General features: G+C 37.8%; 57 protein-coding genes and 1 tRNA gene. 34 read left to right on the top strand and 24 right to left on the bottom strand.

What is annotated here, in order from left to right; translation table 11 throughout:
• The first annotated feature begins 61 nt into the window (after positions 1–61).
• From Q0N70_RS07545 to Q0N70_RS07530, 4 genes are all read left to right on the top strand, one after another.
• A complete protein-coding gene (locus Q0N70_RS07545) occupies positions 62–811 on the top strand; it encodes a TIGR02757 family protein (protein WP_294015453.1) in 750 nt (249 codons plus the stop codon).
• Positions 812–842: 31 nt separating this feature from the next.
• Positions 843–1,154, top strand: a complete 312-nt coding sequence (locus Q0N70_RS07540; RefSeq protein WP_294015451.1) for a YhbY family RNA-binding protein — start codon at positions 843–845, stop codon at positions 1,152–1,154.
• An 8-nt stretch (positions 1,155–1,162) separates the two neighbouring features.
• Complete coding sequence (cdd, locus tag Q0N70_RS07535) at positions 1,163–1,558, top strand: cytidine deaminase (RefSeq protein WP_366774798.1); 396 nt, start codon at positions 1,163–1,165, stop codon at positions 1,556–1,558.
• Between the two features lie 75 nt (positions 1,559–1,633).
• Positions 1,634–2,986 carry a GntR family transcriptional regulator gene (locus Q0N70_RS07530; protein ID WP_294015445.1) on the top strand — a complete coding sequence of 451 codons (1,353 nt, stop codon included), beginning with the start codon at positions 1,634–1,636 and terminating at the stop codon, positions 2,984–2,986.
• Here Q0N70_RS07530 and Q0N70_RS07525 read toward each other — a convergent pair.
• From Q0N70_RS07525 to dnaA, 13 genes are all read right to left on the bottom strand, one after another.
• A complete protein-coding gene (locus Q0N70_RS07525; RefSeq protein ID WP_294015443.1) occupies positions 2,983–3,738 on the bottom strand; it encodes a hypothetical protein in 756 nt (251 codons plus the stop codon). The two genes, Q0N70_RS07530 and Q0N70_RS07525, sit on opposite strands and share 4 nt — an antisense overlap.
• Before the next feature lie 2 nt (positions 3,739–3,740).
• Positions 3,741–4,274 (bottom strand): GNAT family N-acetyltransferase, encoded by a 534-nt coding sequence (locus Q0N70_RS07520; RefSeq protein WP_294015441.1) that lies wholly within the window; start codon positions 4,272–4,274, stop codon positions 3,741–3,743.
• Positions 4,275–4,494: 220 nt separating this feature from the next.
• Entirely contained in the window at positions 4,495–5,517 is a 1,023-nt protein-coding gene (locus tag Q0N70_RS07515; protein WP_294015439.1) for a peptidylprolyl isomerase, read from the bottom strand.
• Positions 5,518–5,532: 15 nt separating this feature from the next.
• Entirely contained in the window at positions 5,533–6,309 is a 777-nt protein-coding gene (locus tag Q0N70_RS07510; protein ID WP_294015437.1) for a DUF6675 family protein, read from the bottom strand.
• A gap of 21 nt (positions 6,310–6,330) precedes the next feature.
• Entirely contained in the window at positions 6,331–7,047 is a 717-nt protein-coding gene (gene jag, locus Q0N70_RS07505; RefSeq protein ID WP_294015436.1) for an RNA-binding cell elongation regulator Jag/EloR, read from the bottom strand.
• A gap of 23 nt (positions 7,048–7,070) precedes the next feature.
• The gene (gene yidC, locus Q0N70_RS07500) at positions 7,071–8,879 is read right to left on the bottom strand and encodes a membrane protein insertase YidC (RefSeq protein ID WP_294015435.1); all 1,809 of its coding nucleotides are present in this window, start codon (positions 8,877–8,879) and stop codon (positions 7,071–7,073) included.
• A 20-nt stretch (positions 8,880–8,899) separates the two neighbouring features.
• Complete coding sequence (gene yidD, locus Q0N70_RS07495; RefSeq protein ID WP_294015434.1) at positions 8,900–9,148, bottom strand: membrane protein insertion efficiency factor YidD; 249 nt, start codon at positions 9,146–9,148, stop codon at positions 8,900–8,902.
• On the bottom strand, positions 9,118–9,480 hold the full coding sequence (gene rnpA, locus Q0N70_RS07490; protein WP_294015432.1) for a ribonuclease P protein component: 363 nt from the start codon (positions 9,478–9,480) through the stop codon (positions 9,118–9,120). Before rnpA ends, yidD begins: the two co-directional genes overlap by 31 nt.
• 17 nt (positions 9,481–9,497) lie before the next feature.
• Complete coding sequence (rpmH, locus tag Q0N70_RS07485; protein WP_013700286.1) at positions 9,498–9,653, bottom strand: 50S ribosomal protein L34; 156 nt, start codon at positions 9,651–9,653, stop codon at positions 9,498–9,500.
• Between the two features lie 56 nt (positions 9,654–9,709).
• Positions 9,710–10,252, bottom strand: a complete 543-nt coding sequence (locus Q0N70_RS07480) for a DciA family protein (protein ID WP_294015427.1) — start codon at positions 10,250–10,252, stop codon at positions 9,710–9,712.
• Entirely contained in the window at positions 10,249–11,370 is a 1,122-nt protein-coding gene (locus Q0N70_RS07475; RefSeq protein ID WP_294015425.1) for a DNA replication/repair protein RecF, read from the bottom strand. The genes Q0N70_RS07480 and Q0N70_RS07475 overlap by 4 nt, the downstream gene beginning before the upstream one ends.
• Before the next feature lie 17 nt (positions 11,371–11,387).
• Positions 11,388–12,512 (bottom strand): DNA polymerase III subunit beta, encoded by a 1,125-nt coding sequence (gene dnaN, locus Q0N70_RS07470; protein WP_294015423.1) that lies wholly within the window; start codon positions 12,510–12,512, stop codon positions 11,388–11,390.
• Positions 12,513–12,804: 292 nt separating this feature from the next.
• A complete protein-coding gene (gene dnaA / locus Q0N70_RS07465) occupies positions 12,805–14,262 on the bottom strand; it encodes a chromosomal replication initiator protein DnaA (protein WP_294015422.1) in 1,458 nt (485 codons plus the stop codon).
• Between the two features lie 111 nt (positions 14,263–14,373).
• Between dnaA and gyrB the strand changes: the two genes are divergently transcribed.
• Entirely contained in the window at positions 14,374–16,299 is a 1,926-nt protein-coding gene (gene gyrB, locus Q0N70_RS07460) for a DNA topoisomerase (ATP-hydrolyzing) subunit B (protein ID WP_294015421.1), read from the top strand.
• Between the two features lie 8 nt (positions 16,300–16,307).
• A complete protein-coding gene (gene gyrA, locus Q0N70_RS07455) occupies positions 16,308–18,764 on the top strand; it encodes a DNA topoisomerase (ATP-hydrolyzing) subunit A (RefSeq protein WP_294015420.1) in 2,457 nt (818 codons plus the stop codon).
• 758 nt (positions 18,765–19,522) lie between these two features.
• On the opposite strand, the gene argA is transcribed toward gyrA, so the two are convergent.
• Entirely contained in the window at positions 19,523–20,932 is a 1,410-nt protein-coding gene (gene argA, locus Q0N70_RS07450; protein ID WP_294015418.1) for an amino-acid N-acetyltransferase, read from the bottom strand.
• Positions 20,933–21,064: 132 nt separating this feature from the next.
• Here argA and Q0N70_RS07445 point away from each other — a divergent pair.
• Positions 21,065–21,138, top strand: a tRNA-Val gene (locus Q0N70_RS07445).
• Positions 21,139–21,198: 60 nt separating this feature from the next.
• Positions 21,199–21,672: an 8-oxo-dGTP diphosphatase gene (locus Q0N70_RS07440; protein WP_013702669.1), complete on the top strand. Its 474-nt coding sequence runs from the start codon at positions 21,199–21,201 to the stop codon at positions 21,670–21,672.
• 113 nt (positions 21,673–21,785) lie between these two features.
• On the opposite strand, the gene Q0N70_RS07435 is transcribed toward Q0N70_RS07440, so the two are convergent.
• Positions 21,786–22,883, bottom strand: a complete 1,098-nt coding sequence (locus Q0N70_RS07435) for a S1 RNA-binding domain-containing protein (protein ID WP_294015415.1) — start codon at positions 22,881–22,883, stop codon at positions 21,786–21,788.
• Positions 22,884–22,963: 80 nt separating this feature from the next.
• On the opposite strand from Q0N70_RS07435, the gene Q0N70_RS07430 reads away from it, so the two are divergent.
• Together Q0N70_RS07430 and Q0N70_RS07425 are read left to right on the top strand one after the other, a co-directional pair.
• Complete coding sequence (locus Q0N70_RS07430) at positions 22,964–23,443, top strand: pyridoxamine 5'-phosphate oxidase family protein (protein WP_294015413.1); 480 nt, start codon at positions 22,964–22,966, stop codon at positions 23,441–23,443.
• A gap of 236 nt (positions 23,444–23,679) precedes the next feature.
• Positions 23,680–23,973, top strand: coding sequence for a CD3324 family protein (locus Q0N70_RS07425; protein WP_294015411.1), 294 nt, complete (start codon positions 23,680–23,682; stop codon positions 23,971–23,973).
• Positions 23,974–24,037: 64 nt separating this feature from the next.
• Here the strand turns inward: Q0N70_RS07425 and Q0N70_RS07420 are convergent, their stop codons facing one another.
• On the bottom strand, positions 24,038–24,319 hold the full coding sequence (locus tag Q0N70_RS07420) for a helix-turn-helix domain-containing protein (protein WP_013702665.1): 282 nt from the start codon (positions 24,317–24,319) through the stop codon (positions 24,038–24,040).
• Positions 24,320–24,421: 102 nt separating this feature from the next.
• Between Q0N70_RS07420 and Q0N70_RS07415 the strand changes: the two genes are divergently transcribed.
• Positions 24,422–25,411, top strand: coding sequence for a PD40 domain-containing protein (locus Q0N70_RS07415; protein ID WP_013702664.1), 990 nt, complete (start codon positions 24,422–24,424; stop codon positions 25,409–25,411).
• A 271-nt stretch (positions 25,412–25,682) separates the two neighbouring features.
• On the top strand, positions 25,683–26,327 hold the full coding sequence (locus Q0N70_RS07410) for a GNAT family N-acetyltransferase (RefSeq protein ID WP_294015408.1): 645 nt from the start codon (positions 25,683–25,685) through the stop codon (positions 26,325–26,327).
• Positions 26,328–26,421: 94 nt separating this feature from the next.
• On the opposite strand, the gene Q0N70_RS07405 is transcribed toward Q0N70_RS07410, so the two are convergent.
• Together Q0N70_RS07405 and Q0N70_RS07400 are read right to left on the bottom strand one after the other, a co-directional pair.
• Positions 26,422–28,650: a carbohydrate binding domain-containing protein gene (locus Q0N70_RS07405; RefSeq protein ID WP_294015407.1), complete on the bottom strand. Its 2,229-nt coding sequence runs from the start codon at positions 28,648–28,650 to the stop codon at positions 26,422–26,424.
• A 33-nt stretch (positions 28,651–28,683) separates the two neighbouring features.
• Positions 28,684–29,703: a glycoside hydrolase family 5 protein gene (locus Q0N70_RS07400; protein WP_294015406.1), complete on the bottom strand. Its 1,020-nt coding sequence runs from the start codon at positions 29,701–29,703 to the stop codon at positions 28,684–28,686.
• Between the two features lie 201 nt (positions 29,704–29,904).
• On the opposite strand from Q0N70_RS07400, the gene Q0N70_RS07395 reads away from it, so the two are divergent.
• From Q0N70_RS07395 to Q0N70_RS07370, 6 genes are all read left to right on the top strand, one after another.
• Entirely contained in the window at positions 29,905–30,687 is a 783-nt protein-coding gene (locus Q0N70_RS07395; RefSeq protein WP_294015405.1) for a helix-turn-helix domain-containing protein, read from the top strand.
• Between the two features lie 82 nt (positions 30,688–30,769).
• Positions 30,770–31,363 (top strand): TetR/AcrR family transcriptional regulator, encoded by a 594-nt coding sequence (locus Q0N70_RS07390; protein WP_277300350.1) that lies wholly within the window; start codon positions 30,770–30,772, stop codon positions 31,361–31,363.
• 16 nt (positions 31,364–31,379) lie between these two features.
• Positions 31,380–32,075 carry a DUF2271 domain-containing protein gene (locus tag Q0N70_RS07385; protein WP_277300351.1) on the top strand — a complete coding sequence of 232 codons (696 nt, stop codon included), beginning with the start codon at positions 31,380–31,382 and terminating at the stop codon, positions 32,073–32,075.
• Between the two features lie 52 nt (positions 32,076–32,127).
• Entirely contained in the window at positions 32,128–32,622 is a 495-nt protein-coding gene (locus Q0N70_RS07380) for an isoprenylcysteine carboxylmethyltransferase family protein (protein WP_277079107.1), read from the top strand.
• 50 nt (positions 32,623–32,672) lie between these two features.
• Positions 32,673–33,197, top strand: coding sequence for a flavodoxin family protein (locus Q0N70_RS07375; RefSeq protein ID WP_294015404.1), 525 nt, complete (start codon positions 32,673–32,675; stop codon positions 33,195–33,197).
• 387 nt (positions 33,198–33,584) lie between these two features.
• Positions 33,585–34,088, top strand: coding sequence for a hypothetical protein (locus tag Q0N70_RS07370; protein WP_273353158.1), 504 nt, complete (start codon positions 33,585–33,587; stop codon positions 34,086–34,088).
• Positions 34,089–34,098: 10 nt separating this feature from the next.
• On the opposite strand, the gene Q0N70_RS07365 is transcribed toward Q0N70_RS07370, so the two are convergent.
• A complete protein-coding gene (locus Q0N70_RS07365; RefSeq protein ID WP_294015403.1) occupies positions 34,099–34,551 on the bottom strand; it encodes a very short patch repair endonuclease in 453 nt (150 codons plus the stop codon).
• 84 nt (positions 34,552–34,635) lie between these two features.
• Here Q0N70_RS07365 and Q0N70_RS07360 point away from each other — a divergent pair, with 84 nt between their 5' ends.
• From Q0N70_RS07360 to Q0N70_RS07350, 3 genes are read left to right on the top strand one after another with little or no spacing between them, the layout of a single operon-like run.
• Positions 34,636–35,790, top strand: a complete 1,155-nt coding sequence (locus tag Q0N70_RS07360; RefSeq protein WP_294015402.1) for a class I SAM-dependent RNA methyltransferase — start codon at positions 34,636–34,638, stop codon at positions 35,788–35,790.
• Between the two features lie 3 nt (positions 35,791–35,793).
• Positions 35,794–36,396: a TetR/AcrR family transcriptional regulator gene (locus Q0N70_RS07355; RefSeq protein ID WP_294015401.1), complete on the top strand. Its 603-nt coding sequence runs from the start codon at positions 35,794–35,796 to the stop codon at positions 36,394–36,396.
• A gap of 1 nt (position 36,397) precedes the next feature.
• The gene (locus Q0N70_RS07350) at positions 36,398–37,057 is read left to right on the top strand and encodes a PrsW family glutamic-type intramembrane protease (RefSeq protein ID WP_294015400.1); all 660 of its coding nucleotides are present in this window, start codon (positions 36,398–36,400) and stop codon (positions 37,055–37,057) included.
• 2 nt (positions 37,058–37,059) lie between these two features.
• Here Q0N70_RS07350 and Q0N70_RS07345 read toward each other — a convergent pair whose 3' ends face one another.
• Together Q0N70_RS07345 and Q0N70_RS07340 are read right to left on the bottom strand one after the other, a co-directional pair.
• On the bottom strand, positions 37,060–37,464 hold the full coding sequence (locus Q0N70_RS07345) for a Fur family transcriptional regulator (RefSeq protein WP_294015399.1): 405 nt from the start codon (positions 37,462–37,464) through the stop codon (positions 37,060–37,062).
• A 78-nt stretch (positions 37,465–37,542) separates the two neighbouring features.
• Positions 37,543–38,085, bottom strand: coding sequence for a ferritin family protein (locus Q0N70_RS07340; RefSeq protein ID WP_294015398.1), 543 nt, complete (start codon positions 38,083–38,085; stop codon positions 37,543–37,545).
• Positions 38,086–38,353: 268 nt separating this feature from the next.
• Between Q0N70_RS07340 and Q0N70_RS07335 the strand changes: the two genes are divergently transcribed.
• The 9 genes from Q0N70_RS07335 (at position 38,354) to Q0N70_RS07295 (ending at position 49,151) form a co-directional block, all read left to right on the top strand.
• Positions 38,354–40,141 carry a DNA repair helicase XPB gene (locus tag Q0N70_RS07335; RefSeq protein WP_294015397.1) on the top strand — a complete coding sequence of 596 codons (1,788 nt, stop codon included), beginning with the start codon at positions 38,354–38,356 and terminating at the stop codon, positions 40,139–40,141.
• Positions 40,138–42,234, top strand: a complete 2,097-nt coding sequence (locus Q0N70_RS07330) for a helicase-associated domain-containing protein (protein WP_294015396.1) — start codon at positions 40,138–40,140, stop codon at positions 42,232–42,234. The genes Q0N70_RS07335 and Q0N70_RS07330 overlap by 4 nt, the downstream gene beginning before the upstream one ends.
• A gap of 1 nt (position 42,235) precedes the next feature.
• Positions 42,236–43,729 carry a type I 3-dehydroquinate dehydratase gene (locus Q0N70_RS07325; RefSeq protein WP_294015395.1) on the top strand — a complete coding sequence of 498 codons (1,494 nt, stop codon included), beginning with the start codon at positions 42,236–42,238 and terminating at the stop codon, positions 43,727–43,729.
• Entirely contained in the window at positions 43,729–44,448 is a 720-nt protein-coding gene (rpiA, locus tag Q0N70_RS07320; protein WP_273353168.1) for a ribose-5-phosphate isomerase RpiA, read from the top strand. Before Q0N70_RS07325 ends, rpiA begins: the two co-directional genes overlap by 1 nt.
• A 51-nt stretch (positions 44,449–44,499) precedes the next feature.
• On the top strand, positions 44,500–45,372 hold the full coding sequence (gene hisG / locus Q0N70_RS07315; RefSeq protein WP_013702644.1) for an ATP phosphoribosyltransferase: 873 nt from the start codon (positions 44,500–44,502) through the stop codon (positions 45,370–45,372).
• 12 nt (positions 45,373–45,384) lie between these two features.
• Positions 45,385–46,002 carry an imidazoleglycerol-phosphate dehydratase gene (locus Q0N70_RS07310; protein ID WP_294015394.1) on the top strand — a complete coding sequence of 206 codons (618 nt, stop codon included), beginning with the start codon at positions 45,385–45,387 and terminating at the stop codon, positions 46,000–46,002.
• A gap of 30 nt (positions 46,003–46,032) precedes the next feature.
• Positions 46,033–46,527: an Lrp/AsnC family transcriptional regulator gene (locus Q0N70_RS07305; protein ID WP_013702642.1), complete on the top strand. Its 495-nt coding sequence runs from the start codon at positions 46,033–46,035 to the stop codon at positions 46,525–46,527.
• Complete coding sequence (locus tag Q0N70_RS07300; protein WP_294015393.1) at positions 46,527–47,699, top strand: aminotransferase class I/II-fold pyridoxal phosphate-dependent enzyme; 1,173 nt, start codon at positions 46,527–46,529, stop codon at positions 47,697–47,699. Before Q0N70_RS07305 ends, Q0N70_RS07300 begins: the two co-directional genes overlap by 1 nt.
• A gap of 114 nt (positions 47,700–47,813) precedes the next feature.
• Complete coding sequence (locus Q0N70_RS07295) at positions 47,814–49,151, top strand: tetratricopeptide repeat protein (protein WP_294015392.1); 1,338 nt, start codon at positions 47,814–47,816, stop codon at positions 49,149–49,151.
• 69 nt (positions 49,152–49,220) lie between these two features.
• Here the strand turns inward: Q0N70_RS07295 and Q0N70_RS07290 are convergent, their stop codons facing one another.
• The gene (locus Q0N70_RS07290) at positions 49,221–50,000 is read right to left on the bottom strand and encodes a MetQ/NlpA family ABC transporter substrate-binding protein (protein ID WP_294015391.1); all 780 of its coding nucleotides are present in this window, start codon (positions 49,998–50,000) and stop codon (positions 49,221–49,223) included.
• Between the two features lie 192 nt (positions 50,001–50,192).
• Between Q0N70_RS07290 and Q0N70_RS07285 the strand changes: the two genes are divergently transcribed.
• Positions 50,193–51,899 (top strand): hypothetical protein, encoded by a 1,707-nt coding sequence (locus tag Q0N70_RS07285; RefSeq protein ID WP_013702638.1) that lies wholly within the window; start codon positions 50,193–50,195, stop codon positions 51,897–51,899.
• Between the two features lie 7 nt (positions 51,900–51,906).
• On the opposite strand, the gene Q0N70_RS07280 is transcribed toward Q0N70_RS07285, so the two are convergent.
• Complete coding sequence (locus tag Q0N70_RS07280; RefSeq protein WP_294015387.1) at positions 51,907–52,863, bottom strand: glycosyl hydrolase family 18 protein; 957 nt, start codon at positions 52,861–52,863, stop codon at positions 51,907–51,909.
• A gap of 16 nt (positions 52,864–52,879) precedes the next feature.
• Entirely contained in the window at positions 52,880–55,702 is a 2,823-nt protein-coding gene (locus Q0N70_RS07275) for a DNA translocase FtsK (protein WP_294015384.1), read from the bottom strand.
• A gap of 192 nt (positions 55,703–55,894) precedes the next feature.
• Between Q0N70_RS07275 and rsmI the strand changes: the two genes are divergently transcribed.
• From rsmI to Q0N70_RS07260, 3 genes are all read left to right on the top strand, one after another.
• Positions 55,895–56,644, top strand: a complete 750-nt coding sequence (gene rsmI, locus Q0N70_RS07270) for a 16S rRNA (cytidine(1402)-2'-O)-methyltransferase (RefSeq protein WP_294015381.1) — start codon at positions 55,895–55,897, stop codon at positions 56,642–56,644.
• Positions 56,616–56,903, top strand: a complete 288-nt coding sequence (locus Q0N70_RS07265) for a flagellar biosynthesis anti-sigma factor FlgM (RefSeq protein ID WP_294015379.1) — start codon at positions 56,616–56,618, stop codon at positions 56,901–56,903. The genes rsmI and Q0N70_RS07265 overlap by 29 nt, the downstream gene beginning before the upstream one ends.
• A gap of 77 nt (positions 56,904–56,980) precedes the next feature.
• Positions 56,981–57,671, top strand: a 691-nt coding sequence (locus Q0N70_RS07260) for an iron-containing alcohol dehydrogenase (protein WP_294015377.1), incomplete at its 3' end; no start/stop codon positions are given.

Genomic DNA, 57,671 nt, shown 5'->3' with positions numbered 1-57,671 from the left:
GTAAAATTTCTGCTAATTTTTAAACATTGAAAAATAAAAAGAAAAAATCTAAACTGACATTATGGCTATTTCATCTGAACTAAAAGAAAAAATTGTCTTTCTTGCGCAAAAGTACGAAACAAAAGATTTTCTGGAAAAAGACCCTTCTAAGTTTATGCACAGATACAAATCAATTAGAGATCAGGAAACTGCAGCCTTTATTGCGGCAAACATGGCGTTCGGTCAAAGGGTACAGATTTTGTCCCATATAGAACAAATACTGGCTCAAACAGACTGTCCCTCACAATGGGTACAAAAAGAAGGTTACAGAGATTTTTTTACACAAGGAAATAAGTCATTTTACAGAATGTACACTCACAATGATTTTTTACTTTTCTTTGATACTCTAAAATCAATGCTGGACAATTCTGACACCATAGGAAACTTTATCTGCAACCATTATAATGGAGGTTTTCTACACGAAACAATCTGTTCACTTTTTCCAGAAAACTGCGCCTTGATTCCTCATTCAAAAACTACAGCCGCAAAAAAAGTAAACATGCTTTTAAGATGGATGGTTCGCGACAATTCACCAGTTGACCTAGGACTTTGGAGCTCTTGGTATAAAAAAGAAAATCTTTTAGTTCCGCTGGACACACACGTAATGCAAGAAGCCACAAAAATGGGAATTCTGTCCCCATCTTCATCAGGAAAACCAAAATCTGCAACCATAAAAACTGCAATTGAACTTACAAACGCAATGAAAGAAATTTTTCCATCTGACCCTGTAAAATCGGATTTTGCGCTATTTGGACTTGGCGTAGACATTTGACTTTAACACAAACCTCGGATAAAATATTTATATGTTAGAACTTACAAGCAAACAACGCAAAATACTTGAAAAAGCCGCCCACAATCTTGATCCTATCGTTATAATAGGACAGAACGGAGTTACAGATTCCCTTGTGCAGATGGTTTTAAATTCTCTTAAAGCGCATGAACTTATAAAAGTAAAATTCAATGAGTACAAAGAAGACCGCGCTGAATATGCAAACGACATAGCTTTAAGAACAGACTCAACTCTTGTCAGAATAATCGGAAACGTAGCGATTTTTTTCAAGGAAAATGAAGATCCTTCAAAAAGAAAAATAAAGCTTAAAAAGGCAGCAAAATAATGGAAAAAATCCTCATAGAAAAACTTATAAAAAAAGCAATCGAAATGCTAAATTTCAGCTATGTTCCATACTCGAATTTTCATGTTGGAGCGGCTCTTTTAACTTCCGAAGGCGAAATATATACAGGATGCAACATTGAAAACGCAGCTTACGGACCAAGCAACTGCGCAGAAAGAACCGCAATTTTTAAAGCTGTAAGCGAAGGAAAAAAAGAATTTGAAGCAATTGCAGTTGTCGGCGGAAAAAATAGGAAAATAGAAGACTTTTGTCCGCCATGTGGAGTTTGCCGCCAAGTTCTTGCTGAATTCTGTAAAAAAGACTTTAAAATAATCTTGGCAAAATCTACAGATGAATACAAAATAATGACTTTGGAACAACTTTTGCCGGAAAGTTTCAGCTTATAATTTGCTTTTTTGAAAATCATGTTTTATAATATCTAATGCCTTTTTATGGGTACAGATAAAATTTGGAGTGGCTTTGTGAACAATTTTGAAATAAAACTGGACAAGACAAGCAAAGTAAAGCTTTATCATCAGCTTTATTTATTTTTCGTAAATGCAATCGAAAACAAAGAGATTCCAGAAGAAACAAAGCTTCCTTCAATTAGAACACTTTCAGTAGACTACAACATAAGCCGAAACACAGTAACAAAAGCCTACAGCGAACTTGAATCAAACGGCTACATTTATTCTCTTTCTAAAAGCGGATTCTTTGTAAAAAATCCAAGCAATACAGAACCAAATCTTCATTCCAAAGAAAAAACTGAAGATGAAGGAATTCCTACTGTTGAATCAATAATAAAAGAACGCAAAAAAGAAAAATCTGAAGAAAAAAGCGACTTTGTAACAGAAAACATTGATGCAGACAGTTCTGTTTTAAAAAATTCAGGAACTTTTATTTTGCCCGATCCTTTTTCCACTGAACAGGAAGAACAAAATTCTGTTTTAAAACTGCCTTCAGATAATAATGAAAAAACAATTCTGATGAACACAGGCGACCTTGTAAAAGCCTCACCAGAAAAAAGAAAAATACTTTCTCCAATAGAAGATTATGTTGAATCAGCAAAAACCGCCATAAAAGAAAATAAAAATCTCTTGGAAGGAAACAAAATTCCAGATTTAACCGGTGAAGCACCTCTAAGAATAGCAATAGCCGCATTTTTATATAAATTTCATCATTTGGAAGTAAATCCATCGCAAGTTGTTGTTTCTTGCAATAAAGCCGATATTTTATTTAAACTTCTTCTTTTAGATGAATTCAAAAATCCCAAGAGCAGTTTGCACGGACTTTTGCACCTTGCAGAAAAATCAATCCGTCCAAAAGAAATAAAACCATGCATTGCAGTTCCGCAGGGATTTCATTCTTCTCTTACAGATGTTTTTTACGCGGCAAATATAAAAACTACTGAAATTCCGTTTGACTCAAAAGAATCCATTGCCGCACTGCTAGAAAAAAGCGGAGCAACATCAGCATTTATTTACTCAAAAAACACAGATTCAAAGAAGAAAAAGCAGGAAATTCTTGAATGGGCGGCAAAAGAAGATTTCAGATATATAATTGAATACGACACATCTACAGAAATATCTGGCTCTGACTTTGTTTATAGCCAAGATTTTAACGGAAAATGCATTTATATTGAAAATTTTTCAAATCTGATTTCGAAATCAATAAATACGACGGCGGCAATTCTTCCAAAGAAAATTTTAGAAAGCTACAAAAATCAGTACCAAAAATTCGGCTGTCCGCTTTCTATTTTAAGCCAAATGGCAATCGCTGATTTTTTGATAAAAGACAAACTCATAAATTATTTGTCCAGCATAGAGCAAATTTAAGAGCCAAATATTTCGTTTTTATGAATTTTTCCGATTTCTTCAAGACAGTTTTTTAGAGGAAGATTGCTGTTTTTTCTAAATTCATTTAAATCTATAATAAATCTGTTCATTGAAAAATGCTGGTATACAAGAACTTTATTCCAAGAACTGTACCCTTCATATTGCTTTTTCAACTCATCTCTGTACCCATTAAAAACTCCATTTTTCTTAAGTTCAGAATATCCAACAAGCCATAATTCCGGAAAACCATCTTCTGCATTATAAAAAAGTCCATTATGAAGTTCAAATGCAAGCTGAGCCATTTTTTTCTGGCTTTCATTTACAAGATCTACAATTTCTTTGCTTCCATTTTTTAGAATATATTTTAATTGAACAGTTTTTGCAGTATGAATAGGAGTTTTGTTCAAAATCAAGACATTTTTTCTAAAATCTGTACCCAATTCTGGATTGCGTCTAAAAAATCCTTCTGCAATTCTTCCGCTTTGTCCGACCAAATATTTTTGATTAGAAGCCAATTGCTCTTCTTTTCCAGGATTATCTCCAATAACAATGAAATTTATTTTGTCAGATTTTTGAACTTCATCATAAGCTTTGTTATAGACAATTGCAGTTTCCAAATTGTAATCTGGAGTATCTTTTGCAGATTCTTTTTGCAATGGGTACAGTTCACTTGAAAACTGGCTCCATTGACTACAAAGATTTTTAAACTCGTCTCTAAATCTCAAAAAAACATTCCATTGCAAATCATTCATTTTTATTGCTCCACATTCTTTCGCATTAAAATTCCATCAGATTTTATTCCGTCAGAAGAAAAAAAATTCTGTATTCGTCCATATTCTATGAAACCGCATTTTTTATATATGTGCAAAGCCGGAATCCAAATTTCATTTACTAAAAGCACAATTTCTTTTATCTGCGGAAATGACTTTATAATTTTTTCTACACTTTCACTGAAAAATCTGTACCCCAATCCGTTTCCTTTGTACTCATTTAAAATTGCTATGGAACTTATATATAAAACTGTACCCTCTTTTTTATGATTTTTCAACGCTGAATGATTTAAAGAAAAGCAACTGTCACCTTTTTGAGGTACAGAATTCCACAATTCAGAAGAAAAATATCCAATTTTTTTGTTTTTTTCTTCTAAAATAAAAAATCCTTCAGGAAATGTTTCTATGCGTTCAAGAAAAACATCTTTGCTTTCTTGAATTTCTTCCGCAAAAGCTTCTTTTTCAATGTTCATAATAGCATTTATATCAAGTTTTGTGACTTTTCTTAAAATTTCCATTCAAACCTCTTTTTACTCAACATAAATTTACTGAATTTTCCACCAATTGTGGAAAACTTGTGTAAATTTATGTGCATTTAAAGGGAATTTTCCACAGATTTATGTGTAAAACTCTTAAATTTTTGTGGAAAACTTGGTATAAAAAAGTGAATAAATGACTTTTCCACAATAAAAAAAAGCACGCTGCTATTAACAACGTGCCTGTTAATTTTCAAAAAAATTATTTTATCTTTACAAGTTCAATATCAAATGCAATATAAGCGCCGCCAGGAATTACTCCAGGGTAGCCTCTGTCTCCATACGCCAAATCAGAAGGAATTACAATTGTTCTTTTTTCACCAAGCTTCATATCCTGAACCATAATATCAAAGCCTGGAATCATTTGTCCTGCTCCAGTTTGGAATTCAAGAGGGCCTCTGCCTTTTGACTGATCAAAAACACTTCCGTCTACTAAATATCCCTTATATTCAGTAGCAACTGATTTTCTTGAGCCGCATTTATTTCCAGTGCCTTCTTTTGTTATTTTATAGTAAATTCCATTCTTATCTTTTTCAAATCCTGGAAAATTCTTTTCTACTTCTGCAATTTTTGAAGCATTTGCTTTTTCTTTTGCTTCCAAAGCCTTTTTTTCAGCTTCTGCGGCAAGCCTGTCAAAATCAGCCTGTGTTGCAGTGAATTTTTCAGCTTCTTCGCCTTGACGGAGAATTTTTATGCTTTTAATTTCATCATTCTGAGCAATAGCATTTACTGTAGCTTGGCTTGCTTCATCAACAACGTGTCCAAAAATTGTATGATGACCATTCAGCCAAGGAGTTTCTACATGGGTTATAAAAAACTGACTTCCATTTGTTCCAGGTCCTGCATTTGCCATTGCAAGAACTCCAGAACCTGTAAATTCAAGTCCATCTACAATTTCATCTGCAAAATTATATCCAGGACCGCCTGTTCCGTTTCCTTTTGGATCTCCGCCCTGAATCATAAAATTAGCAATAACACGATGAAATTTTAATCCATCATAAAAAGGCTTTCCTTTTGCAGCATCCAAAGTTCCTTCCGCAAGTCCAACAAAGTTTGTTACCGTTAAAGGAGCCTGTTTATAAAAAAGTTCAAGAATAATATCGCCTTTGCTTGTATTTATTACAGCAAAAAGTCCATTTTTTCCTTCCAAAGATTTCATAGGTTTACATCCTCCATAAAAAATAAGCGAGCAGGCAAAAAGCAACGCCCCTATAAATTTTTTCATTTTTCCCCCAAAACATCACTCAGAAATTTGCTTAGAAAACCATGTGTAAATCGCATCAAGCCTATTTAAAAGCGACTTTTGCATTCTTTTTTCAAGAACTCCCAAAGAGAAAAAATTCGCCTTTACATTCATATAAACGACAATATAATCATCACAAACTGTCATAACAAGATTTATATGAACATTTTCTGGCTTTACAGCTTTTATAAACTTGTAATATACAGGGGTTGTGTTTACAAGTTTCATTGAAATTTCATTTTCAGTCTGAAAATATGAAACTTCGTAGTTTGTTTTTCCAAGCGAATTGTCATTTAAAAGGCAATACTGAACAAGTCCGTTTGCGCTTCCTTCTGTTTTATCATCAACTCTAGTTCTATCTTGAGGTCCTGCAATGCAATATGCGTCGTGATAAAGCGTAGTCCACTTTTTTTCACCATTTGAATAATATTGCATTCCTTCCATTTTGCTGACAGAACGTAAAATTACAGAAGCCTCATTCAAATCAATATTTTCTTTTGGAATAAGATAAATATTTTCGCCAATGAGAGAAGGCAAATCACCTTCATTTGACGCAAGTTCTTCTGCAATTTTATTTGAAAGCTCAGTTTTAGGAAGAAGTGAAAATTTTGCTTCTTTTGGCTTAAACTCATTAGCCTGAATTTTTCCCTGCTGCTTTAAAAGCTCAAAATTTTCTTTTCCAAGAATTTCTTCCGCGGAATAAGCCGACAAAAATGCAGTAAAAAAATTCAAAACTAAAAAAAATCCTGAAATTCTAAAAATAAACTTTTTCATCGGCTTTTCTCCAAATTTTAATCAGCGCACACCTTTATAAATAACGCGCACCTGCTTATATAAACCTTCTCCTTCCGATTTGGTTTCAACATCTGCAATATCATTTAAAGTTGTATGAATAAGACGGCGCTCAAAAGGATTCATCGGCTCAAGCAAAATTGAAGTTTTCTTCTGGCGGACTTTGTCAGCTGTAACATAGGCAAGGCGCACAAGACTTTCTTCACGGCGGATTCTATAATTTTCTGTATCAAGAATAATGCGCAAATCTTCTCTTCCAAGATGTCCTGCGTAAACATTTACAATAAGCTGCATTGCATCAAGGTTTTTGCCTTTTCTTCCAATAAGAATTGAAGACGACTCGCTTGAAAGTTTTATTCCAATCTTTTTTTCTTCACGGAACATGATTTCAACAGCAGCCTCATATCCCATTTTTTCAATAAGAGTTTTTACAAAATCAATAATTTTTTCTTCAATTTCGTCCTGAGGAAGAGGATTAGAAACTAACGAAGGGTCATTAGCTCTTGTTGTTGCATTAGGAACTTTTCCATCAAATTCAGGTGAAACTTGATTTTTTGAATCAACTGTGTGAACTCTGATTTTTACATATCCGTTTTTAAACAAGCTTTTTTTCTGGGATTCAAGAATTTCAACATCAAACTGGTCTTTTTCAAGTCCAAGCTCAGCAGCAGCTTTTTCAATAGCTTCTTTTTCTGTTTTTCCTTCATATTCGTAAGTCATATATTACCTCGCAAAATTAAATTTTATCTTGTTTTCTTTTTTCCGCCTTTAAATTTCAAGACGTTTTTATTTACAGTTTTTTCGTTTTCAAGCTCGGAGCGTTTTTTGTTCATTACGCTGTTTATAACAAGCTGCTGACCAATCTGAATAATATTACTGACTGCCCAGTAAAGCAAAAGTCCGCTCGGAACATTATAAAACAAGAAGAAGAACATCAACGGCATTCCATACATCATGAACTTCATCTGCGACTGGCTTGCTCCAGTTCCAGGATTTCCGTACTGAGTTATTTTTCCGTTCAAAAGCTGAGATGCAGTATAAATAAACGGAAGAAGGCGCAAATTGTTCATCGTAAATGCTGAAATAAAAGGAATGTTGCGTTTCCAAGTCCAAATGCTGTCTCCAGCTGAAAGATCTTCAATCCAACCTTTTACAAAACTTGCTCCGCGGAATTCAAAGTAATTATTGAAAACATTGTAAAGAGCAAACAAAATAAACATTTGAACAACCATCGGAAGGCATCCAGACATCGGATTGTATCCAGCTTCTTTATAAAGTTTTTGCATTTCCATGCTAAGCTTCTGCTGGTCATTCTTGTATTTTTCCTGAAGAACTTTCATTTTAGGCTGAATTTTCTGCATCTTAAGAGAACCCATAGCGGCATTTTTATTCAGCGGGAACAAAACAATCTTCAAAAGAATCGTAAGAATTATTATGGAAATTCCCCAGTTATGTGCAACTAAATTGATTTTTTCAAGACACCATTTTAAAATTATTTCAATCCAAGAAAGGAATCCGCTTGTCTGCAAAGCTTCGTTGAATTTAGCATTTGAAAGATTCCATGCGTTTTTTGTCTGATCATTATATTTTATAAGCTCGCGTTCCTGACGAGGTCCAACATAAATGTAATAAGTATCATTTGAAGTTTCGTCCAAAACAGGCTTTCTTGGAATAAAAATCTGGCATCCGTCTTCATTTTCAGATTTAGATGAAACTTTTATTTTTCCAAGCATATCAGAAGGAGAAGAAGGCTTTACAAGCATTGTAAAATATTTTCCGCCGACTCCAGCCCAGTCCACAGAATTCAAGTCGTAAAATTTATCTGAAATATTCTTGCGGAATTTTTTTCCGCCGTTCAATGCAAGAAATTGTCTTACTTCGTAGCGGTTTTTCTTATCGTATCTTGGTCCAATTTGAGGAGCGGTTCTTAAAGTATAAGCTGCGCCTCCAATTCCAAATTCTCCGCCTTCCTTAGAAATTATAGAAATATCAAGTTTAAAAGCATAATCATCAGGACTGAAAGTATATCTTTTTCCAAGTGTGAATTTTTTAGGATTTCCTTCAGAATCTTTAATTTCATAATCACGATAGAAAAGAATCGTATAATCGTCTTTCTTTGTCACATTGAATATATCATTTAAAGCCGGATTTTCAGTTCCGCCAAAAGAAATACTGAAAGCTCTGTTTGAACTGGTTATATTATTTACCATTTCAACGCCAGAACCAGTTTCTTTATCTTTATGCTCAAGAAGCTGATAGCTTGTAATGTCTCCGCCACGGTTTGTAAATGTAATTTTTGCTTTGTTAGTTGAAATTACAAATTCCTGAACATCTTCAGAATTCTGAACTGTCGCCTCAGAAAATGAAGCAGAAATCATTTCTTTTTCAGCTTTTATTTGAGCTTCCTGCTCTTCTTTTTTTGCTTCAAATTCGGCAGCTTGCTCACGCGCTCTTTCCTGCTGACGCGGCATAACATACTTTGTCTGAATAAACAAAGAAACAACAAGAACAATTGTAGAAAGTGCTATTGCTAAAATAGTATTTTTTTCCATAAATTTTTCCTTTTACGCCTTTAAGGAACAGGATCATAGCCTCCCTTGCAAAAAGGATTGCATCTGAGAATTCTTTTTATGGCGAAATAAAGCCCCTTTACAGGACCATGTTTTTGAATTGACTCCAATGCATAGGCAGAACAACTTGGAGTATAACGACAGCACGGAGGAAATAGAGGAGAAATACAAACTTGATAAAATCTTATAAAAAGAACAAAAAAACTTATGAAGAAATTTCTTATTCCTTTAATAAGCCAGCTTTTTTGCATAATGTCTTAAATTGTCCGCACCGCGAAAGGAACGAGTCATTTCCGGGATAAACTAAAAAAAGAATATCAAAACCGGTGTTCAGGCGCGCTTTAAAAAAACGATATGTTTCACGGCTATAACGTTTAGATCTGTTTCTTTCAACAGCATTTCCATAGCCACGGGGAAGAGGAAAAGCAATTCTATTAAAATCCAAATTATTTCTGGAAAAAAAAATTTTTGCTCCAGCAACACTGAATCTCTTCCCTGTTTTAAAAAGTTTCTGGATGTCGGCAAAGCGCTTTATATGTTCTTCTTTTCTAAAACGCCCTGTTTTTAGCAAGTCCGTATCCATCCTTTTATTCAGAAAAATCAGTAAGGCTTCTTTTCGTCAGAAACTGTAAGCTTGTAGCGACCCTTAGCTCTTCTTCTAGCAAGAACCATGCGTCCGCCGCGAGTTGCCATACGTGCACGGAAACCGAATTTTCTATTGCGCTTTACTTTGCTAGGCTGATATGTACGTAACATAATAAGACTCCTATATAAATAAAATTTTTTTCAGATTAGTAGAGCAGATATTATCATTATTTTTCAAGATTGGTCAACATACTTTTTCTTAAATCATCAAAAAGAACTTTTAATTCTGGAGGAAGCTCTTTTTTTTCTGACTTTTCCAAATTTTTATTGATGTTAATTCCAGATTTTTTGTTAATTTCTTCTTCAAATTCAAGTTTTTTTTCAACTTTTTTATAAATTGAATCTTTATTTTCTATTCCTGATGAAATTTCACCTTTGTTTCCTTTTAGGCGGAATGCAAGAGTTTTAAATTCAACTTCAGGAAATTTCATTCTAAATCCATTGATTATGTATTTTTTATGAAATTGTATAAGCGAAATCCAGCCAGGATGATCGGCTTCAATTAGCAAAATTCCATTTTTCAAGTCAATTACACGGCTATGTCCTGCCATGTTAAGACCTTCATTCGGATTTGAAGAATTTGTTTTTATGCGCGAAAGAATTTTTTTCCATTCGTCATAAATATTTACAGAATTCTGTGCATTTTCAACTTTTATAGAATTGAATGCATTTGAAATTATCTGGCTAAAAGAAACAATTTCTTCTCTCATTCTGAATCTTCCCATTTTCCGTCTTGAATTTTGTAAACTCTTGTGCTTTCTCTTTTGTAATTTTTATAAGGTTCTCCGGGAAGAAAAGTGCAAAAAAGCTGATCATATTCAGGCAAAAGAGAAGTTACTTTTTGTCTTTTTTCAGGATCTAGCTCAAGAAGAACATCATCCATAAGCAAAACTGGCTTTCTTGACGTAATCTGCTTATAAAAAACAGCTTGACCAGTTCTTAAAATCAAAGCTATAAGCCTTTTTTGACCAGTAGATGCTGTTGGAACAAAAGGAATTCCTTCTTTTTCAAAAACAATTTTATCCCGATGAGGTCCGCTCATTGAAGAGCCAATTATTTTTTCCTGCTCCCTTGTTTTATTTAAATAATCAACAACATAATCGACTGACGGAATATTTCTATCAAAAAAAGGAGAATTCAAATTGTCTGATTTATTTTTCCAAGACGGAATATATTTTATGGAAACTCCAGAAATTCCAGTTACCTGCTCGTAAAGTTTTCCAAAAATCTGATTAAAACCAAAAACAGCGTCTTTCCTTTTTTTCTGAATTTCAAGTCCATTTTGAGCAAGTTGAAAATCATAAGTTTCAAGCAAATCGTAATGCTTTTCTTTTAAACTTAAATTTCTGTTTTTTAGAATACGTTTATATTTTCTCATAATATCAATGTAAAGAACATCGTACATGCTCAATGACTGATCTATGAAAAATCGCCTTCTTTCTGGAGAACCTATGGCAAAGTCCAAATCTTCATGGCTATAAAGAACGCAAGGCATTGTATTTATAAGTTCTTTTCGGTCATGAAGAATTTTTCCGTCTTTTTCTATTTTTTTAAGCTTTTCCTTTAAAATAATTGAAGTTGTATGGGAAGTTCCGTTTTCTTCCCTGAACAAACATCTAAGGCTCATTTCATTTTCATTTTTTTTTATAACTTCTGAATCAATATGAGTTCTAAACGATGAGCCGTAAGATGAATAATAAAGTGCTTCCAAAAGATTGCTCTTTCCCTGTCCATTTTTTCCAACAAAATAAATTTCTTTTGATGACAAATCTATGTTTTCATTGCAGAGATTTCTAAAATTATATGGAGACAGAGAAAGAAAAGGCATTTTTTATGCTTTATTTTCTATTCTTTTTGCATCGGCATTATTATGTGGAAATAATCTTCAGCTGGCTCAGGGCGCATTGTAACAGCTTTCATTTCCTCTGTGAATTCAAATGCTATTTTTTCAGAATTTATGCCTTTTAAAGGTTCTTCAATATAGCGGAAATTTAATGCTATTGTATAAGATTCACCTTGATATTGACATGGAATTTCTTCATCTGCGCTTCCCATATCCGACTGAGAAGATGTTATTTTTAAAACTCCGTCAGAAATATTAAAGAAAATACGTCCAGCCTTTTTGTCAACCATAAGAGCAACACGTCTAAGAGCATCTACTAAATCAGTTCTGTAAACTTGAAAACTGTAAGCCTGATGTTCAGGAATAACACGCTCATAATTAGGAAACTGTCCTTCCAAAAGAGCCGCTCCAAATCTGTAGTTTCCGAATTTGAAGAAAATCATTTTATCAACAACAGCCACAAAAATATTTCCTTCTTCCGGAGCGTGCTTTAATATAATATTTAAAATTTTTGGATGAACTATAGCTGAAGGAAATTCGCTTATTCCAGCAAGAATTGATTTTGAAACAAAACTCAAACGGCGTCCATCTGTGGCAACCATATTTAAATTGTCGCCTTTTTTCTCAAAGAAAACACCATTCATAAAATAGCGAGTTTCATCTTCGCTTACTGCAAAAGAAGTCTGTGCTATCATTTCTTTTATGTCTTTTGATGAAACTTCAAAATAAGGAACATTTTCAGCTGAATAAAATTCAGGGAATTTTTCCTGAGACATGCTTTTCATCTGAAATTTAATTTTTTTATCTACAGGCTTGATTATTACATTTATAGACTGTTCTTCGCCTTCTTTTTTTTCCTGATTGAATTCAATTTCTCCAGAAGGAAGAGAATTCAAAATTCCCATGAATTTATCACAGTAAACTGTTGTAGTACCTTCTTCAGTTATCTGGACAGGAACTTGAGTTTCAAAATTAACTTTTATATCAGTTGCTTTTATAGTCAGCTTATTTTCCTGAGCTATAATAAGAATATTTGAAAGGATTGAACCCATGTTTTTTGTTGAAATGATTTCTTGGGCAATTGAAATTTCTTTAATCATTGTGTCTTTGTCAAATGTAAATCTCATATATTTCTCCTAGCTTTACTATACAATTTTGCATAATTATTCGCTTTTTAAAAGCAAATGAATTTTTATACACAAGCTATATTAAATTTATAAATTTATAAATTTTAGTAATAGTAGTAATAGTGCTTGTGGATTTATGGAAAAGTGATTTTTCTTTTTGTATTAAAAGAAATTAAGTTGTGCAAAAATCAATGAAATGAGTTCACTTTTTTTCCACAAATTCACTTTTTTTATAAAATCCTTATTTTTTCCACAGGATTATAACATATTTGAATATAGTTTTCCACTGAAATTAAAGCCTCTTGTAATCTTTTATTTCTTTTATAAGGAGCTCAATTGTTGAATTTAAGCTTTCGTCTGTTTTAAGCTGAAGTTCGATTGTATTGTAGCTGTGCATTATTGTTGAATGGTCTTTTCCGCCGAATTCAGCAGCAATTTCATTGAATGAAGATTCCGTTAAAATACGGGAAATATAAATTGCAATGTGGCGTGAATATGCTATTTTTTTATTGCGCTTTACTCCTTTTATATCGCTTAAAGAAATGTTGTAATGGTTTGCGACAACTTTTTGAATTGTGTCTATTGAAATTGAGCCGTCGGAAACTTTGCTTATGTTGTCGCTTAGAAGTTTTTTTGCAATATCGATTGTAAGATTTTTCTGCAAAAGCTCAGCATAGCCAATCATTTTATCAAGGCAAGCTCCAAGTTCGCGCACATTCGACTGAATATTTTTTGCTATGAAATCAATTACATCTTCTGGAACTGATTTTTTCTTTATTTCAAGTTTTTTTAAGAGGATGGCTTTTCTTATTTCGTAGCTTGGAGGCTGCAAATCTATTGTAGTTCCCATTGAAAATCTTGATTTCAGCCTGTCTTCGATTCCATTTAATTCTGAAATTGGACGGTCGCAGGTAAATACAATTTGAGCATGAGTTCTGTAAAGCTCTTCAAATGTATAAAAAAGCTCTTCCTGTGTCTGAATTTTATCTTCGAGAAAGTGAATGTCGTCTAAGAGCAGAACATCAAGTTTTCTGTATTTATTTTTGAATTTTTCAGAAGTTCCGTCTCTTAAAGAAAAAGTAAATTCATTCAAGAAATTTTCCGCGCTTATGTAGCAGATTTTTATGTTTTCTTTTCCTTCTGGCGGATTATTGTAGATATAGTTTCCAATTGACTGCATTAGGTGAGTTTTTCCAAGTCCGACCCCTCCATAAATTAAAAGAGGATTAAATCGTCTGCCTGGCTCTTTTGCGGCTGCGAGAGATGCGCTGTAGGCAAATTCGCTGTTTTCGCCTTTTACAAATTTTTCAAATGTGTAATCTTCGCTTAATTGAGGATGAATTTTAAAAGTGGGTACAGAATTTATGGGTGCAGATTTTTTTTCTGAATCGATTTCTATTTCGTTTGAAATATTTGAATTGTCAGAATCAATGGTTGCAGTTTTGGGTACAGAATTTATGGATTCAGATTCTTTTTGAGAATTTCGTTTTTTCAATATATAAGTTAAATTTATATTTTGTCCTGACAGTTCGGCTATTTTTGATTCTACTGCGTTTACATAACCTTTATTTACCATGCTGATCCACATGAAATCAGAGGGTACAGATACGGTTATAGTTTCAATTGTATCTTCTACATATTCCATGTTGAACCAAAGCTTGAATTCTGATTCCAATCCTTTTAGTTTGTATTCATCATGGATTTGTTTTAAGGCTTCATCCCAAAAAGCACGGTAATTCTGTTCACTCATAGCTTACAATTATACTCTGTCTTTACTTTTTTCTTCAATATGAGTATACTTATTTTTCAATTTATTTCTATTTTATATACATTTCATTTTGCGGAAATTTCGGAGTTTTTCATGTCTGAAGAAAATAATCAATACGGAGCAGGAAGCATTCAGGTTTTAAAAGGACTTGAAGCTGTAAGAAAAAGACCTGGAATGTACATAGGTTCTACAGGACCAAATGGACTTCATCATCTTGTTTATGAAGTTGTGGACAACAGTATTGATGAAGCTATGGCTGGTTACTGTACACAAATTACTGTGGCTCTTGAAAAAGACGATATTTGCCGTGTAGAAGACAATGGACGTGGAATTCCTGTTGATATTCATCCTACAGAACATATTTCAGCGCTTGAGCTTGTTCTTACTCGTCTTCATGCTGGCGGAAAATTTGACAAGTCAAACTATAAAGTTTCTGGCGGACTTCATGGAGTTGGAGTTTCCTGTGTAAATGCGCTTTCTGTGTGGATGGAAGCTTTTGTAAATAAAGACGGGAAACGTTATCATCAGAAATATGCGGAAGGAATTCCTAAGTCTAAAGTTGAATGCATTGGCGATACAGGACTTCATGGAACTACAATCCGCTGGAAAGCAGATGCTTCAATTTTTACAGAAACAACAACTTATAATTTTGATGTTCTTTCTACAAGGCTTAGAGAACTTGCATTTTTAAATCCTGGAATAACAATTGTTTTTAGAGATGAACGTCTTGAAAATCCAAAGGAAGTTGTCTTTAAATTTGAAGGCGGAATTAAGCATTATGTAAGCTATTTGAATGAAGGAAAAAAAATAATTCCAGAAGAGCCAATTTATATTAACGATGAAGAAAATGATGTGATTATAGAACTTGCAATGCAATATAATGACAGCTATTCTGAAAATATTTTTTCTTACGTTAATGATATTAATACTAGAGAAGGCGGAACTCATCTTGACGGATTTAAAACTGCGCTTACTGTGGTTTTAAATAAATTCCTTGAAAAAAATGAAAAGCTTCTTAAAAAGCTTGACAAGGATGAAAAGCTTACAGGAGACGATGTTAGGGTAGGGCTTACTGCTGTTTTGTCACTAAAAATTCCAGAGCCGCAGTTTGAAGGCCAGACAAAAACAAAGCTTGGAAATTCTGAAGTCCGCGGATATGTTGATTCGCTTGTAAAAGAAAAACTTACACTTTTCTGTGAGCAGAATCCGCAGATTACAACAATGATTCTTGAAAAAGCTGTTGGAGAAGCCGCTGCCCGTATTGCCGCTAGAAAAGCTAAAGACAGTGCGCGCCGTAAAAACAACATAGACAGTTTTGGACTTCCAGGAAAATTAAGCGATTGTTCTTCAAAAAATGCCGCTGAATGTGAAGTTTACATTGTTGAGGGAGATTCTGCAGGTGGTTCTGCAAAAAAAGGTCGCGATGCTAAAACTCAGGCAATTCTTCCTTTGTGGGGAAAAATGCTCAATGTTGAAAAAGTCCGTGCAGACAAAGTTGTAAATAACGAAAAACTTCAGCCTGTAATTGCTTCTCTTGGAGCTGGATTTGGAAAAGATTTCAATATTGAAAAGCTTCGTTACCATAAAATTATAATAATGGCCGATGCCGATGTTGATGGAAGCCACATTAGAACTTTGCTTTTAACATTTTTCTTCAGATATATGCCTGAGCTTATTGAAAAAGGATATGTTTATCTTGCAATGCCTCCTTTGTTTAAAATTGAAATTGGAAAGCAGAAAATTTATGTTTATTCTGATGAAGAGCGCGATGCTGAGCTAGAAAAGCTTGGAGACAAAAGAGAAAAAGCGGATGTTCAGCGTTATAAAGGTCTTGGCGAAATGGACGGAAATCAGCTTTGGGATACGACTATGAATCCTGAAACACGCAGAATGAAAGTAGTTACAATTCCAGATGCAGTTGCTGCAGACAGAATTTTCAGTATTTGCATGGGAGAAGAAGTAGAACCACGCAGAAAATTTATTGAAGAAAACGCTGTTTATGCAAATCTGGATGTTTAGGATAAAAAATGGAAAACACAGAAAATACAACAAATCTTATAAAAATTCCGATTGAAAATGAAGTAAAGCAGGCTTTTATTGACTATTCAATGTCTGTTATTGTAAGCCGCGCTCTTCCTGATTCCCGCGATGGTTTAAAGCCTGTTCACCGCCGAATTATTTATTCCATGGAAGAAAATCATCTTTCTGCAGGCGGAAAAACAAAGAAATGCGCCACAATTGTTGGTGATGTTCTTGGAAAATACCATCCTCATGGAGATGCTTCTGTTTATGATGCTCTTGTTCGTCTTGGACAGGATTTTAGCCAGCGTTATATCGTAGTTCATCCGGGCGGAAATTTTGGAACAATAGCCGGAGATCCTCCTGCCGCATATCGTTACACCGAAGCAAAAATGACAAAAATTGCCGAGGAAATGGTTGAAGATATAAACAAAGATACTGTAGATATGATTCCTAACTATGATGATACAAAGGAAGAGCCTACAGTTTTGCCTTCAAAATTTCCGTTTCTCTTATGCAATGGTTCTGTTGGAATTGCTGTCGGAATGGCTACAAATATGCCTCCTCACAATCTGCGTGAAGTTGCAAATGCCATAAGCGCATATATTGATAATCAGGATATAACAGTTGATGAGCTTTTAAATCATATAAAAGGTCCTGATTTTCCTACAGGCGGAATTATTTTTGGAAAACAGGGAATTGCAGATGCTTACAGAACTGGACGTGGAAAGATTCTTGTCCGCGGAAGATTCAATATCGAAGTAAGCAAAACAGGACTTGAATCCATTGTATTTACTGAAGTTCCTTACGGAGTGAATACAAGAACTCTTTGTGAAAAAATAGGCGAGCTTGCGCGTGATAAAGTTATTGATGGAATCAGCGCAATAAATGACGAATCTTCCGACAGAAGCGGAATGAGAATTGTAATTCATCTAAAACGTGGCGCAATAACAAAAGTTGTAATAAATCAGCTTTTTGCAAAAACAGCGTTGCAGTCAAGTTTTGGAGTTATAAATCTTGCGCTTGTAAAAGGTCGTCCGCAGATTTTAAATTTAAAGCAGATTATAAAATGCTTTGTTGATCATCGTGATGAAGTTATAACTCGCCGCGTAACTTTTGACTTGAATAAAGCACGTGCGCGTGAACATATTCTGGAAGCGTTGATTACAGCTGTTGATGCAATTGATGAAGTTATAAAGATGATTCGCTCTAGCCGTGATGAAACAGAAGCCAAAGCCAAGCTTATGCAGCGTTTTGGATTTGATGAGATTCAGGCTGAAGCAATTGTTGAAATGCGTCTTGGCCGTCTTACAAATTTACGTATCGATGAGCTTCGTAAGGAAATGGAAGAAGTAAAGGCTTTTATCGCCCATTGTGAAGATTTGCTTGCTCACCATGAAAAAATTCTTGCGATTATAAAAGACGAAACAAATGAGCTTTCTGAAAAATATGGTGATGACAGAAAAACTGACATTGTTGCTGGCGAAGTTGAAAGCATAAATGTTGAAGACATGATAAAAGAAGAAGATATGGTCATTCTTGTTTCTAAGCTTGGCTATATAAAAAGAGTTTCTGTAAGCCAGTATAAGAGCCAGGGAAGAGGCGGAAAAGGAACTATTTCAGCAAAGCTTGTTGAAGAAGACTATATAAATCAAATGTTTGTTGCTTCAACGCATGATTATTTGATGTTTATTACAACTGAAGGAAAATCTTACTGGATAAAAGTCCATGAAATTCCTGAAGCGTCTAAGACAAGCCGCGGTTCCCATATAAAAAGCCTTCTTGCTGTCAGTGCGAATGAAGATATTACAACAATTGTCAGCTTAAAGGAGTTTTCAGAAAACAATTATTTGTTTATGGCTACTGCAAATGGCGTTGTTAAGAAAACTCCTACAAGCGACTTTAGAAATGCAAAATCCCGTGGAATGCAAGCTGTTCGTCTTGACGAGGGAGATACTCTTGTAAGTGCAATTCTTTCTACAGGAAAAGATGAGCTGCTTCTTGTAAGTCGCCGTGGACAAGCATTAAGAATCAATGAAGAGGATGTGCGTCCAATGGGAAGATCTAGCCGCGGTGTTGCCGGATTAAAACTTTCTGAAGGCGATGAGCTTTGTTCTGCTATAAGGATTCATACAGAGCCTGATTCAAAAATTCTTGTAGTTACAGAAAAAGGCATAGGAAAAAGAGTTGATTCCGCAGAATTTAACGCGCACGGAAGAGGAACTGGCGGTCAAAAGATATTTGGCAATGTTGAAGACAAAGGTGAAATTATAGGCGCTTTGTGTGTTCGTGATACAGATAGCATTATGTGTATTACAAGCCAAGGAACTTCTGTCCGTGTTGAAGCTAAGGATATTACAGTGCAGGGCAGGGGAGCGAGCGGAATAAAAGTTGTTTCAATCACAGATCCTGATTACGTTGTTGGAGTGGATAGAATTGCCAACGATGAAGATGAAAAAAAATAACTTTTAAAAAGTGAAAAATTGCCGTGGATTTTCTTTTGAATTTCCGCGGCTTTTTTTATGAAATTTTACTAAATTTTTGTCAAATTTGTTTTTACTATAAATTTATTTAAATTTTGTATTATCTTTATTTAAATATAGATATTTTAAAATGTTTCATGTGAAACATTGTTTTTCAACAAGTTTTCCACAAGTGTAGGTTTCCTTTTAAAAATTTTAAATCCATTGTAGTTTCTTATAAAACAAAGAATTACAGAATTTTACAATTCAATTGTGTTTTAAAATTTGAAAATTTCCATAGTTTTTCCACATCTATGTTTCACGTGAAACACATTCACTGTTTTTGTATATTATGTTTTCCTATTAATTTTGATAAAAAATATTTTAATATTAGGAAAAGTATCGAGTTTTAATTTTATTATTGAACTTAATACTGCTGTATTTCTGAAAGAAAATTGGTTGATATGCTATTGAAATCTTGCAGCAAATTCTTTCGTCGTAGTATGGGAATGACACTTAAGTGACTGTTCTTATCAAAACTCGATATTTGGGCAGTTTGCTTGCTGTGGTGTTGTAATGTTTTCATAATAAATTTAGTTGTGAATCTACTGTAAATTTTCAATTATATTTCTTTTATCATTGTGTAATAGTAATTCTTAACAAATATAGTTTTAAAAATTTTATTAAAAAAAAATACCCATGTTTCACGTGAAACACAGGTATTCATTCTTTATTTTAAAATTTGAATTAAGTTTTTGACGTTAAAAAAGCCTTAATACTTTTGAACCTCTATTTGGATTCCATTTTTCTTTTCTTTCTTTTGGCAAAGTTGATATATCGGAAAGTTTAAAGCCTAGTTTTTCAAACCAATCTGCTGTTTGTGTCGTTAATAGGAATATTCCTTTTGAATTGTTTTGTTTTGCTTGTTTCACGAGAAACTCTATCATTCTTGGACCGATTCCTATATGAGAGCAGTTTTTGTCAACTGCGACGCCTGCAATTTCTGTTTGTCCGTCTGAGTAAGTAATGAGTGAAGCGCAAGCTCTAATTGCACCATCAAGTTCGTATACAATAAAATTGTTGAACTGAGCTGAAAGACTTTCTTTTGTTCTAGGAAGAAGAATTCCTGATTCTATAAATGGCTGCATTACATTTATAACTGCTGGAATGTCTTCTCTTGTCATTTCTCTGATTTTTCCGTAGTTGTTACTGTAAACCATTGTTCCAGAGCCCAAGTCGCTGAATATTTCACATGGAACAACTCCGTCTATAGAGCCGTTCAGTATGTGAACTCTGTCAACTCCTTGAGTGCAGGCTTTTTCCGCTTTTTTTAAAAGAGTGAAAATTTTTTCTTTCAAATACATTTTATTTGTTTCAGGTGAAATATTTTTATCTAAATTTACCAAACGTTCGGTAGAATTTTCGTTATTTTCAGTTGAATTTACCGAGGGTTCGTTTGTTTTTAAAAATAATTCAACTTCTTCTAAGTTTAAAGCCGGAATATTTCCTTCCTGTGAAAGACCTATTTCTTTTGGAATTAAGAAATTTTCTGAGCTGATTTCCGCATTTGGAACAAGAAAAAAAAGCTTGTCGGCGTTCAGGTTGATTGCGATTTGCTGTGAAAGTTCAATTGAAGAAATATTGTAAGGCTTTCCGGCTATGCTCCATCCTATGCAAGGAAAAATCGGAATAAATCCATTGTCTAAAACTGTTTTTATTGAATCAGTTTGAAGCTTTTCTATTTCGCCGCTTGTGCCGTAATCAAATCCGTCGATAACGCCTTTTCCTCTGGCTCTGACCCAGTTTCCTATGACTGAGGTTTTTCTTTCACCTGCAAAAGCTGTCATTATTTGATTTGAAACATCAAACGCCGCCATTTTTATAAGAGGCATTGCTTCTGGTCCTGTTATTCGGCAGTTGCAGTGAATTTTCCATTTTATATTTGCATTTGAGAGAATTTCATTTATTTTTTTGCTTGCTCCGGGAACTAAAATTATTTTTAAGCCAGCTTCGTGAATAAAACAAATGTCTCTTATGTGGTTCAGAAAATGCGGACTGTCAATAAGATTGTCATCTATGTAAATTACTACGAGCGCATTTTTAAATCTTTTTATATAGCGGATTACGTCCCGGATTCTTTCGGCTTTTTCGTGAATTAGATTTTCTTCCATAATATGTTAGTATTACGAAGCTAAAAAAAACTGTCAATCATTAAAATATAATAACAAATTGTTATAAATGAAATCTTTTTGATTTTTTATATAGACAGAGTTTTTTATATATGCTAATATTCAAAAATATAAGGGCTCTTAGCTCAGCTGGTACGAGCGTCTGGTTTACACCCAGAATGTCGGGGGTTCGATCCCCTCAGAGCCCATAAAGACTTCATGTTTTTACATGAGGTCTTTTTTTATTTACGGAAATTTGCAGGAAAAAAATGAAAAGTCAGCTTACAACTTTGTGTTATATTGAAAAAGATGATTGCTATCTGATGCTTCATAGAGTTACGAAAAAAAATGATATAAACCACGATAAATGGATTGGCGTTGGCGGACATTTTGAAGCTGGGGAAAGTCCTGAAGATTGTTTGCTCCGGGAAGTAAAAGAGGAAACAGGGCTTGTTTTAAATTCGTTTTCTTTTAGAGGAATTGTTACATTTTTGTCTGATGATGATCCTGCTGAATATATGTGCCTCTACACAAGCGATGATTTTTCCGGGAATCTTATTGAATGCGATGAAGGAAATCTTGAATGGATAAAAAAATCAGATTTTAAGAATCTTGAGCATTGGGAAGGCGATTTAATTTTTCTGGATTTGTTGGAAAAAAATGAGCCGTTTTTTTCTCTTAAGCTGATATATAGAATTGGAACTTTAAAGGAAGCTGTTTTGAATGGAAAAAAGATAAGGTAAAAAAAAGAGGTGTCCTTGAGTTTGCCGAAATGACTGAGTACACTAAGTAGGTTGTTTTCGACAAGCTCAAGCGCCGCATTTTCAACTTCTGGGGTCATCCTCTTTTTTATATTTTATTTTTTCAAGAGAGCTGCAAAAGGATTGTAAGTTTCTCCGTCATCATCGTCTTTATGTGATGAAAGATATTCCGCCGCATTGTCCTGTTCTTCATTTGAAACAACTGGAGCAAGCGAAATTCTTTTTTCTTCAGAATCAACTTTTTCAACAATGACTGGAAATTTCTCGCCAGGCTTGTAGATTTTTTTAAGGTTTGTATTGCGCTCAACATTCAACTTGGATATGTGAACAAGTCCGTCTATACCAGATGCAATGTTTACAAAAATTCCGAAATCAGCTACACGTGAAATTATTCCTTCTATTTTAGTTCCAGCTGGGAAGTCTTTTTTTGCGTTGTCCCAAGGATCGGATTCAAGTTCTTTTGTTGAAAGAGAAACTTTTTCGTGCTGCCAATCTGCTTTTATGATTTTTGCCGTTATTTCTTGTCCTACTTTTAAAACATCTGAAACGCTGCTGACTCTAGCATGGGAGATTTCAGAAATTGGAAGTAGCGCTTGAAATCCATTTAAGTCGATGAATGCGCCGTAGGACTCGATTGATTTTACTTTTCCAGTAACGGTCATTCCTTCTGTATACTTTTTTGAAAGCTGGTCAAGTTCTGCATTTGCCTGTTCTTCAAGAATTGCCCGGTTTGAAAGAACTATGTTTTTTCCGTCATTTTTGAATTCTTGGATTTTGAAAGCAAGGTGTTCGCCTACATATTCGGCTGGCTCCTTTTTCTGTCTGTATCCCATTTGAGAATAGGGACAGAATGCACGGCTTGTACCAATCATTACTTCAAATCCGCCTTTAATTTCTTTTGTAACGTGGCCTTCTACTGGAATTCCGTTTTTGAATGCATTTTCGAGAACAGATTTTCCTGCGTTTTGACCGGCAAGTTTTGTTGTAAAATGAAGCTCTTCGTTTTTTCCGCCTAGAAAATAAACTTTTATCTTGTCGCCTTCCTTTATAGAACAATTTCCGTTTTCATCGCAAAATTCAGCTTTGTTAACGAAGCCTTCACTTTTCAGTCCAAGATCAATAAAAACTGTGTCATTTGAAATTGCGGCGACAGTTGTTTCAATCATCTGTCCCTGTTCATATAAATTTTTCATTTGTTTTCCTTGTAAAATTGATTTCTAAATTATAAAATGAATTTGAAAAAATTTCAATTTGCAAATCTTGGATGTAAAAAATGAGGCGAAAAGAAAGAGAAATAACTGACTTTGAAGAAATTATAAAAATTCTTGATGAGTCAAATTTTTTGACGCTTGCTATGATAAAAGGAACTGAGCCGTATTCTGTACCCGTAAATTTTGGGTACAAACTGGATGGTGACAGAAAAATGATTCAGATTTTTATTCACGGAGCTACAGAAGGTACAAAGCTTAACTGCATAAAAGATTGTCCCCGTGTATCTTTTTCTGCTGTAAGCTATTCTGAAATAGGTGCAAATAAAGAGCCTTGCGGGTGGACAGACTTTTATAGAAGTGTTTGCGGAAAAGGAAATGCGTCTATTTTAGAGGATGCAGATGAAAAAAAAGGAGGACTAATCTGTATCCTAAAAAAATATGGGTACAAAGGTCCGTCTGTTTTTCCTGCTATTATGATGAAAAAAATAAGCATGATAAGAATTGATGTGGACGATTTGACTGGAAAATTCCATGAAAAGTAAATTGAATTTTACTGTCATTATTTGTTTTATCAAAAATCGACATTAGACCTAGAAATTTATGTTTTTTTATACTACAGTTTTTATGTTGAAAACAAATTTGTTTTCTAAGGAGCGACTTATAAAAAACATGACAAAAATGGAGCTTGTGCCGCGCCGGCAGTAAAGGCGCAGTTTGAGTTTCAAAGGCTTTTACTGCTTGTTCAATTAGAAAAATCTTTTTGAAAAGCGTTATCAAAATGAATTACGTAAAAGCGAAAAATGTTCTTCCGTCCGAACTTCTTGAAAAAATTCAGGAATACGCGGCTGGAACTTATTTGTATATTCCGCAGAAATGCGAGAACCGCAAAAACTGGGGAGAATCAAAAGATTCCAAAAACTGGTACAAAAGACGGAATCAGCGGATATACAAAAATTACGAAGAAGGATTTTCAGTCAGCGAGATTTCTCAAAAATTCTTTCTGAGCGAAAAATCAATTTACAGAATCATCTTGTGCGCAAAAAAAGCAGATGAGTTGAACTTTTCTGATTAAATGTCGCTAAAGCTGTTGTATAAAAACTGGCTCTATAAATAGGGTCAGTTTTTTTTATTTTAAATTATTTTGCGTTTCTTAAATCGTCAACAATAAGCTGAATATGCGAAATCTGAATCTCCGTTAAATTTTCAACATCCAAAGTTCGTTTTTTATCAAGACCCAAAAGATAATCGGTTGAAACTTCAAAAAAATTCGCAATTTTCACAAGCATTTCTATAGAAGGAAGAATATTGTCATTTTCCCAGTTTGAAACACTTTGCTTTGTAACTCCGAGTTTGTTTGCCAGTTGAATCTGACTGATTCCACGGATGTTACGGAGCTCACGGATTTGTTCATTCAGCATAAAAAACCTGTCTACTTATTTTTGACCATTGTATAATTTTTAATTGACTTTAAAGAAATACTTTTGTATTGTAATATTTGACTTAATGTAAAAGAGGTTTTTATGAAAAAATTTATTTTTTTGGCTTCTGTGATTGCGTTTTCGGTTACAGTTTTTTCTTGCGTTACCACTGATGAAGTTCAGGTTTCGTACGACAAAAGCGTTTTGCAGAATGTTTCAAAGGTTACAGATGATGGCACTGCAAAGACAGATATAGCGGTTTCTCCGGATGGAAATCAGTTACTTTATGTTGAGATTGACAAAAGTGTTAATAGCTATATAACAAACATGAAGGTATCAGATGACATTTATTATTACAGTTCTCAAATGTATTTGCTCCGTGATATTAGTCGTCCTTCAAAGACTCCGCTTGGTCTGACATTCTCATATTGGCCTGCATGGAATAAAAACGGAAAGGAATTTGTATTTGCCTCGCTTGAAAACAACCAGTTCAAGCTAGTCCGCGCGAACATCGAAGGCGGAAGGAAAACTTACATTACAAGAACGCCGATTGGAAGTGAAGATATAAGACCTGATATAAAGGACAATATTATTTTATGTCAGACAAAAATAAATGGAAAGAATCAAATAGTTACATTGAATTATGACGGCACTGAAATAACTTTAATTTGCGAAGGCTACAGTCCTTCATGGCATCCTAGAGAAAATAAATTTGTCTTTATTCGTGACGGTGGAATTTTTGAAATGGATCTCGACTTGAATCAGGCTACAGAAATTTACAAGGATGTTGATTTTCCTTGCTATAAACCTTCATATTCAAAAGACGGAAAATATATCTTGTTTTCACAATTGACTCCTGTAAATACAAAAGGTTCCATGATTTCAAGCCTTTCAAAAAGGATAATTTCTATTGCAAATAGTCGAACAAATATTCATTTGTATCTTATTTCATCTGACGGCATGAACAAAACTCAGCTTACAAGCGGTGCTGTTGATGCATATACTCCAGTCTGGGGTGCGGACAATACAATTTTCTTTATCTCGGCGGCAAACAATAAAACAGACATCTGGAAAGCGAAAGTTCAATACTGATTTAGCGAGTGTTGACTGACGAAAGCTCTGCGTTTTGCAGGGCTTTTTTTGTTTGCAGATTTTCTCATTCTCTTTTCTGAAAGGTCTTTGAGGTAGGAAACTGGTGCGGCTTTGCTTATTATTAAATTAAATAAAAATGTCATTCCGATTCAGAATGACAAACAGGTAAGCCATTTCGAACTTAGATTCGGAATCTGCCGGATGAATTTTAGCCTGAAAAATCAGACAAAATAATTTATCTGGCGGGCAATGAAAAAACTTTGGAGGAAAAATGGAAAAAAAAGTAGACATGAAAAAAATCACGTTCAGAAACGAGACTCCTGCGGACTACAGGGCGGTTGAAAACCTTACGCGCGAGGCATTCTGGAATGTTTACAAACCAGGTTGCGACGAGCATTTTATTTTGCATAATTTCCGCACAAGAAGCGAATTTGTTCCGGAACTTGATATTATAATGGAAGAGGAAGGAATTCTTGTTGGACACGTTATGTTCGCAAGGGCGGAAATAAAACTTAACAACAGTAAAACACTTCCAATCATGACGTTCGGGCCAATCAGCATTGCGCCGGAGTTTAAGCACAAGGGATACGGAACAGTTCTTCTTAGGTACGCAATGGAAAAGGCAAAGAAAATGGACTGCGGCGCGCTTGCAATCACCGGCAATATCGACTTTTACGGAAAAAGCGGATTTGTTGTGGCAAAAACAAAAGGAGTTCGCTACTATGCTGACCCGGATGCGGATTATTTTCTGATAAAAGAACTTGTTCCGAGTTTTCTGGACGAAGTGAAAAATTGCGGTGGTGGAAGTTTCAAGGAACCGGACGGATATTTTATTGATGCAAATGAAGCAGAAGAGTTCGATAGGCATTTTTCGATAAAAGAGAGGCTCAGTCTGCCGGGACAGATTTTCGGGTAAGTTTCTATTGAGCTGAATGAAAAAACTCCCCTGAACCTCAGACAGAATCTTGCTGAAATACGGCGCAGGAGAGTTTTTTTTTAGAAGAGAAAAATCAGTTTCCCTTTTCCTCGAGCACGATGTTGTCTACTGTAACTGTGTGCTTTCTGGTGATCCGCTTGTCGTTCACGGCTCCCATCGAAACGCTCAGGATTACAGCCCTGTCGGTCTGCCCGTTCATCGTGAATTCGCATGAGTATCTTTTGAATTCCTTTGAGACGTCTATTTTCTGTGTTCCAGAATACGGAATCCAGTTATTGTCCGAAGAGCCGTCGCGCTGTAGGGCGAACATTATGGTGCGGTCAATTGTTGACTTCGCATCAAACTCAATTCTGTATTTTTTTCCTTTTTCCAATGTTATTCCGTTCTGCTTTAGCTGAATCATCCAGTCGAGATTTCCTGTGTCGGAGATGTTCATGCAGAACGCGTTGTCCTCGGAAAGTGAATCGACAGCGTAATCAGCGGAAGCCGACTCGTTCAGGTAGACCTCGTAGCCTGTAAGCCCGGAGGAGAAGTTTCCGTTCACGAGCATTGCGTTCTCCTGAATGCGCACGTTGTCAAGAAGAACCGTTCCGTCTGTGTCAAAGCTGAATGAGAGCGCGGATGATTTTTCCTTTTCCGCCGTGAACACGAACTTGAATTTCTTCTCGCCGGAAGAAAGGGAAGCCTCAAAACTTTTTCCCGAAATTTCAGCCTTTATTTTTCCGGAAGAAGCTGAGGATGAGTCAAAGCTCAGAAGATATTCAGTTCCCGGGACAAGAGGTATTCCTTCCTGAACAAGCCGGATTTCAGCGTCCTTGGGATTTTCTGCGCGGAATTTGCGGATGTTGTCCGTGTTCGTGACCTGGAATTTCGCGCCGTTTTTGGCGGAAACACTCCATTCCGCAAGCCGGTTTTCTCCTTCCTGGAATTCTCCGTTGTGCACAAGGTTTCCGTCGGGAAGCACCGATTTTTTTCCTGATGAATTTTGAGGCGCGCTGACCATCTCAAGACGCACGCTGGAAATTCTTACCGCCGCGGTGGAATTCTGGTTTCCCAGGTTGAATTCAAGCCGTCCCGCAGGATCGTCGGCATCGTTCATCTTGAATGTGAAGTCAAAATGCTTTTTCTGCGGTCCCACTTTTATCTTCGTGTCCTTGAGATAGCGTATCCATCCCGCTTCCGGAGCTGTAACCGCGGTTATAATCGTTCGCTCCTTTTCCGCAGATGCGTCGAACGAAAGCCTGTATTCCGCGCCCTTTAGCATCGGAAGACCTGCCTGCACGAGCTGAACAGAATAGTCAACGCTTCCAGCCGCATCGGAGGTTATGACGATGTTTCCGCCGTCGTAATCAAAGCTGCCTTTTCCGCCCTGGGCAAGAAGGAAGTTCCAGGAGCCGCCGTCTTTTCGGATATAGTTTCCGTCAGAATCCGCCGTCCGGAATTCCGCCTTTCCTGATTCAGGCTTCCTCACGTTCTCGTCGTAGCTTTTTTTCTGATAGACTTTCACGTAGTCCACGAGAAGCTGCGCGTTCTTTGCGAATTTGGTCGTGCGGTCCGGATTTCCAGGCCAGTTTCCGCCCACCGCAAGGTTCAGTATTATGTAGAAAGGCTGGTCGAACGGAGCCGGATAAGTTACCTCGCCGAATCCCTTGCGCTTTGTGTACCAGCTGTTCTCCTTGTGGTACATTTTTCCGTCGGCATAGAAGCGGATTTCGCCCGGTTCCCACTCGCAGGCTACAATGTGCCAGTCGTCGGAGAAGCTTTTTCCCTGCGCGGCTGCCTTTCCCTGTGACTCCTTGTGAGGCTCGCCGTAATGGAGCGTTCCGTATATTTCCTTTGTCCTGTCGCCTAGAACCTCCGCAATGTCGATCTCGCCGCATTTTGGCCACTGTCCGTAGAGATTCTCTTCCGTGGGCATCATCCAGAACGCCGGGAGGAATCCCTTGCCGGAAGGAAATTTTATGCGCGCCTCAATCCGTCCGTATTTGAAGTCATGCTTGCCTTTTGTGTTGATTCTGCCGGAAGTGTACGCAGTTTTTCCGCCCCGCGCTTTTTTCTGAACGGCCTGAATCACGAGATTTCCGTCCTTTACGTAGATGTTCTCCTTTGAGTCCACATATTCCTGAAGCTCATTGTTCACCCAGCCCGGCTCGTGGTACTCGTAGTTCCAGTCATCCAGATTGAGGGAATTTCCGTCAAAATCATCCTTCCAGACAAGGTCGCTTTCGCTGTAGCTGGTCTGCGCGAAGAATGGAGCTGCGGCGAAAATAATTCCCGCGGCAAATGCAATCGTCTTTTTCATGTTTCCTCCTTGTAAAACTCCGTGCTATATAAATTATTCGGTCATCATTTTTATAAGCTCACTGCGGATTCCGTCGTAGTGGCTTTCCGTAAGTCCGAAGTCCATCTCCTTGTAGGTCCACACCGCGTGTCCCACACCGAATTCCCTGAAAATTTTATGCACATCGGCGAACCAGGCTTCTGTTCCCTTGACGGGCGCGCGGTCAATCACTCCATATTCTCCGCAGTAGACGGGAACTCCGGCGTTTTCAGCAGCCGCGCAAGCCTCCCCAATCATCTGCCGCATAAGCTCGATTCCCGGAAGATTTCCGTCAGTGTCGGCGACATCTTTTCCCTTGTATCCGAGCGGAACGGATTCCTCGCGGAAATATGACAGCGAGGCAGGGTATTTTATCTCGCGGTTGGGACTCATTCCCGGAACCCAGGGCGCTTTCTGATGCGTGAAAATCAGCGGCTCGTAAAAATGGAAGGTGAAAATAACGTTGCGGAATTCTGGCTTCCTTAAAAGGCGGAGAGTGCGCGCGCTGTTCCACTGGATTCCGCCGTAAATCACAAAAGTTTCAGGCGCATTCTTTCTGATTACGCTAAGTGTGCGGACAATGAGGGCATTCCAAGGCTCAGCCGCATCCTGCTCCACAACCTCGTTAAGAAGCTCAAACGCGACGTTCTTTTTTCCGCCGAATCTTGACGAGACTTCATTCCAAAGCGACACGAAAAGCTCCTGAAGATGCGGACTTGAAAAAAGCGAGTTTCCATTTTCCGTTCCCGCGTCGTTGAAGTCGTAGCCGCAAGCCTTGTGAAGGTCAAGGACCACATCAAGCCCGGAATCTTCCGCCCATCCGACAAATTTTTCCAGCCGCGAAAATCCTTCCTCAATGAAAGTTCCGTCCGGATTCTGGACAACCTCGCTGTCGAACGGAAGCCTTATGTGGTCAAAGCCCCAGCCGGCGGCACGGCGCACATCGTCCTCATTTATAAAACTGTCGTAATGCTCCTTTGTGTGGCGGCACTGCGAAAGCCATCCTCCGAAATTTATTCCCTTTGAAAGATTCATGTTTCCTCCGTTTTTAAGCCGAACTCTGAATTTGCAGAACTGGAATGAACTGGCTGCAACGCAAAAGCATGAGTTCCGCACAGACCAATCTTGCAAACGGCAGAATAATATCATTGAATTTCCGTCTGATATATCATAATATTTGTACATATATCATAATATTCTGATTTTTTTGCGGACGACGGAAGGAAAACACAAAAAATGAAAAAGAACATGAACGATGAGCTTGCGCGCATAAAGTCCGAGCCTGCGCTCTCACAGGAGCTTTTCAGACGGCGGGAATATTCAATCTATCACCTGGAATACGACAAGGAGCTTGCGTTCTATGATGCTGTGAAGAAGGGCGACTTTGACCTTGTGAAACGCCTGATGCTTCCACTGCGCAACGAAAAGCTCGGAAAACTCTCGGAAAATCCGCTGCGGAACCTCAAGTATCATCTTGTGATAACGGTCGCGATGATAACCCGGTTCTGCATTGAGGGAGGTCTTCCGCCTGAACCGGCATATACCTTGAGCGACATCTACATCCGACAGATAGACAGCGCCGGGGACGAGGACACAATCACCATGCTGCACCGCGAGGCTGTATTCGATTTCACCAGCCGCATGAAGGAGCTCAAGGAAGTTCATGGACTTTCGCGCAGAACGACAGCCGCAATCGACTACATCTACGACCACCTGAACGAGAAAATCCAGCTTTTCCGGATGGCAGAGACGCTCGGCGTGAACAAGACATATCTCTGCGCTCTTTTCAGAAGGGAAACCGGAATCACAGTCGGGCAATATGTAATGAAGAAAAAAATCGAGGCGGCGGAGAAAATGCTTCTCTACAGTGAAAATTCATCCGCACAGATAAGCGCGCTCTTCTCGTTCAGCTCGGCAAGCCACTTCATAGAAATATTCAAAAAAGAGACAGGACTCACTCCGTCCCACTACCGAAAAATCCGGCGCAGCGCAGCATTCACCACAATGGCAGAAAAATAGGAATCCGAGAAAAAAAAGCTATTGACTATTTTATGTAACATTGTTAAGTTATCTGTGTTATATTATAAAAGGCGGAAGAATTATGAGGAATGCGAATCCTGAGCTGGTTTCTTCCATAAAAAAGCGGACACTTGAGCTTTTAATGGAAAAAGAACCTGAGGAAATCGGAATGAGGGAAATTGCCAAAAAGTGCGGCGTTTCAGCCACGGCAATTTATCATTATTATAGGGACAAGGACTGCCTTTTTCAGGCGATTTCGCTGGACTGTCTGAACCAGATAAATTCGGTGATTGAAGCCGCCGCGGAAAATGCCGCTTCTTCAAAGGAAAAGGTTCTTTCCGCAATCAGGGCGTTTCGCAACTGGAGCCTTAAAAATCCGCGGGTTGCCTCTCTTGTGATGGAAAAAATAAAATCCGCGGTGAATCTTCCGCCGGAAGAAACTGAAAAATTCTATGTCTGCAACCGCACTGGGGAAAAACTTCTGGAGCTTTGTATTGCAGAAGGAGTGGCGCGTTCTGAAAATCCCCGGCTGGATGTCGGTGTGCTTGTATTCGGACTTTGGGGCTGTCTTCAGTCCGTGATTTCGCGCAAGTCGGAAGTTGAATACTGGGAAAATTCCGAGCCGTTTACAGAACGTTTTATCAGTATGTGGGCGGAAAATATTTTTGTAAATTAAAAAACAGGAGAAAACTATGATTTTAAAATCAATCATCAAGAAAATTTTTGTGGCGGCTTTTGCGCTTCTGGTTTTTCAGCAGGTTTGGGCGGAAGAGAATTCTGAAATTCGGACTGCAAAGGTTAGGGTGCTTGTAACTCCGGGCAGCGAATGGAAGGGAAAATTTCCGCCGCAGTTTGCGCTGTGGATTCAGGATTCGGACGGAAACTTCAGCCGGACAATTTTTGCCACAAAAAGGGCCTCGAAGAAAAAATGGATTTTCGCGCCCAAAGACGGCCGCCCTGAATCGCTTCCTGTGTGGTATCATTCCTGCGAAAATTTCTACGTTCCGGAATCAAAGAATGAGATGGATGCGGTAAGCTCGGCTACTCCAAAAGGCAGCTTTGATGTTTCTCGGAAAATTCAGCTTGAGGAAGGAAAAAAATATTTTGTTTTTGCGGAAGTGAACAAAAGCTTTGATTACAACGAATTCTATCCAAAAGACGCCGGGAAGAATTCCGCGGAATATTCCGGTGTGAACGGTCAGCCTTCCGCAGTTTACCGCGCTGAAATCAGCCTTGAAAATCATGAGTCTAAACTGGAGCTTATTGGAACAGGCTCGCTCGACGGAAAAAGCGGCTTGATTGAAGACAAGACGGAAACTCTTACAACCGCAAAAAATCTTGTGGAAAAAATTGTAGTGAGCCTTGAAGTTTCCACAAAAACCTTGTAGAAATTCGGTAAAACACAGTTGACGTTTTTTGTCTTTTTATAGGAGTTTTTAAGTGAAAGAAAATAAAAAACATCTTCCTGTCATAGGAGTAGGTCCTGTTATCGTCGTGCCTCAAGTTGTTCTTTCTGCGGCAGGAATTTTCATCAGCACAAAAGAATTCCTTTCCTTTGCAAGGATTTCCGCATTTAGAATTCCGTTCACGGTTTTGGGAGTTGTTCTTATTATTCTGGGATTGTGTCTTTGGGTTTATGCGAATTTCAAGACGAAAATCGAAAGTCATATAAAGGAAAATACTCTTGCGACAGACGGCGTGTATTCGATTGTAAGAAATCCGATTTACAGCGCATTCTTTTTGGCCTGCACGGGAATTCTTCTGTTTCCTGCGAACCTTATTCTGCTTATCCTGCCTGTTCTGTTCTATTTTTACATGACGGTTATTATTAAAAACACAGAGGAAAAGTGGCTGAAAGCTCTCTACGGAAACGAATACGCCGAATACTGCAGAAACGTCAACCGCTGCATTCCGGGTTTTCCTAAAAAGAAATGAAAATATTGATTCTAAACGCCTCTCCAAAACCTTTAGGAACAATTTCTCAAATGCTAAAATTTCTTGAAGACGAAATTCGCCGGAAAAATCCATCCGCTGAAATTGAAAATATCCGCGTATCTTCACTGAAATTTTCCGCCTGCACAGGCTGCATGAAGTGCCGCTCTTGTGGAAAATGCGTTTTTGCCGGAGATGACGCAGATGTTGCAGGAGAAAAAATTGCAAGCGCAGATTTTCTTGTTGTGGCTTCTCCGTGCTGGTGGGGCAACATGACCGGCAGCTTGAAGTCGCTTTTTGACCGCAACGTTTTCCGCTTGATGGGAGAATCAAAGCACGGAATTCCGCTTGCGCTCCTCAAAGGTAAAGAAGCCGCAATCGTAACAGCCTGCACAACTCCGTTTCCGTTTAATGTGATTTGCAGGCAGTCACCGGGCGTTTTTAGTTCAATCGGCGAAATCCTAAAATCAGCCGGAATAAAAATCACCGCAAAAATCTGCGCGTCCGGAACAAAGCAAAAACCGGGACTTACAATGAGCAGAAAACGCAAGATTGTGAAGGTTGCTAAAAAAATATAAAAAAAAGGTTTTTAATTGCCCGAATAAAGACAGATAAATTCATTTAAATTAACTCCTGAGATTCACTCTGTTTCCTTGTTAAAGTGAATTGACGGATTAAATTACAAAATTCCTCCTGGCAGCGCGAAAAAAATGCGTATCGATGTTGATTTTACAGATTGTTCTCCTGTGTTTTCAATAGATTTTGGTTTAAGACTTTGAAAATAGGACATTGCTTTACAAAGAAAGGATATGCAAGGCGAATTGAGCGGTTGAAAAACTTGACGCAGAAAAAAGTCCGCAATATCGATTGTTTCTTCAAAAAATGGTACGCTCGCCATAGTCCCACTGTAACTGACTGGGACGGAAAATTAGTGGAAAAAAATTAAATATACAAGGAGCACATAAATGTCTGAAAATCTGCTTTCAAAAATTATTGCTGAACAGACCGAAATTCTTTTGAAGAATATAAATTCTGTTGTTCAGTCCGCAAATCTTGAGGCTGAATTTGACGGTTTGAATGCATCGCGCTTTATTTTCCATACACTGCATTCGCTCGACAAGTGGTTTGTGAACCCTGCGGAATACAAATATGATGAAAATTCTTCTGGCGGTGTCGCTGAAAATCTTAGTGTCATTTCAAGTTACCGTCAGGGTTTTGATGCTGCGCCGGGCGTTGTTATTTCTCGTGAAAATTTGGAAAAATATGCAGTGTCGGTTGCTCAAAAAATCCGAATCTATCTTGCAAAACTTTCGGATAAAATGCTTTCAGAAAAACTAGATGGTTGCGAATTCACACGGCTTGAGCTGATTCTTGGGCAGTTCCGCCATGTAATGTGTCATGCGGGAATTTCTTCTGCGATAAATGCTCAAAACGGAAACGGATGGCTCAAATATTTTGGTCTGGACTGAAATAAAAATTTCAGAATTCCCTGTAGTTTTCAGTCAAATCTTCTTCGAGCCACAGGGAAATTTCTTCTGTTACTTTTGAAAGTTTTTGAGCTTTTTGTTTTCCTGTTATTGAGCATTCCCAGACGACAGCGACTCTGTAGCAGTTGTCAAGATAAGCTGAAATCACTTTTTTGTCGCGCGCCATGTTCCTCTCAATTTTATTTTTCCAGTATTCAACATTTGTTTTTGGCAGCCTGAAAAGCCGGCAGTTCTTGTGTCCGTGCCAAAAGCATCCGTTGATAAAAATAACTGCGTTGTAATGCGGAAGAAAAATGTCCGGCGTTCCCAAATACCGCTTGTCGTTTTTCCTGAATCTGAATCCAGCTTTATGGAGCGCGCTTCTTAAAAAGACTTCGGGCTTGGTGTCTTTGCTGTGGATTTTCGCCATGTTCAAGCTTCTTTGTTCTGCGCTCAATGTGTCCATTTTTGTATCTTAATTTTGGCAAGATAAAAATTCAACCGGCGGGTTTTCTTGTGCAATTGAACATAAAATGTTAAAATGTCATTTATGAATACTTTTGTTGCTCTTTGCGCAGTTGGCGCGGAAAAAATCCTTGGAAATGAAATAAAACATTTGGGCTATGCTCTTTCAGGAAATGCTCCTGGCCGTGTTTCGTTTTTAGGCGACAATGATGCTTTGTACCGCTCAAATTTTTGTCTTAGGACGAGCGACAGAGTTTATCTTCAGATGGCTCGTTACAAAGCAGACAATTTTGATTCCCTTTTTGAAGGTTGCTATAGAATCGACTGGCAGGATTTTTTTAGAAAAGATGTTCGTGTTGTTGTAGATAAAGTGCGTGTTTATAAAAGCAGGATTAACAGCGAGCATACAATTCAGGGAATGATTCAAAAGGCAATTTATACAAAACTTGGAGATGTCTGGCGAATGAATTCTTTGCCGGAATCAGGAAGTCAGGCGGATGTGCGTGTTTATATGGAACGGGACGAAGCTGTGATTTTGCTTGATACAAGCGGACAGGCTTTGCATAAGCGTGGCTACAGAACTGAAAGCGGTGCAGCTCCGTTGCGGGAAACAACTGCTGCGGTTCTTTTGCAGGAAATGATGTGGCGCAGAAAAACTCCTTTGCATGATCCTTTTTGCGGAAGCGGAACAATTGCAATAGAAGCCGCTCTTTATGCCCACAATGTTGCTCCTGGGCTTGGAAGAAATTTTGCTTATGAAAATCTTTCTATATATGATGCTTCCCGCGCTCTTGAAATAAAAAAAGAAGAAGCTGCAAAAATCCGCACAGATGTTGAATGCCACATTGCCGGAAGCGACATAGATCCGTTTGCAATTGACCGTGCAAAACTGAATGCTGAGCACGCTTGCACAATGGCAGGAAGAGCCTTGCAGCTGATTGGAAGCGATATGCGCATTGAGCGTCCTGAATTTTTTGTGAGCGACTTTGAAAATTTGCATTCAGAATTTGAAAACGGACTTATACTTTGTAATCCTCCTTACGGCGAGCGTTTGGGCGATGAATTTCAGGCTGAAAGTCTTTACAAAAAAATGGGCAGCTTGATTTCAAATTTTGAAAACTGGCAGATGGGCGTTATTACAAGCCAAAAATCTTTTGAAAATTGTTTCGAAAAAAAAGCTTCCGCGGTAAAGCCTTTAAAAGCTGGAAATCTGGACACTTCTTTTTATATTTACAGGTAAAATATGGCGATTGTTGTTGAGCACGAAAAGCGCAAAAGGGAAATCCTTGAAAAATCATTTCAGCTTTTTATAGAAGATGGATACGAAGATGTTACTTATCAGAAAATCGCAGACAAATGCGGAATTACTCGTACAACTCTTTATATATATTTTAAAAATAAGCGCGAAATTTTTTTGTGGAGCATAAAGCAGCTTACAAACGATGTTGAGCAGGAGCTTATTGGAATTATAAAGAACAGCCAGATTGATTCCATAGAATGCCTTAAGCGAATTTTTTTGTGTATAATTGATATTGCGGAAAGCAACCGGGCATTTTTCCGTGTTTTAAAAATGTATCTTATGCAGCTCGAAAAAAGCGGCGTGGATATAAACGACCGTGTAACAAGGCGCGTTATTAGAATTCAGCATTTGATGAATATGGTTTTAATCCGCGGACAGAAAAAAGGCGAAATAAAAAATCTTCCAATAAAGGAAATAAACAGCCTGCTCTACTGTCTTTTGGAAACTTCAATTTTCCGGCTTGGAATTCTTAATCAGGAAAATCTTGATGAAATGCGTGGAACGGTTCAGTTTGTAATAGAGCAGTTCAGGGCGGAGAAAAAATAAAATGAATTTTACAAGTTTGATTCCACCGTTTTTAATTTGCACAATTCCTGTTTTGGCGGCGCTGGCTTGTATGGTTGTTCTCATAAAAGAATTCAAGCTTAGCTTTGGATTTATTGCAGTTTTCTGCGGACTTTTTGCCGTTGTTCCGATTTACGTGATTCAGTTTTTATTGGAAGCTTTCGGTCTGATTAATGTGCATTCTCTTTTTTCTGTTTTGATTAAAAGCATTTTTGTAAATGGCGTTGTTGAGGAAACAATAAAAATGGCGGTATTTTTTATTTTTCCTTCAAAGAAAATGTCGATGAAAGTTTTTTTTGCCTGCGCCGTTTTGAGCGGACTTTCGCTTGGATGCTTTGAAACTTTAATTTATATTGCTTCTGGAATTCAAAATCTTGAGCTTAGGCTTTTGACTGCGGTTGTTATTCATTCTTGCTGCGCTGGACTTTCGGGGCTTTTTGTTTTCAATTTGAAGAACGGAAATTTCAAGCTTTATCCGTTTGTTCTGGCGGTTTTGCTGCACGGAATTTACAATTATTTTGCGGGATTTAAAATGGACAGCATGTTCTTTTGGTTTTCGCTTGTTGTAGTTTTGGTTGCCGTTGTGGAATGCCGGATCCGTTACAGGGCAATGAATCCGGAAGGGCTGATTCTTTTTCAGTAGAATTAAGAGCAGTCTTTGCAAATTCCCCAGATGTTGGTCTGAATTTTTTCAGCTTTGAATCCGTCTTGCAAAAACTGCGGCGGAAGTTCGACCGGCTTAAAAATGTCGAAAATTTTTCCGCATTTTACGCATTTAAAGTGCAAGTGGTTTGAAGTGTCCGCATCGTATCTAAGTTCACCGTCTTCAATTGTAATTGTCTGCACAAGTCCGCATTCAGAAAACTGCTTGAGTGTGTTGTAAACTGTTGTGCGCGACAAAGTTGGCATTTGAGGAGAAAGAGATGTGTAAATTGTGTCAACGGTCGGATGCACTGGATTTTCCGCAAGAAATTTGTAAATTGCCATTCTTTGAACTGACGAGCGGATATTTTTTTCTTCTAGTTTTGCTGCGATTTGTTCGTGATTCATTTTTTTCTCTTGAAACTTTTTGGAATTTAAAAAACACCATGCAATGAAAATGTTTTCAATGCACAGTGTTTTTTTATTTTATTTGCTGAAATAACGCTGCATTATTCCTTTGAATCCTGCTCCGTGGCGCGCTTCATCTTTTGCCATTTCATGCACTGTGTCGTGAATTGCGTCATAGCCAAGTTCTTTTGCGCGCTTTGCAAGCTGAAGTTTTCCTTCGCAAGCTCCGGCTTCCGCATCAGCTCTCATCTGAACATTTTTCTTTGTTGAATCAGTAAGAACTTCTCCAAGAAGCTCTGCGAATTTTGCGGCGTGTTCGGCTTCTTCAAGAGCGTAGCGTTTGTATGCTTCTGCAATTTCTGGGTAGCCTTCGCGGTCTGCCTGGCGGGACATTGCAAGGTACATTCCAACTTCTGAACATTCACCGGCAAAATTTTCACGGAGTCCTTTTACAACTTCTTCATCTAAGCCTTTTGCTGAACCAACCTGATGCTCGCAGGCGAATCCTTTTGTTTCAACCATTTCATTGAAAGCATTTTTTGCATGGCAAACTGGACATTCTTCCGGCGCATTGTCTCCTGTGTGAACATATCCGCATACTTTGCAAACCCATTTTTTCATAATAACCTCCTAAGTTCCTTACACTTGATTATTTATAAATTTGTATTTATTACAATAATGATATTATTATAATAAATTTATTTTGTCAACAAAAATTTGACAAATTTAAATTCCGGGCTTAAAATAAAAATGTCGGAAAACTCTTGTTGTTTTTCATAGATAGACTCTCCTCAAAAAGCCGGTTTGTCGTTGGCAGGCCGGTTTTTTATTTGTGCGCTTTGCCAGAAAATATTGTAAGCCTTGCCGATTCATTATATAATGCACTGATATGCCTGAAAGCGAAAATCCTTTAATTGTTCAGTCTGACAGAACTCTTCTGCTTGATGTTCATGCGCCTCGTGCTGAAGAATGCAGGGCTGCTTTGATTCCTTTTGCGGAACTTGTGCGCTCTCCTGAACATTTGCATACATATCAAATTTCATCTCTTTCATTGTGGAACGCTGAAAGCTCAGGATTTACAGGCGAACAGGCAGTTGAAGTTTTAAAAAAATTTTCACGCTATGAAATTCCGCAGAGCGTTGTTGTTTGGATTGAAGAAACTTCCGGGCGTTTTGGAAAACTCAGGCTTGTTCAAGGTCCTTCCGTGGAAAATTCAGACGGAATAAAAGAAGAATATCTTTATCTTGTTTCAAATTCTCCGTATGTTTTTAAGCAGATTGAAGCCAACGCTTTTGCCAGAAAATTTCTTGTTCCGTGTGAATGTTCAGAAGAATTTTCGGCAGGACTTTCAGAAAAAGAAAAAACTTTTTGCTTTAAACTTTTGCTTACGGATCGCGGAATTGTTAAGCAGAATCTTTTAAAAATTGGCTGGCCTGTAAAAGATGATGTTCCGCTTCAGGATGGATTTCCTCTTGAAATAAATTTGCGGAAAACAACTTTGGATGGGCGGCCTTTTGAAGTGCGTGAATATCAAAAAGCTGCGGCAAATGCGCTGGTCGGAAACAAAGGACCGGGAACTGGATTCGGCACAATTGTGCTTCCTTGCGGCGCGGGAAAAACGATTGTCGGCATGGAAATAATGAGCCTTTTAAAGACCAACACGCTTATTGTAACCACAAATATTACAGCTGTTCATCAGTGGATAGATGAGCTTATTGATAAAACTGATTTGGATGCAAGCCAGATTGCGGAATACACTGGAGAAAATAAAACTATAAAGCCTGTAACGGTTGCCACTTATCAGATTCTTACTTGGCGTCCTGACAAAAACGGTCCGTATCCGCATTTTTCACTTTTCAAGCAGAACAACTGGGGGCTTGTTATTTATGATGAAGTCCACATGATTCCGGCTCCTGTTTTTAGAGTTGCCGCTGAACTTCAGGCTGTGCGGCGTGTCGGGCTGACTGCGACTCTTGTGCGCGAAGATGGCTGCGAAGGCTACGTTTTTTCTTTGGTTGGCCCTAAAAGATATGATGTTCCTTGGAAAGAGCTAGAAAAGGCAAAGTGGATTGCAAAGGCTGAATGCATTGAAGTTCGCCTTGGGCTTCCAGAAAATAAAGAAATTGAATATGCGGTTGCAGGGAATAGAGAAAAGCACAGAATTGCAAGTGAAAATCCTTTGAAAAATAAAATTGTTCAGGAGCTTGTTGAAAAATTCAAGGATGACAAAATTCTTATAATCGGGCAATTTTTAACTCATCTTGAAATTCTTGCCAAGCTTTTGAATGTTCCGATTATTACCGGCAAAACAAAAAACTCCGAACGTGATATAATTTATGACGATTTTCGAAGCGGAAAAATACGTGTGCTTGTTGTCAGCAAGGTTGCGAATTTTGCAATCGATTTGCCGGACGCGAGCGTGGCAATTCAAGTGAGCGGAACTTTCGGTTCAAGGCAGGAAGAAGCTCAGCGGCTTGGAAGAATTCTTCGTCCAAAAGAAAGAACTTCAAGATTTTTTACTTTGATTACGCGCGGAACTGTTGAAGAAGATTTTGGAAGCAACCGACAAAAATTTTTAGCAGAGCAAGGATATTCCTATAGAATTGTCCGCTACGAAAATGAAAAAAGTTTTGATGACCTTGAAGTTCCGATTCAAATCGAAGGATGTGGCCAATGAATTTAGATGCAAAAGTTCAAAAGATAATTCAATGGCGTGAAAGTTTTTGCACTTTGCCGGACAAATTTTTTTTCGAGTTGGTACGTATTTATCTTGGAGAAGTAAAAACTCCTTACAACAAGCAAAAGCTGGCGGAAGAAATAGGAGCTTTTCTGCGCAAAAAAGAAACCCGGGATTCAATTGTAAAATTTCTTGACGGTACGGATATAAAAATTCTTACAGCGATAAAATTTTTAAACGAGCCTGACATTGAAAAACTTGAAAAATTTTTTTCATCTTCAATTCAGCAGGGAGATTTTTACAGCGCAGTTGCAAGCCTTGAAGAACGTCTTTTGATTTTTTCTGTCCATGTAAAAAATGAAAAGAATTTAATAAAAATAAATCCGTATCTTGAAGATGATTTGAGCGGCTTGTTGAATTTGCAAAATTTGATAAGTCCAGAAAACGAAAAAAAATTTCCTGAGCGCCGACTAAAAATTTCTTCTGATCTTCTTGCGGTTTTTATCTGCTATATTTCAAGCCATCCTGATATTTGCAAAAACAACGGGGAACTTAAAAAGAAAGCGTCTTCTGACTTGGCTGAAATTTTTCAGGAGAATTTCAACAAGGAATTTTTTGAAACACTTTTTAAAGCTCTCAAAAATCTTCATCTTGTCCAGGAAGATTCTGAAGGCAAAGGATTTTTTGTTGACTGGCAGAGGCTTGAGCTTTTCTCGAATTTGACTTTTGGGAATCAGGTTGCTTATATTTGCGCTGCTTGCACAGGTTCCTTTTCCCGAAGCATGATTTTGTCTAGCGCGGAAATTTTTTTCAAGACACTTTCATTTTTAAAGCAGGAAGTTTATACAAGACAGAAAATTCTTCAGATTGCTTTTTTGCTAAAAGACAAAAATTCTCGTTACTCTGAAAATTCTTTTAGCCGGTTTTCAAGAATTGTTGCGTTTGGCTCTTCTGCGGAAAATTCTTCTGTTGATTCAAATTTTTTGGATGCGATGCTTGACTGTGCGATTGAACTTGGAATTCTCGATTCAGTTTCTGAAGGTGAAAATGAATTTATTTGTGTGAATCAAATTTTTGAAGAAAAAAAATCGCAAGGTTCTTTGAGCATTGACGCAGGTTTTTCGGTTACTGTTTTGCCGGGATTTTTGCTTTCGGAGCTTGTTCCGCTTATAAAATTTCTTTGTCCAAAAAAATGCGATACAGTTGCTGTTTTTGAAATTACGCGCCAGTCTGTTTTAAAAGCTTTTGATTTTGAAATGACAAAAGATCAGATTTCCGCAATTTTAAAAAAATACTCGCATTATGAAATTCCGCAGAATCTTTTGGTTTCGCTTGATGAATGGGCTGATTCTTATAATTCGGCTTCTCTTTACAAAGGCTACGTTTTAAAAATCCGTCCTGAAAATTCTATCGTAATTGAAAAAAAACTTTCATCTTATATTGTTGAAATTTTGTCGCCGGGAATTTTTCTGATGAATTTTTCATCCGATGAGCAGGCAAGAAATTGTGTCGAGCGGCTTGGACTTGATTTTGTTGGAAATGTAAAATCCGCAAAAAAAACTGCGCCAGCTTTGGGCTTTCCAGAAATTGAATTTGATTCTAAAATTTTGCCTTGTTCTTCTGAAAGTATTCCTGAGGAAAATTCCATAGCTTCCGGTTCAAAAAAAGAAGTTTCAAAAATTCTTGAGGATTTAAAAAATCAGCTGGAAAATATTTCAGCTTCCGCAGAGCAAAAAGAAGGACTTGAGGAGCGCATAAAACGACGCGTGGTTTTGTCTTCGGATCAGCTTCGGCCTGAAAGCGTTAAGTTTGAGCTTACCGAGGCAAGCGGAATGAATTTTACAGGGAAGCTTAGAGTTTTGGAAAGCGCAGTTCAAAATGAAGATTTGGTTGAGCTTGAAATGTCTACAACAAAAGAAATTTTAATAGGCGTTCCAAGGGCTGTTGTAAAAAACCAAGTTCTTTTTTTAGTTTGTAAAAATCCTGAAACAAATTCAGTTGAAGAATACGAAGTTTCAATTGCCTTGATTTCGAAAGTAAAAAAAATCAGGAGTTCGGCTTCATTTTTAAATTTAGTTGCAAAGGAGTCTTGAAATGGAATCGCCAAAAATTTGTCTTACGCTGACAGGAAAAACTCTTGCAGAAGACTTGGAGCTTCTTAACAAATATAGAAGTTATGTTGACATGGCGGAGCTGCGTGTTGATTTTTTGAATCAGGATGAGCGGCTTTATGCAAGACGGTTTCCTTCAATGGCTGGTTTGCCGTGCATTTTGACAATCAGGCGTGAAATAGACGGTGGAAAATTTGTAGAAGGAGAATCTGCCCGCACAATTCTTTTTGCCCGCGCGCTTTCTTTTGCCGATGAAGATAAAACTAAAAATTTTGCCTATGTTGATTTTGAGGAAGATTTTCATATTTCAAGTCTTGAAGATGCGACTCTTGCCTTTGAGACAAAAGTAATCCGAAGTTTCCATGACATGAAAAATCCGGTAAGAAATATTTTGGAGCGTCTTAAGGAACTGAATCCTTCTGGACTTGAAATTCCAAAAATTGCATTTATGCCGCACAGTCTTGACGATGTTACAAATCTTTTTGAGCAGGCTTCGAGGATTTCTGGAAACAACCATATTCTGCTTGCGATGGGAACAATGGGAATTCCAACTAGAGTTCTTGGCGCAAAGCTGAAAAATTTTTTGACATATACTTCCGCGCCGGAATCCATTCAAAATACTTCAAATATTGCCCATTTGGATGCTGTAAAACTTGGCGGACTTTACAGAACAAAATCTATAAATGAATCAACTAAAATTTTTGGAATTACCGGCTGGCCGCTTTCTGGAACTTCAAGTCCTGAGCTTCATAATACAGGATATTGCCGCCATGGAATGAATGCCGTTTATATTCCTTTTCCAGCTGAAAAATTTGAGCAGGCAATTGATTTTTCTGAGCAAGTCGGAGTGCAGGGACTTTCTGTAACTGTTCCGCATAAGGAAGCTGCTCTTGCAAGGGCTGATTTTGTGGACAATGCCGCGCTTGAAATAGGCTCAAGCAATACATTGATAAAAAAAGACGGAAAATGGCTTGCGTACAATACTGATGCGGAAGGATTTTTAAAAGCTTTGCTTGAATTTTTGAATTTAAAAAATCTAAAGCATAAAAAAATTTCTATAATTGGAGCTGGCGGAGCTGCAAAAGCAATTGCGTATGCAGTTTATAATTCCGGCGGAAAAGCCTGCATTTTTAACCGCACTTTGTCAAAGGCAAAAGAACTTGCTGAAAAATACGATTTTAAATATGCTCCGTTGAATTTTGAATCAGTTTCCACGATTAGAAAATATTCAGACGTGATTATTCAGACCACATCAAAAGGAATGCATTGCGAAGAGCCTTCTAATCCAGAAAATGATCCGCTTTATTTTTATGATTTCACAGGAAAGGAAGCTTTGTTCGACATAATTTATATGCCGAAAGCAACTCCGATAATGGTGCGCGCAAGGGAGGCTGGCTGCAAAATCTGCAATGGATTCAGCATGCTTCTTTATCAGGGATATAGGCAATTTGAATTATATACAGGAGTTGAATACTGATGGGTATTTCTAAAGACGAACAAAAAATTTTAGCCGCGACAACAGCAGTTGATTCTTTAATCAAAGAAGGAAAAATTTTCAGCGGAATGAAAATCGGACTTGGAACTGGCTCTACTGCAATGCCGGCTGTAAAAAGATTTGCGCAGAGAATTGAAGACGGAACTTTAAAAGATATAAAAGCCGTTGCAACAAGTTTTCAGACTACATTGGCCTGCGAGGAACTTGGAATTCCAGTTTACACGTTGAACGACAAAGCAATAAATGGAACTCTTGATCTTGCAATTGACGGTGCGGACGAAATTGATCCAAACAACAATCTTATAAAAGGCGGCGGCGCGGCATTGCTTCGTGAAAAAATCATTGCGTATAATTCGGCAAGATTTGCCATTGTTGCGGATTCTTCAAAAGATGTAAAAAGCCTTGGAACAGGTTTTGCTCTTCCTGTTGAAATTATAGCCGAAGCCAGAGTTCCTGTAATTAAAGCTTTAGAAAAACTTGGCGCGGAATGTGTGCTTCGGGAAGGCGTAAAAAAAGCAGGTCCTGTAATCACAGACAACGGAAATCTTATTTTGGACTGTAAATGGAAGTTTCCGGTTAATCCGCATGAAATGGAAGAAAAGATCGATGGAATAATCGGCGTTGTTGAATGCGGATTTTTTACAAAGATAAAGCCAGAAGTTTTTATTGCAAAACCTGACGGAACTGTTGAGCGCCGCTAGTTTGCTTTGCAACTTGAATTTAGGGGCAACTTCAATTTATAATCGTATATTATGGAAAAATTAAAAATTTTATTGGCAAAAGGAAGAATTTACGAATCTGTATATGAGCTTTTGAGCGATGTTGGAATTTCTTTAAAGCTTCCAGACAGAACATATTTTCCTATAACAAATCAGAAAGACCTTGCGTTTCAAGTTGTAAAACCTCAGATTGCGAGCGTCCTTCTTGCGGCAAACAAAGCTGATATTGCTTTTTCTGGAAAAGACTGGGTTTTTGAAAATGGCGTTGAAGATTCGCTTGTTGAAATAATGGATTTGGGATTTGATCCAGTCCGTGTTGTTGCTGCGATTCCAGAAGATTTTGACTATGAAGAGCTTGCAAAGAAAAATGTTACAATTGCAACTGAATATCAGAATCTAAGCAAAAAATGGGTTGAGGCAAAAAAAATCAACGGAACAATTTTCCGAACTTGGGGAACGAGCGAAGGTTTTGTTCAGAATACAGAAGATTCAATTGCGCAAATTCTTATTGACAACACAAGCACTGGCTCTTCTTTAAAGGCGAACCGTTTGAAAATTGTGGACACTCTTATGGAAAGCTCCACAAGAATGTACGCGTCAAAAGAAGCGATGGCTGACCCAGAAAAGAAGCAGAAGATTCTTGAACTTAAAATGCTTTTTTCTGCTGTTCTTGATGCGCGCGACCGTGTTATGCTTGAGATGAATGTTTCCAAGGAAAAATTTGACACGCTCGTAAAAGCAATTCCGTCTATGAGAAGCCCGACTGTAAGTCCGCTTTTTGGAGATTCAGGATATGCTGTAAAAACTGCGGTTAAGAAAAGCGAAGTTCCAGTTCTTCTTCCAAAGCTCAAGGAATTTGGAGCCACAGATATTTTGGAATATGAACTTAGAAAAGTCATGTCATAAGGAATTTTTCAAATGGAAAGAACTGCAAGCATAAAACGCATAACTGGCGAAACTCAAATAGAACTTTCTTTAAATCTTGACGGAACAGGAAAATGCTCTGTAAAAAATCCAATCGGCTTTTTTGGACACATGCTGAATTCTTTTTGCAAGCATGGACTTTTTGATTTGAGCGGCGAGCTTAAAGGCGATTTGGAAGTTGACCAGCATCATCTTATAGAAGACACAGGAATTGTTCTTGGACAATGCTTTGCTTCTGCTTTGGGAAACTGTGCTGGAATTTATAGAAGCGGATTTTCAATTTATCCGATGGATGAAAGTCTTTTGCAGGTTGCTGTTGATTTTGGCGGGCGTCCGTTTTGTGTTGTAAATGCGGCTCTTTCCAATATTCCGCTTGTTTCAATTGGACAGGACGGAAAATCTTCTTCATTCCAAACAGATTGCTTTGAAGATTTTTGGCAGGGATTTGTAAACGGAGCAAAGTGCAATTTGCATCTTGATACAATCCGCGGAAGAAGCGACCACCATAAAATTGAAGGACTTTTTAAAGCCGCAGCTAGGGCGATTCGTCAGGCAGTGGAAATTGATTCAAGACGCAACGGAGAAATTCCAAGCACAAAAGGACTTATTTAGAATTTTATTTTTATAGATAGAAGGTAAAAAATGGACAGCACAGAAGAAATTTTAAATTTGCTGCGTGACAATGCGCGTATTTCTGTAGAAGACATTTCAGCGATGACAAAAAAATCTGTTGAAGAAGTCAAGTCGATTATCCAGCAGCTTGAAAATGACGGCGTTATTATGAAATATGCCGCGATTATAAATCCTGAAAAAGATTCCAAGGCAAAAGAAAAAGTCTGTGCGGAAATAGAAATTCAAGTTACACCAGAACGTGAGCATGGATTTGACGGAATCGCCGACAGAATTTACAGATTTCCGCAGGTAAAATCCCTTTATCTTATGAGCGGCGGCTACGATTTAAAAGTTATAATTGAAGGCGAAACTTTGCAAGAAGTGGCGCTTTTTGTTGCAAGAAAACTTTCTACGCTTCAAGGTGTGCGTTCCACAAAAACTCATTTCATTTTAAAGACTTACAAAGAAAATGACATTGTTTATATAGAAGAAAATTCCGACAGCCGGGAAGGAGCAATGGCTTAATGAATACAAGAGAAGACAAATTCAGTTCATCAATGGTGCAGACTCCTCCAAGCGGAATTCGGAAATTTTTTGAAATGCTGATTGGACACGATGATGTGATTTCGCTTTCTGTTGGCGAGCCTGATTTTCCGACTCCATGGTGCATTCGCGAGGAAGCTTTTTATCATCTTGAAAAGGGACACACTAGCTACACTTCAAACTGGGGCTTGCTTGAGCTGCGTGAAGAAATTTCAAAATATATGCAGAAATACAATATGCATTATAATCCGCAGAAGGAAATTCTTATAACAGTTGGTGCAAGTGAAGGTGTCGATGCTTCTTTGCGCGCAATTCTTAATCCGGGAGATGAAATTATTGTCTGCCAGCCTTGCTATGTAAATTATGTTCCTTTGGCGCGTCTTTGTGAAGTCAATGTTGTTCCTATTGATACAAGCGTGAATGGATTTTATCCGACCGCAGAGCAAATTGAAAAAGCAGTTACTCCAAAAACAAAAGCCGTTATGATTTGTTCCCCGAACAATCCGACTGGAACAATGATTCCAAAAGAGGAACTTGAAAAAATTGCGGAAATTGTAAAAAAACATCAGATTTGGGTTATAAGCGATGAAATTTACTGCGAGCTTGCTTATGATGGCGCGGAACACGTTTCTATCGGCTCTTTTCCTGGAATGAAAGATTATACGATTATTCTTAACGGATTTTCAAAGTCTTTTGCAATGACAGGCTGGCGAATTGGATATATTGCGGCTCCTGCGGAACTTCTTGCGCAGATTGTAAAGCTTCACGGCTACAACACAATTTGCGCGCCGATTTTCAGTCAGTATGCTGCCACAGAAGGTTTGCGCAACGGCTGGTCTGAAGTTGAAAAAATGCGTGTAAGCTATCAGCAGAGAAGAAATCTGATGTACAAGGCTTTTTGCGATATGGGGCTTCCTGTTCCAGAGCCTTCTGGCGCTTTTTACATGTTCCCTGACATTTCATCAACAGGACTTTCAAGTGAAGACTTTGCCACAAAGCTTTTCCAGAAGCACAATGTCGCTGTTGTTCCGGGAAGCGTTTTTGGCGCAGGCGGAGAAGGGCACATAAGATGCTGCTATGCGACCGCTATTGATAAAATCAAAGTTGCCTTGGATAGAATTGCAGATTTTGTTCAGGAATGCCGAAAAAATTAAATTTTGGTAAACGCAAAAAATTCCGATAAATAATAAACGGGGGAATTCTTAAGTTCATAAGAGCTTTTGAAATTCCCTCAAATAATTTCACTTTGTCAAGGAAGGTTTTAGAATATGTCATATCTTATTGCTGGCGTTATAATGATTGCTCTTGTCGCAGTTCTTACTTTGTTCATGGGAAAAAATGGCGGCGGCACAAAAGAGAGAAAAACTAGCAATAGAAATAAAGCCCAAATTATAAAAGAAGCAAATAAAAAGCTTGCAAAAAATCCTCATGATCCAGCGGGGCTTATTCCGCTTGGCGATGTTTATTTTTCGAGCCAGATTTGGGATAAGGCATATTTAATTTACAATGATCTTTCAAAGCTTGATTCAAAGTCTGGAGTTGTCAATTTAGGCGAATGTTTTTTACGGCTTGGAATCAGCGCGCTTCAGCTTGGAAAAAATCCAGAGGCTGTTCAGGCTTTAGTGAGCGCATACAAAATAAATTCAGTTAGCTTTGAAAATAATTTTTACCTTGGCAAAGCAATGTTCAACCAGAAATTGTATGAAAAATCCGTGCCTTTGTTTAAAAAAGCGATTCTTGCCAAGCCTGAATCTTCTGGTGTTTATTTTTTACTTGCGCAAAGCCTTTATTTTGCAAAAAAATACCGCGAAAGTCTTTCGTTTTTTAAAAAAGCTTTGGATGAAGATCCTTCAAACAAAGAAGCTCTTTTTAATATGTCGGATGCGATGTTTCAAGAAGGACGAGGCGACCGCGCTATAAAAATTTTCATGCATCTTAGAGCAGATCCAGTTTACGGCGCAAGGTCTTGTCTTAGGGCTGGAATTTTTCATACAAAAATAAATGATTTGAATGCCGCGATTCAGGATTATGAAATCGGACTTAAGCACGAAAACGAGCCTTCTGACATACGGGTTGAAATTGAATACAATCTTGCCCGCTGCTATTTTGAAAAGAAACAGATTGCAAAGGGGCTTGCGCTTTTAAAGTCAATCCGAAATTCTGTTCAAAATTACAAAGATGTAAATTCGCTTATAAACCGTTATCAGGAGTTGAGCCAGAACAGCAACTTGCAGATTTATATTTCCGCGAACAGCAATGATTTTGTAACGCTTTGCCGTAAATTTATTTTGACCAAATACAAAAATTCAAATGTAAAAATCCAAAACATAGAAAACGATTCTCTTTATACAGATATTCTGACTGAAATTTTTGCGGCTACTTGGCAAGATGTTGTTTTGTTCAGATTTTTTAGGACAACAGGTTCTGTTGGAGAAATTTATATCAGAGAATTCCACGAGCACATGAGCGATGTAAATGCTGAGCGTGGATTTTGTGTTTCCGCAGGAATTTTTTCAGAAGAAAGCAAAAAATATATTGAAGGCCGCCCGATCGATTTAATAGAAAAAACAGAACTTACAAAAATATTAAAGCAGATTTCAATTTAAATAAAAAATGGACTGCCCAAGAATTTAGCAAAACTTCTTGAACAGTCCGCTTTATCTGTAAACTTAATTTTAGAATGCGGCTACAACTTCACCGTCTTTAAACTTTTCAGAAATGTAATTCTTGATTTTGTCGCTCTGCAATGCCTTTACAAGCGCTTTTACGCGCGGGTCATTCTGATTTCCGTCTTTTACAACAATGATGTTAACATAAGGCGAATCTTTTCCTTCTACAAAAAGTCCGTCTTTTGTTGCAGAAAGTCCTGCTGGAATTGCGTAGTTTCCGTTGATAACAGCCGCATCAACATCGTTCAAAGTACGTGGAATTGAAGCTGCGTCAAGCTCCTTGAATTTCAGCTTAAGCGGATTTTTTGCTATGTCGAGTGTTGTCGCTGTGATTCCCGCATCTTTTTTTAGTTCAATAAGTCCTGCCGCCTGAAGAAGCAAAAGAGCACGTCCTCCGTTTGTAGGATCATTTGGAATTGCAACTGTCGCCTTTTTCTTCAAGTCAGAAAGCTTTGAAACTTTTTTTGAATAAAGGGCGATTGGCTCAATGTGGATTCCGCCTGCATTTACAAGATGATAGCCTTTTTCTTTGTTTGTGGATTCCATGTAAGGAATGTGCTGGTCAAAGTTTGCATCAAGCTCGCCGCTTTCAAGGGCATCGTTGAGAATAACATAATCTGTCATTTCAATAACCTGAATGTCAACACCCTGAGCCTTTAAATCATCTTTTACAAGATTGAGCATTTCTGCATGGGGAACAGGAGTTGCTCCAACTTTTAGTTTTGCCTGTGCAGACAAAAGAGCGGCTGCAAAAACTGCCGCAGCCAATGTTAATATTTTTTTCATTTTCTTCCTCCAAAAATATTTAAGATAAGCTAAAAATATCTTTTCTTGCCCTAACTGTCAATTATTATATTTTTATACTTGGCTATAGATTTTGTTTATAACATTTATTGCTTTGCAATACTGAGACAGTCATGTTATAATTAAGATGAAATTTTTTTTATAAAATGCATTTAAATAAAGTTGGAGAACAACATGGCTTTTGATGATGATATTGATCCAAGTATTGCCGCTTTGCTTGCTGACACTCAAGATGAAATTCCAGAAGTGGAATTAAATGTGCCTAAAAAAGACGGAATTTCTTCTTTTGGCGGACCGCAGAATAAAGACTTTGAAAATTTTGTATCTGAAAAAGCGTCAGGCAAGCCCAAAATGAACGGCTGTGTTCCTGAAGTTGATTTAAATATAAAATCATTTGCTCCAATTGAAAAATATTTTGAAGATACTCCAAGCAAATGCTACGATGATCCTTCGTATTATAAAAAATGCCTTACAGGAGAAGGCGCAAGTTCCCAGAGGCTTCATTCGCTTTTGGTAAAATATCTTAATTGCCAGGATAAAAAAGACCGCACAGTTTACCGCCAGCAGATAATCACGGCTTATTGGGAATTTTTAAGAAGTCTTGCGCCAAAAATGGCAAGTTCTTCCATTGAAGACTGCAAGCGAATGGCTATGCGGTTCGGTATTTTGCTTCCGTCCTTGGCAACTCCAGAACAAAAAAATATGTTTGCCCGTGCAATAGACAAGAACAATACTTATGAGCCGATTCTTTATATGGATGAATGGATTCGTTCTGTTGCGCTTGGACACATGAAGCCTAGTACGACTGATGAAGTTCCAACAAGAGGAGTTGCAAAAGGACCTGCTGCGGAACAACAGCATATCATGGCTTTAAAAAGCAAGAACAGCGGAAAAATACAGACCTCAGAAAGCCTTTTAAACGCAAAGGAAGCTGAAAGGGCTAGCTTGGAAAATTCTGTTGAAGGCAAAATCCGTGATATTTTTCAGCATGATTCATTGCCCGGACTTGAGCCGCATAAAAATCCTTACACAGATTTGCAAAGAAAACTTTTTTCTGATGTTATAAATGATTTTCGTCAGCTTCAAAAAATAGACAAGGAGCTTTCAAAGCATCTTGAGGATTTCAAGGAAGCAAAACAGACTGAGCAGAGCCTCAATGACAAGTCAACTAACTTTGTGGAAGAAGTTAACGTTGGAAAAGAAGAAATTCTTGGCGAAATGAACACAATCCGCCAGATGGCAAAAATGACTTGCGGCCGTCAGGGAAATCAGTATCCGATTTTTACAAGGGAATTTTTCCACTGCACAGAAAAAGGAACTGGATTCCGCGAAAATGTAATCCGCGAGCTTTCTTGGATAGAATCGATTGACCCGCAGTGCTTTTGCCGTATACATAAAAATATTCCTCATAGAATTGTTCCTTATGTTTTGCTTGTTCCAACTTATGGCGATGTTGGATTTTGCTGGGAGCCATTTGACCGTTACAACAGACTTTCTAGCCGCGGACGTATTGCGATTCCGATGTATCCGCGTGATTTAAAGATTGCGTGTCTTACTGCGGTTGCTGATTTAAGATGGCAGGTTGCAAAAGAGAAAGCTTCATTTGACTGGATGAGCGATGGACTTACTGGACATTATTATCAGTATCTTGAAGAGCACAAAATGAAGGGCGACATAAAGCAGTTCTTTATAGAAGACTATATTCTTTGGATGACAAAAGAATCCATGGGAACACAGAAGCTTGAAAAAGAAGTCCGTGGAATTTTCTGGCGTTATATTCCTTTCCCGCAGGAAACAAAAGATGACTTAAAGAAACGTAGCCTTGTTTATCAGGAACTTTATCAGCGTGATATAAACAGAAGCATGAGTGATGGATATTGATGAAAAATTAATCTGGAACAGAAAGAATTTGCCAGAACTCTTTGTCTTCCTGACCAATTCTCCAGAATCCAGCATTTGGAATGTTTTTTTCAGAAAGCATAAGACATCTTGCGGCTAAAGATTCTTTGTCGTCAAACCAGCCTTTTACTGTAATTTCTGTTTTGAATTCAAAATGCGGAATTCCTTCAGTTCTTTGAACTTCTTCTAATGCAGAATTTTCGCCAAGGATTCTGTTGATTCCGCTGTTATACCATGCTTTGGAAAAATTTGGTTCTGTCCAGCTTCTTCCGTAGAAAGGCAAGCCCATTATTATTTTTTCAACTGGAATTGTATTCAATGCATGGTCTGCAATTTTTTTGCACCAGTCCATTCCAGAAACCGGACCGGGTGCGCTTGTTGCCCAGTGCTGATCGTAAGCCATTATAAAAATTCTGTCTGCGCAAGATGAAAGCTCTTTGTAATCGTAGACATCATCTTGAACTGTCTTTGTTCTTGCAGGAACGCAAACAGAAAGCATTTTGTCTTTGCCGATTGCTTTTTTCAGTTTTTTAAGAAAAATTTTGAAATTTTCAGCATCTCGTTTTGGAACAAGCTCAAAGTCAATTTGAAGTCCGTCGAAGTCTTTTGTTGCTTCTGCCAGAGTTTTAATAATTTTTTTTGAAACTTTGTATTTCGGGTCGATTACAAAATGGCTTAGAGAGCGGCTTTCGCAAATTGCAACAAGATGAACTCTGCCATTAAATTCAGGCGGAATATTTTCTCTGTTCGGAATTGAAGGAATTTCGCCGTACTCATTTATTTCCGCGCTAAAATAGCAAAGGTCAGTTATTGGCAAATCTGCGGAAAATTCATTTTCATAGCCTGTAAGAACGTAGCTCCAAGTTTCGTTGAATTTGATTTTATTCTGAGAAAATGCGCAGGCTGAAAAAATTGTTAATGCAATAAATGTTATAATCTTTTTCATTTTTATTCCTCCGTTTTTATGGCATGTGAATAATTTCGCGTGGCTTAGAGCCGTTTGCAGGTCCGACAATTCCGCGTTCTTCCATTTCCTCTACAAGACGTGCGGCGCGGTTATATCCAATGCTCAGTCTGCGCTGAATATAGCTTGCGCTTGCTTTTCCGGCCTGAATTACAATGTCCAATGCTTTTTCATAAAGAGGATCTTCTGCGCCTTCTCCAAAAAGTGAAAGCTGGTCGGCATTTTCATCATCTTCATCGTCAACAAAAATTTCATCATCAATGTATTCCGGCTCGCCCCATTCTTTTACAGCTTCAACAACATTTTCAACTTCCTGATCGCTTACAAAAGCTCCTTGAATTCTCACGGGAAAAGGATCTGTTGCGCTGGCATAAAGCATATCGCCTTTTCCAAGAAGCTTTTCAGCTCCAACTTGGTCGATTATTATTCGGCTATCCATTTTTGCGGCAACCATAAATGCGATTCGGCTTGGAATATTTGCCTTTATAAGACCAGTGATTACATCAACAGATGGACGCTGTGTTGCAAGAACAAGGTGAATTCCAACCGCGCGGCTCATTGCTGCAAGACGAGCTACAACACCTTCAAGAGCTTTTCCGGTTGTTGCCATCAAGTCTGCAAATTCATCGATTATTACAATCAAGTATGGAAGTTTTTCCGTTGCTATGTGTTGCTCAACAATTTTTCGGTTGTAGTTTGCTATGTCGCGGCATCCCATGCTGTCTAAAACTGCATAACGGCGTTCCATTTCGCAAAGGCAATACTGAAGAGCCTGCATTGCTTTTTTTGGTTCTGTTATGACTGGAGTCAAAAGGTGTGGAATTCCATTGTAAAGTTTCAGCTCGACTATTTTCGGGTCAATGAGAATCATCTTTACTTCATGCGGATTCCGTTTGTACAAAATGCTTAGAATCATGCTGTTTACGCAGACTGATTTTCCGGCTCCAGTTGAACCTGCAATCAAAAGATGCGGAGTTTTTACAAGATCCATTATTTGAGTTTCGCCTTGAATGTCTTTTCCGAGCACAACAGGAACTGCCATTTTTTTCCATTCATTTCTTTGCTGCTCAACGCATTCCCTGAACGAAACAATCGCGCGGTTTCTGTTTGGAACTTCAATTCCGACTGCGCGTTTTCCTGGAATAGGAGCTACAATACGGACTGAACTTGCCGCAAGACGCAATGCAATGTTGTCTGAAAGAGCTACAATTCTGCTTAGCTTTACGCCCGGAGCTGGAAGAAGCTCAAACATTGTTACAACTGGACCTTTTCTTATTCCCGTAACTTCCGCATCGATTTTAAATTCACTCAAAGTATCTTTTAGGCTTTTTGCGGCTTGCTCGGTTTCTTCGTCGATAATCCAGTACTTGTTTTCGTCATAAGCTGTGAGTAAGTCTGTGGAAATTTTATACGGCCCGTTGTTTTTCTTTTTCGGCGGAAGCGGAATTGGCTTTGTATTTCCGTCTTCTGTTGTTGTAAATGCGATTGGCGCGGAATTTTTTTCTTGAACCGAAAGATTTTCTTTTTCAACCTGAATGCGCGCGTCGTCTTCCATTTTTGAAAAAACACTTTCAAGATTTGAAGGCGCAGATTTTTTTTCTTCTAAAGAATTTCCCTCGTTGTGTTCAGCCTTGAAATTTTCAGCTGGAACATTTTCTTGGTAATCTTCATTTTCAAAAGAGATTTCCTGTTCTTCTTCTGGTTCTATAAAATTTTCTTCAGAATCGAAATCTTCTATTTCAAAATCGTTTTCAGTTTCTTGACTTTCATTTTCATCTGAATCATCTTCGGTTTCATCTTTTATTTCAAAGTCATCTTCCGAAAGTTCCGTTTCATCACCTTGAGTTTCTATTTCAGAAAATTCTGATTCCTCTGGCTCGTTTTCATCTTTAATGTCAAAATATCCGTTGTCTTGCTCTTCTGAAAAATCTTCCGGCTCTTCAAAATCAATGTCGTAATCAATTTGTTCGGAATTTTCCTCAAGTTCTTCCTGCTCAGATTTTGAAATTTCTTCAGTCAAATCCATTGAATTTTTTTCAAACAAATCGATTATGTCTTCTTCATTTTCTTCTGCGGAATTTTCACTTTCAGGAATTTGAATTTCTTCCTGAACAGTTTCATCGTGTTTTTCTTCCGGCGCGGAAATTTTGCCTTTTACATTTCCTTCCGAATCAATTGACCAGACGCCGCTGATTTTTTTCTGCGGAATTTCAAAATCAAGTTCCTCTTCAGGAATTTTTTCCTCTTCTTTCTTTTCATGCCTTTTTTCTTTTTGCATAGAAATTTTTGGCTTTGGAAAATTCAGCTTGCTTTTGATAATTGTTTTTATTTTTTTTGGATTAATTTTGATTTTTTTTATGTCTATGGAAATTTTTTGTTCCATTGCCTTTTCAATGTAAGTTGCGGCAGTTACGGCAAGCAGATATTCAAGCGCAACAAGAAGAAGCGCAATAGCAACCAATGTGAAAATTTTGGCAAATGCAATCGGGCTTGTGTCTTGGGCTGCAATTGTCTGGGAAGTCCGCTCGGCAATTACAAGTGTAAAAAACGGAACAATGCTAATTAAAAGGATAAAAGCTCTTTGAACTGACCATTTCGCGCTTAAACAGAACGAACCTGCCACAAAGAAAAACACAGGGATTAAAATTGAGCAGATTCCATAAACAGAAACAAGCATTTCTCCCATTTTAAAAAGAATATTTTTTCCTGAAGAAAGCCCGAAGTTCAGCGCGCCAAGAAAAAGACCTATAGAAAATAAAGCCGCCACGCAATACAAGGCAATTCCTGTAAGAGTTGCGGCAATCCTTTCTTTTTTTTTCATTGTATTTTTACCTTCTAATTTTGCTTTGATAAGTTCGAGAGCCAGTTTTTAGCGGAAGCAGAATTTAAAACTGGTCCTCGTTTTATTATCGGTTTTTTTTTCACGAAGTTAAGCCGTGATGCTTTAAGAAAAATACCAAAGCCGATTTTAAACATTGCAAAAAGATATTAGTAATTGTATACTATAAATACGGTGTCGGAATTATATATTGTAGCTACGCCTATTGGAAATTTGGGCGATATGACTTTTAGGGCTGTTGAAATTTTGAAAAGTGTTGACGTTGTTGCGGCGGAAGATACGCGCCATACGCTTCAATTGTTGAATCATTTTGAAATCCGAAAGCCTTTGGTCAGTTGCCGGGCGCAGAATGAGCAGTTTGCATCTGAAAAAATTATAAAACTGCTTGATGAAGGGCAAAAAGTTGCTTATGCAAGCGATGCTGGAACTCCTGGGATAAGTGATCCCGGCGCAGTTCTTGCTGGTCTTGCGCGCAAAGCAGGTCATTCTGTTATTCCGATTCCAGGGGCAAGTGCTTTTGCGGCATTGGCAAGTGTTGCAGGAACAGGTGGAAAAACTTTGATATTCGAAGGTTTTCTTTCTCCAAAGCCGGGCAGAAGAAAAAGCCGGGTAAAGGAACTTTTGGAAACCGGAGATGCGGTTATTTTGTATGAAAGTCCGTTTAGAATTGTAAAACTTCTGGCGGATATTGCCGATATTGAAAGCAGCCGCCGTGTTGTTGTGGGCAGGGAGCTTACAAAGCTTCATGAGGAAATAACAGAAGGAACGGCGCAGGAAGTTTTTGAAGATTATAGTTCCCGTCAGAAGATTCTTGGAGAATTTGCTGTTTTTATTTCAGGAAATAAAAATGTCAAGATTTCAGAGGAATCTTCCGATAAAATAAGAGAGGCAAGATATGATGATAAACAAGATTTCAGAGGTTAATGCTCTAAACACATTGCAGAACACAAAACGTTCAAATAATGTTGCAGGTTCTCAGTATGCGTCTGATGAAATCAGTGTTTCCGATGAAGCCAAAGCTATGGCAGAAGCCATGTTTATGAATAAAGTGGCAGAGGAAACTCCAGATGTTCGTTCAGAGCTGGTGGAGCAGATTAAGCTCAAGATTCAAGATCCAAATTACCTCAATGAAGCTACGATTGCAGCTACTGCGGATCAAATTCTTAGCGCTTACGGTTTGTAGTTTTCCGTATTTTTTGCAGGGGATAAATTAGGGCGGAATAGTTCCGCTCTTTTTTTTTGCAGGAGTTTTTTTCTAATATGGCAGATTTTATATTCAAAATTTCACCTAATATTGTTCTTGGTTCTTATACTGCGACTCGGCTTGGCCAGTATGCGTTGGAGTATGGCTCAAATTTTTTAGTTTTAATGGATCCTGTCCTAAAGGAATCTGGAACAGCTTCAAAAGTTACCGCGTCTCTTACAGAAAGAAATGTTGATTATTTTGTTTTTGATGAAATTCCGCTTGGAGCAGACTCAGAAACTGCAAAAGTTGTTTTAAAGCTTGCCCAAGATGCAAAAGTTCACGGTGTTATTGCGGTTGGCGGCGGAAAAACACTTTCGCTTGCCCGAATTGTTTGCGCTCTTTACTATGAAAATTCCAAGAGCATTTATGATTACATTGATGAAAACTTAGTTCCGCCTAAAAAAACGCTTCCGCTTATCTGCTTGCCTTCAACAAACAGAGACAATTTTATTTTTACAGACAGAGCTTTTGTAACTGACGCGCGTTCAACAAAAGTAAAGCTTATAAAAACCCAAAACGGACTTTGCAAGCTTGTTCTTTGGGATCCGAATCTTCAAATGGCTTTAACAGAAAAGCAAATTTCCTGTATGTCAATTGAGGCTTTAGCTTTTGCAGTTGAAGGTTATTTGAGCCAGAAATCTACTTTTTTCAGCGATATGATTATAGAAAAATCCGTTCAGCTTTTGAGCTATGCGGAAGATGGTG

Origin of the sequence: uncultured Treponema sp., assembly GCF_945873775.1 — a bacterium.
GTDB lineage: Bacteria > Spirochaetota > Spirochaetia > Treponematales > Treponemataceae > Treponema_D.
This window is presented reverse-complemented; position numbering and strand designations above follow the sequence as displayed.

Coding starts and splice junctions, on each gene's coding strand:
- Q0N70_RS07545 (WP_294015453.1), top strand. CDS start 62: ATGGCTATTTCATCTGAACTAAAAGAAAAAATTGTCTTTCTTGCGCAA.
- Q0N70_RS07540 (WP_294015451.1), top strand. CDS start 843: ATGTTAGAACTTACAAGCAAACAACGCAAAATACTTGAAAAAGCCGCC.
- Q0N70_RS07525 (WP_294015443.1), bottom strand. CDS start 3,738: ATGAATGATTTGCAATGGAATGTTTTTTTGAGATTTAGAGACGAGTTT.
- Q0N70_RS07520 (WP_294015441.1), bottom strand. CDS start 4,274: ATGGAAATTTTAAGAAAAGTCACAAAACTTGATATAAATGCTATTATG.
- Q0N70_RS07515 (WP_294015439.1), bottom strand. CDS start 5,517: ATGAAAAAATTTATAGGGGCGTTGCTTTTTGCCTGCTCGCTTATTTTT.
- Q0N70_RS07510 (WP_294015437.1), bottom strand. CDS start 6,309: ATGAAAAAGTTTATTTTTAGAATTTCAGGATTTTTTTTAGTTTTGAAT.
- jag (WP_294015436.1), bottom strand. CDS start 7,047: ATGACTTACGAATATGAAGGAAAAACAGAAAAAGAAGCTATTGAAAAA.
- yidC (WP_294015435.1), bottom strand. CDS start 8,879: ATGGAAAAAAATACTATTTTAGCAATAGCACTTTCTACAATTGTTCTT.
- yidD (WP_294015434.1), bottom strand. CDS start 9,148: ATGCAAAAAAGCTGGCTTATTAAAGGAATAAGAAATTTCTTCATAAGT.
- rnpA (WP_294015432.1), bottom strand. CDS start 9,480: ATGGATACGGACTTGCTAAAAACAGGGCGTTTTAGAAAAGAAGAACAT.
- rpmH (WP_013700286.1), bottom strand. CDS start 9,653: ATGTTACGTACATATCAGCCTAGCAAAGTAAAGCGCAATAGAAAATTC.
- Q0N70_RS07480 (WP_294015427.1), bottom strand. CDS start 10,252: ATGAGAGAAGAAATTGTTTCTTTTAGCCAGATAATTTCAAATGCATTC.
- Q0N70_RS07475 (WP_294015425.1), bottom strand. CDS start 11,370: ATGCCTTTTCTTTCTCTGTCTCCATATAATTTTAGAAATCTCTGCAAT.
- dnaN (WP_294015423.1), bottom strand. CDS start 12,512: ATGAGATTTACATTTGACAAAGACACAATGATTAAAGAAATTTCAATT.
- dnaA (WP_294015422.1), bottom strand. CDS start 14,262: ATGAGTGAACAGAATTACCGTGCTTTTTGGGATGAAGCCTTAAAACAA.
- gyrB (WP_294015421.1), top strand. CDS start 14,374: ATGTCTGAAGAAAATAATCAATACGGAGCAGGAAGCATTCAGGTTTTA.
- gyrA (WP_294015420.1), top strand. CDS start 16,308: ATGGAAAACACAGAAAATACAACAAATCTTATAAAAATTCCGATTGAA.
- argA (WP_294015418.1), bottom strand. CDS start 20,932: ATGGAAGAAAATCTAATTCACGAAAAAGCCGAAAGAATCCGGGACGTA.
- Q0N70_RS07440 (WP_013702669.1), top strand. CDS start 21,199: ATGAAAAGTCAGCTTACAACTTTGTGTTATATTGAAAAAGATGATTGC.
- Q0N70_RS07435 (WP_294015415.1), bottom strand. CDS start 22,883: ATGAAAAATTTATATGAACAGGGACAGATGATTGAAACAACTGTCGCC.
- Q0N70_RS07430 (WP_294015413.1), top strand. CDS start 22,964: ATGAGGCGAAAAGAAAGAGAAATAACTGACTTTGAAGAAATTATAAAA.
- Q0N70_RS07425 (WP_294015411.1), top strand. CDS start 23,680: ATGAATTACGTAAAAGCGAAAAATGTTCTTCCGTCCGAACTTCTTGAA.
- Q0N70_RS07420 (WP_013702665.1), bottom strand. CDS start 24,319: ATGCTGAATGAACAAATCCGTGAGCTCCGTAACATCCGTGGAATCAGT.
- Q0N70_RS07415 (WP_013702664.1), top strand. CDS start 24,422: ATGAAAAAATTTATTTTTTTGGCTTCTGTGATTGCGTTTTCGGTTACA.
- Q0N70_RS07410 (WP_294015408.1), top strand. CDS start 25,683: ATGGAAAAAAAAGTAGACATGAAAAAAATCACGTTCAGAAACGAGACT.
- Q0N70_RS07405 (WP_294015407.1), bottom strand. CDS start 28,650: ATGAAAAAGACGATTGCATTTGCCGCGGGAATTATTTTCGCCGCAGCT.
- Q0N70_RS07400 (WP_294015406.1), bottom strand. CDS start 29,703: ATGAATCTTTCAAAGGGAATAAATTTCGGAGGATGGCTTTCGCAGTGC.
- Q0N70_RS07395 (WP_294015405.1), top strand. CDS start 29,905: ATGAAAAAGAACATGAACGATGAGCTTGCGCGCATAAAGTCCGAGCCT.
- Q0N70_RS07390 (WP_277300350.1), top strand. CDS start 30,770: ATGAGGAATGCGAATCCTGAGCTGGTTTCTTCCATAAAAAAGCGGACA.
- Q0N70_RS07385 (WP_277300351.1), top strand. CDS start 31,380: ATGATTTTAAAATCAATCATCAAGAAAATTTTTGTGGCGGCTTTTGCG.
- Q0N70_RS07375 (WP_294015404.1), top strand. CDS start 32,673: ATGCTAAAATTTCTTGAAGACGAAATTCGCCGGAAAAATCCATCCGCT.
- Q0N70_RS07370 (WP_273353158.1), top strand. CDS start 33,585: ATGTCTGAAAATCTGCTTTCAAAAATTATTGCTGAACAGACCGAAATT.
- Q0N70_RS07365 (WP_294015403.1), bottom strand. CDS start 34,551: ATGGACACATTGAGCGCAGAACAAAGAAGCTTGAACATGGCGAAAATC.
- Q0N70_RS07360 (WP_294015402.1), top strand. CDS start 34,636: ATGAATACTTTTGTTGCTCTTTGCGCAGTTGGCGCGGAAAAAATCCTT.
- Q0N70_RS07355 (WP_294015401.1), top strand. CDS start 35,794: ATGGCGATTGTTGTTGAGCACGAAAAGCGCAAAAGGGAAATCCTTGAA.
- Q0N70_RS07350 (WP_294015400.1), top strand. CDS start 36,398: ATGAATTTTACAAGTTTGATTCCACCGTTTTTAATTTGCACAATTCCT.
- Q0N70_RS07345 (WP_294015399.1), bottom strand. CDS start 37,464: ATGAATCACGAACAAATCGCAGCAAAACTAGAAGAAAAAAATATCCGC.
- Q0N70_RS07340 (WP_294015398.1), bottom strand. CDS start 38,085: ATGAAAAAATGGGTTTGCAAAGTATGCGGATATGTTCACACAGGAGAC.
- Q0N70_RS07335 (WP_294015397.1), top strand. CDS start 38,354: ATGCCTGAAAGCGAAAATCCTTTAATTGTTCAGTCTGACAGAACTCTT.
- Q0N70_RS07330 (WP_294015396.1), top strand. CDS start 40,138: ATGAATTTAGATGCAAAAGTTCAAAAGATAATTCAATGGCGTGAAAGT.
- Q0N70_RS07325 (WP_294015395.1), top strand. CDS start 42,236: ATGGAATCGCCAAAAATTTGTCTTACGCTGACAGGAAAAACTCTTGCA.
- rpiA (WP_273353168.1), top strand. CDS start 43,729: ATGGGTATTTCTAAAGACGAACAAAAAATTTTAGCCGCGACAACAGCA.
- hisG (WP_013702644.1), top strand. CDS start 44,500: ATGGAAAAATTAAAAATTTTATTGGCAAAAGGAAGAATTTACGAATCT.
- Q0N70_RS07310 (WP_294015394.1), top strand. CDS start 45,385: ATGGAAAGAACTGCAAGCATAAAACGCATAACTGGCGAAACTCAAATA.
- Q0N70_RS07305 (WP_013702642.1), top strand. CDS start 46,033: ATGGACAGCACAGAAGAAATTTTAAATTTGCTGCGTGACAATGCGCGT.
- Q0N70_RS07300 (WP_294015393.1), top strand. CDS start 46,527: ATGAATACAAGAGAAGACAAATTCAGTTCATCAATGGTGCAGACTCCT.
- Q0N70_RS07295 (WP_294015392.1), top strand. CDS start 47,814: ATGTCATATCTTATTGCTGGCGTTATAATGATTGCTCTTGTCGCAGTT.
- Q0N70_RS07290 (WP_294015391.1), bottom strand. CDS start 50,000: ATGAAAAAAATATTAACATTGGCTGCGGCAGTTTTTGCAGCCGCTCTT.
- Q0N70_RS07285 (WP_013702638.1), top strand. CDS start 50,193: ATGGCTTTTGATGATGATATTGATCCAAGTATTGCCGCTTTGCTTGCT.
- Q0N70_RS07280 (WP_294015387.1), bottom strand. CDS start 52,863: ATGAAAAAGATTATAACATTTATTGCATTAACAATTTTTTCAGCCTGC.
- Q0N70_RS07275 (WP_294015384.1), bottom strand. CDS start 55,702: ATGAAAAAAAAAGAAAGGATTGCCGCAACTCTTACAGGAATTGCCTTG.
- Q0N70_RS07265 (WP_294015379.1), top strand. CDS start 56,616: ATGATGATAAACAAGATTTCAGAGGTTAATGCTCTAAACACATTGCAG.